This is a genomic window from Pseudomonas sp. LARHCG127 (assembly GCF_052871455.1).
This window is the reverse complement of record NZ_JBIXJT010000014.1, coordinates 1-56,607: the sequence shown is the minus strand read 5'-3', so window position 1 is coordinate 56,607 and position 56,607 is coordinate 1. Positions and strand designations below refer to the sequence as shown.

Genomic DNA, 56,607 nt, shown 5'->3' with positions numbered 1-56,607 from the left:
GACACGTAGCTGTAGGTGAAATCGCTGACCCTTGCCTCCCAGGCAATGGCCGACAGGCTCTCCACCAGCCCACGGTAATGGTATTCGCTGCTGCGCAGCTCCTGCTCAAGCTCGACCCGTCGGGCGATCTCCGAACTGAGCCGGCGGTTGATGCGAATCACCACCGCCAATATGCCGACCAGGAGCAGCAGCGCCGGCAGGCCGTACAGCAGCAAGTCCGACCAGAGCTGGCGGTAGTCATGCACATTGCCGACCCATTTCTGCTGGATCTCGGCGACCTCGGCCGGGCTCATGTCCGCGATGACCTTATCCAGGATACTGACCAATATCTTGTTGTCTTGAGGGACGGCCATTGCTAGCTGGTAGCGATAGGGCGTTTCCCCGCTGACATAAAGGCCTTCGAGCTTGAGTTGGCGCAGGCTCCAGACACTGGAAGCCAGATCGCCCACTACCGCATCCACTTCGTCGGTCGCCAGTGCTTGCAGGGCTGAGCTGACGTTGGGCAGTGCCACCAGGTTCAGGTCGGGATGATGGTTGCGTAGCAATTCATGGGGGGCATAGTTCTCCACCACGGCGATCTTCAGCCCGTACAGTTCCTTGAGGTTGTGAGGCCGGGCGCCACCGTGATGAGCCAGGATGACAATGGGGAAGTCCAGGTAGGGGCGGGTAAATGCCAGGTAATTCTGGCGCTCCGGGGTGGACATGATGCCTGGCAAAAGATCGATCTTGCCTTGTGCGACCTGCTCCAGCACGGCCGTCCAACTGACCGGCTCGATGGGGGTGACCTTGACGGCCAATCGTTCACGGATGATCTCGATGTAATCGGCGGCCAGGCCCTGATAACGGCCTTGATCGTCGCGGAACTCAAACGGCGGCCAGGAGGCGTCGACACCCAGGCGCAGGTCGGGGTGGTCCTTGAGCCAGCGGAGCTCCTCGTCGGTGAGCGTCAACGCGCCAGCTGTTGCGGTCCAGGTCATCAATGACAGCAAAAGCGCGGCCGTCAGTCTGGGCATCACTGTCTCGTCATGGCTTGGTGAGGATGAGTCGAGTGTAGACGGGCAACAGGGTGGTGAGGAGCGTAACGAAGGGGATTTTATCTGTGCATGACAAAACCCCCGGCAGGGCCGGGGGTTTTGAAGGTCACTCGTCGAGGAAGGAGCGCAGATGCTCGCTTCGCGTCGGGTGGCGCAGTTTGCGCAACGCCTTGGCTTCGATCTGGCGAATCCGCTCACGGGTCACATCGAACTGCTTACCGACTTCCTCAAGGGTGTGGTCGGTATTCATGTCGATGCCGAAGCGCATGCGCAGTACCTTGGCTTCACGGGCAGTGAGGCCGGAGAGCACTTCGCGAGTCGCTTCCTTGAGACTCTCGACCGTGGCGACATCAATCGGAGACTGCATGGTGGAGTCTTCGATGAAGTCACCCAGATGGGAGTCTTCGTCATCGCCGATCGGGGTTTCCATGGAGATCGGCTCTTTGGCGATCTTCAATACCTTGCGGATCTTGTCCTCAGGCATTTCCATGCGTTCGCCCAGCTCTTCCGGCGTCGGTTCGCGACCCATTTCCTGCAACATCTGCCGGGAAATGCGGTTGAGCTTGTTGATCGTCTCGATCATGTGCACCGGGATACGGATGGTGCGGGCCTGGTCGGCGATCGAGCGAGTGATCGCCTGACGGATCCACCAGGTGGCATAAGTCGAGAACTTGTAGCCGCGACGGTATTCGAACTTGTCCACCGCCTTCATCAGGCCGATGTTGCCTTCCTGGATCAGGTCGAGAAATTGCAGGCCGCGGTTGGTGTACTTCTTGGCGATGGAGATCACCAGGCGCAAGTTCGCTTCGACCATCTCTTTCTTCGCGCGACGGGCCTTGGCCTCGCCGATCGACATGCGACGGTTGATGTCCTTGATCTCGGCGATGCTCAGGCCGGTCTCGGCCTCCAGCGCACTCAGCTTCTGCTGGCAACGAACGATGTCCGGCTGCAGGCGGGCAATGGCTTCAGCGTATTTGCTCTTGCCCTTGGCCAATGCATCGGTCCAGCTTTCGTCGACTTCGTGGCCAGGGAACTGGCGCAGGAAATCGGCACGTGGCATGCGGGCGTCACGCACGCAGAGCTGCATGATCGCGCGCTCTTGCTGACGAAGGCGATCCAGGGCACTGCGAACACGCTCGACCAGGCCTTCGAATTGCTTCGGTACCAGCTTGATCGGCATGAACAGCTCGGCCAGTGCCAACAGCTCGGCGATCGCCTGCTTGTTGTTGCGGCCATGCTTCTTCAGCGCCTTGCGGGTGATTTCCATCTGGTCGGCCACGGCGCCGAAACGCTGTGCGGCGATGACCGGATCCGGACCGCTTTCGGCTTCTTCCTCGTCGTCGCTGGCTTCGGCTTCGTCGTCATCGGTGTCGTCGTCGGCCTTGACGGCTTTCGCGTCGATCGGCGGCGGCACTTCGGCGGCAGGCGGCGCAATGCCGTCGTCCGGGTCGATATAGCCGCTCAGGACGTCAGACAGGCGGCCACCTTCGGTGGTGACGCGGGTGTACTCGGAGAGAATATGGTCAACCGTGCCAGGGAAGTGCGCGATTGCGCCCATCACTTCGCGGATGCCTTCTTCAATACGCTTGGCGATTTCGATTTCGCCTTCGCGTGTGAGGAGCTCTACCGTACCCATTTCACGCATGTACATGCGCACGGGGTCCGTGGTGCGACCAATGTCGGTCTCGACCGCTGCCAACGCTGCGGCCGCTTCTTCAGCGGCCGCCTCGTCGGTATCGGCGTCGGCCAGCATAAGGGCATCCTTATCTGGAGCAACCTCGAATACGTTGATCCCCATGTCGTTGATCATGCGGATGATGTCTTCCACCTGTTCCGGATCTGAAATATCCTCCGGCAGGTGGTCGTTGACCTCCGCGTAAGTCAGGTAGCCCTGCTCACGACCCAATAGGATCAACTCTTTGATACGAGACTGCTGTTGCGCTTTTCCGGACATAACACCCTATCCACTGAAGGTCTTGGCGGGCAAAAAACAAGCCGAGGATTATACCTGAGCTGTGACCTCACGCGCCAGTTGAGGTCGGGTTTGATGCGCAAACATTGCGGCTGAGTAAGTCGCGCAATTGGTTTTTCTCTTCGCTGGTCAACTCGCTCTGGCGAGCTTTTCGCAGAAGTTGTTCCAGGTTTCGCTCGCGTTGGCGGGCGGACAAGCTAGTAATGGTGTCGAAAAACTGTTGTTCAAGGTTGTCTCCCTCAATCAGCCATTCCTTCTCGGCCAGGGCCTTCAAGAGGCGTCCCTGCTCGGTACCGTGCCACCGTGCGATCAACTGGAAAGAGTTTAGCTTGGGGTTCTTCTGCACGGCTTCAAGGAGTGCCACCAGCAACTGTGTATTGCTGTGGTCCTCGGCAGCGAAGTGCCCTGCGTCCTCGACTTTCTCCGCCAGTTGCGGGTGATGCAGCAAGGTGCGCAGGGCGGCCAGTGTTGGTGGTTCGACGGCGGCCGGCACGCGCGGGGCACGTGGTTGGTCGCGATCGCCGCGCTTGCCGTTCTTGTCCCAGGGTTTCTTGTCCCATTTCTTGCCGCCACTGCCGGGTTTTTTCGGCGTCCATTCCTGTTGCGGCGCGTAATCCTGCTGGGGTTGATGATAGTCGGCGAAGTCGGGCATCGCGTCGTAATCGATGCCCGGGTCATACGCCGGCGGCGCCTCCTGGGGGGCGCTGTGCACCAGTTGGTTGACTGCTTCGCTGTTCAGGCCGGTGATCTCGGTCAGGCGCTGGCGCATGAGGGTGCGCAGGTTGGCGCCGGGCACCTTGTCGATCAGTGGCGCCGCGAGGGTGGCCATGTGGGCCTTGCCTTCGAGGGAGCGTGGATCGGCTTCTTCGGTCAGCTGCTGGAAAAAATAGTCGGCCAACGGTTGTGCGTGTTGGTTGATCCTCGCACGGAACGCGTCGGTGCCTTCGGAGCGCACCAGGGTGTCCGGATCCTCGCCCTCGGGCAGGAACAGGAAACGTGCCCGGCGCCCATCCTGCAGGCACGGCAAGGTGGCTTCCAGCGCGCGCCAGGCGGCGTTGCGGCCGGCCTGGTCGCCGTCGAAGCAGAACAGCACGTTGGGCACGACGCGAAACAGGCGCTTCATGTGTTCTTCGCTGGTGGCCGTGCCCAGGGTCGCGACGGCGTTGCGCAAGCCTTGCTGGGCCAGGGCGATCACGTCCATATAGCCTTCGACGACGATGATTTCGTCGAGGTTGCGGTTGTTCTTGCGCGCTTCGTACAGGCCGTAGAGTTCCTGGCCCTTATGGAATACCGGGGTTTCCGGAGAGTTCAGGTATTTCGGCTTGTCGTCGCCTAGCACTCGGCCACCAAAGGCGATGATCCGCCCGCGTGTGTCGCGGATCGGAAACATGACCCGGTCGCGGAAGCGGTCGTAGCGCTTGCCGGTTTCGGCGTTTTCGATCAGCAGGCCGGCGTCGATCATGGCGCGTTGCTGAAGTGTATCGCTGCTTAAGTGCTTGTACAGGTTGTCCCAGCCAGGCGGGGCGAAGCCGAGGCCGAAGTCCCGGGCGATTTCGCCAGTCAGGCCGCGGCCCTTGAGATAATCCACCGCGGCCTTGCGCGCCGGATGGCTTTTGAGGGCCTGGCGATAGAAATCGGCCGCCGCCGTCAGTAGCGGGTAGAGCGGCGAATCGGTCGGTTGGCGCGGCTTGTGTTGTCGACCGCTTTCCTCCCGGGGAATTTCCATGCCCGCGGCTTTGGCCAGTTCTTCGACGGCCTGGGGAAAGTCCAGGTTGTCGTGGTCCATGATGAAGCCGAGGGCGTTGCCGCCGGCACCGCAACCGAAGCAATAGTAGAACTGCTTGTCGGGGCTGACGCTGAAGGAGGGGGTTTTCTCCTTGTGAAACGGGCAGCAGGCGGTGTAGTTCTTGCCTGCTTTCTTCATTTGCAGGCGAGAGCTGACCACGTCGACGATGTCGGTGCGGTTCAGGAGGTCGTCAATAAAGCTCTGGGGAATTAGCCCGGCCATGGCGTTCTCATCATCACTGCGCGAAATAAGGACCCGAAATCGGCAGGCGTAACCGGGTCTGGGTTTGAGGCACGCTGAATCGGTGGCTCGACCGGGTCGTCTGCATCATCGCTGTCGGGAAGTGTATCTGCCGATAATCCACTGACGTTAATAACTATCAGTATTCGACTGTTTGAATGTGTTGCGCTGAGTCCGGTAACGGCCGGTCGGGCCTCGGATAGCTCATGAAGCGGGCACGCAGGTAGGTGCCTTGGGCTGATCGTCGTTAGAGGAATCAGGGTGTGCTCGTCGGTAGCCTTGGAAGGCTCGTCAGGAAAGACGTGCACCGCTGGCAAAAGAGCCAGGTCTGACGCGGTGAAGCGGTTGTCTTGGTCGCGTCTGCGGCTTCGACGGTGAAGCATCAAGCGTTATTCCGCAAATGCCATAAGCCCGGCTTGAAGGCCGGGCTTGGCAGAAGCTTGCTACGGACGTCTGTGTATTAGTACAGACGTACGGCGCGGCGCTGTTCGCGCTGAACTTTCTTGGCGTGACGCTTAACAGCGGCTGCTGCCTTGCGCTTACGCTCAGAAGTCGGCTTCTCGTAGAATTCGCGGCTACGAACTTCAGCCAGAACACCGGCTTTTTCGCAGGAGCGCTTGAAACGACGCAGAGCTACGTCGAAGGGTTCGTTCTCTTTTACTTTGACGGCTGGCATCCAGAGCTACCTTCATTCATTACCGGGGTCAACATCCTCGCGGCAAAAGAGCACTTGAAGACGTCGGTTTTTAAGGGTTGCGGATGTTAACCCCTCAACGCTCGGAATGCAAAGCCTCTGATCGAAAACCGCTGGTCGGGGCACAAAGCGGCGACTATTATGCGCGCCTTCGAATTCAGCCTCTACAAGGCGCAAACCCATGCTAGTACTGGGATTAGAAACCTCCTGCGACGAAACCGGCGTCGCACTCTACGACAGTGAGCGCGGCCTGCTGGCCGATGCGCTGTTCAGCCAGATCGACCTGCATCGCGCCTATGGCGGGGTGGTGCCCGAGCTTGCCTCTCGCGATCACGTCAAGCGCATGCTGCCCTTGATTCGCCAGGTGCTGGCCGAGGCCGGCTGCGTGCCGACCGAGATCGACGGCATCGCCTACACCGCCGGCCCGGGCCTGGTGGGCGCGTTGCTGGTAGGCGCTTCCTGTGCCCAGGCGCTGGCCTTTGCCTGGGGTATTCCAGCCTTGGGCGTGCATCACATGGAGGGCCATTTGCTGGCGCCGATGCTGGAGTCGCAACCACCAGAATTCCCGTTCGTCGCTTTGTTGGTTTCGGGTGGCCATACGCAGCTCATCCGGGTCGATGGAATCGGCCAATACGAGCTGCTCGGCGAAACCCTCGACGATGCCGCCGGCGAAGCGTTCGACAAAACCGCAAAAATGATGGGACTCAATTATCCAGGCGGGCCGGAAATTTCCCGGCTGGCGACGCAAGGGGGCGAGGGGCGTTTCGTGTTCCCGCGGCCGATGTGCGACCGTCCCGGCCTGGATTTCAGTTTCAGTGGGCTGAAGACCTTCGCCCTGAACACCTGGCAGCAGTGCGTCAGCGCCGGGGACGACAGTGAGCAAGCCCGTTGCGACATCTCGCTGGCGTTCCAGCAGGCCGTGGTGGAGACTTTGACCATCAAGTGCAAGCGAGCCCTGAAGCAGGCCGGACTCAAGCGCTTGGTCATTGCCGGCGGCGTGAGTGCGAACAAGGCCTTGCGGACATCGCTGGAGAAAATGCTCGGCGACATGAAGGGCGACGTTTACTACGCCCGGCCGGAGTTCTGCACAGATAACGGCGCGATGATTGCCTTTGCCGGCTGCCAGCGTTTGCAGGCCGGCCAGCAGGAAAGCCTGGCGATCAGCGTGCAGGCGCGCTGGCCCATGGAGCAGTTGGCACCCTTGTGAAACGTTATTTAAAAATGCCGTTCGCGCCCGGCGAACAGGTCGCGTAGATTGCCGCGGTGGCGCCAGACGATCAGGGCGACCAGCGCGGTCATCGGCAGCAAGGCCGCCGGTTCCTGCCAGGCCAGCAGCGGCAGGGTCAGCGGTGTGGCGATCAGCGCGGCCAGGGAGCTGGTGCGGGTCAGGTAGAACGTCAGCAGCCAGGCGCAGACAGCCAGCAGGGCGGCGGGCGGGTACAGGCCCAGCAGCATGCCGGCGGCGGTGGCGACACCCTTGCCGCCACGAAAGCGAAAGTACAGCGGGAATAGATGGCCGATGACGGCACAGACGCCGATCCAGGCCTGTTGCTGCAACGAAAGCCCTGCAAGGCTGGCGATCAATACCGGGACAAGGCCTTTGCAGAGGTCGCCCAGCAGGGTCAGGATGGCAAGTTTGCGTCCGGCCAGGCGCAGCATGTTGGTGGCGCCGGCATTGCCCGAGCCACTCATTCGCGGATCCGGGCGACCGGTCAGGCGGCTGAGCAAAATGGCGAAGGACAGCGAGCCGAGCAGGTAGGCGAGAATCGCCAGTAACCAAAACATGCTAACTATTCCGGGCGAGGACGCCCTGATTCTAACGGGGCATCGCGCCCTTGTCGTGCTGCGGAGAAGAGTGCTTGGACAGAGTGTTTATCGAGGGCCTGGAAGTCGACACGGTAATCGGTGCCTACGACTGGGAGCGAGGCATCCGACAGTGCCTGCGGCTTGACCTGAGCTTCGCCTGGGACAACCGCCCGGCCGCCGCAGGCGACGACCTGACCCTGGCGCTTGACTACGCCAGCGTGTCGTCGCGCATCCAGGCGTTTGCCGAGCAAGCGCAGTTCCAGTTGGTCGAGACCTTTGCCGAGCGGCTGGCCCAGGAACTGATGGATGAGTTCAAGATCACCTGGCTGCGTCTGAAAGTGACCAAGCCTGGCGCCGTACCGGCGGCCAGCGGCGTTGGCGTGGAGATCGAGCGCGGATGTCGCTGACTCAGGTTTTCCTCGGGCTCGGCAGCAATATCGAGCGCGAAACCCATTTGTGCGCCGGGCTTGAGGCCTTGGCTGGATTCCTTGTGGACATGCGCTGTTCAGCCGTATTCGAGAGCCAACCGGTGGGGATCAAGAGCGGGCCGTTCTTCAATTTTGTCGTCTCGGCCTTCACGGATCTGCCGTTGATGGAATTGGACCGTCGCCTCAAGTTCATCGAGGCGGACAACGGTCGCTATGCGCCAGACCGCAAGGGATTGCCGCTGGATATCGACGTGTTGTTGTATGGCGAACAGGTCGGCAACTTCGACGGGTTGATCCTGCCGCGCGCGGAAATTCTCAAGAACGCCTTCGTCCTGTGGCCTTTGTCGTTGATGGCGCCGGATCGAATTCATCCGGGCGTGGGCAAGAGCTTCGCCACGCTGTGGGAAGAGGCGCAGATCGACCAAGTGCTGGCACCGGTGGCTTTCGAATGGCGAGGCCAGCCGCTCACACCATCGAATCTGTTGTGAGACGGCTGCCGTCATCGCGAGCAAGCTCGCTCCCACATTAGGATTTCAGCGTGCACCTATCTTGTGCTCAACGAGATCCACTGTGGGAGCGAGCTTGCTCGCGATGACGGCGGTTGACCTGAAAACGCCTGTCAGTTCGCCGCTTCCTTGTAGGCTTTCAACGCCCTGAGGCGCTCACGCTTGATTGCCTCTCCCAACTGCGGCCCCTTGAAACCCTTCTCCAGCAAAGGCTGCACCGCCACCGCGCGGGCCGCTGCCGCAGCGCCCCGCAGATACTCAGCCTGTGGATAACTTCGCTCTTCGAGCCCCTTGCGCCCCCGTGCATCCATCTCGCATGCCGCAATGAATTCCTCAAAGCGCTGGGGCCGACGGTAAACATCGAAACTTTGCAGCAGCTCAAGCAAAGTAGAGGCCTTCAGCTCAAGCGCACGGTGGCCATGGGTGTGGTACTGGCCAACCAGTAACGCCAGTTCCTGACAGTCTCGCGGTGCCTTGAAGCGTTCGCTGACGGCTTTGATCAGTTTCAGCCCCGTGTGCTCATGGGCGATGTGGCGCGGCCATTCGTGTTGGGGTGTCAGGCCTTTACCCAAGTCATGGAGCAGGCAGGCCCAACGGACCGTTAGCGGCTGTTGATGCAGTGCCGCTTGTTCCAGCACGCTCAAGGTGTGGACGCCGGTATCGATTTCCGGGTGATGGGTTTCAGGCTGCGGCACGCCGAACAGCGCGTCGACCTCGGGCATCAAGATCTTGAGCGCCGTGCAGTCGCGCAACACCTGGATAAATACCTGTGGTTGTTTTTCCATGAGGGCGCGGGAAATTTCTTTCCAGCTGCGCTCGGCCGTCAACGCCTCCAATTCGCCGGACTCACTGAGCTGGCGCATCAGTTCGAGGGTTTCGTCCGCCACCTTGAAACCCAGCGGCGCATAACGTGCAGCAAAGCGGGCAACCCGCAGGACTCGGAGCGGATCTTCGGCGAAAGCGGGGGAAACGTGGCGCAGCACCCGGGCTTCCAGATCGCGCTGGCCGTGGTACGGATCGGTCAGGTTGCCATGGTCATCTTCTGCCATGGCATTGATGGTCAAGTCCCGGCGAACCAGGTCTTCTTCTAAGGTCACTTCAGGGCTGGCATGGAACACGAAGCCGCCATAGCCGCGGCCGCTCTTGCGCTCAGTGCGGGCGAGGGCGTATTCCTCGCCAGTCTTCGGGTCGAGGAATACTGGAAAATCGGCCCCCACAGGGCGAAAACCCTTGGCGAGCATTTCCTCGGCAGTCGCCCCCACCACGACCCGATCGACGTCGGTGACGGGAATGCCCAGCAGGCGATCGCGAACGGCGCCGCCAACTTTATAGATCTGCATAAAAAACCTCCGTTGGTCCGACAGGATAACCTTTGCGTCGGACCTCTGGAGGCGAAAACGGGATCAAAGATGAATGACGGCCAAGTCCAGGCGGCCATAGTCGCCTTCGGCTTGTTCGCTTCTGGGCGGCACATGATGGGTTTTCATCACTTGGTCGCCTTGCAGGGTTTCCAGATGAATATCGAAACCCCAGAGCCGATGCAGGTGCTTGAGCACTTCATCGGTGGAGTCACCAAGAGGCTTACGGTTGTGGGCCTGGTGGCGCAGGGTCAGCGAGCGGTCTCCGCGGCGATCGATGCTGTAGATCTGCACATTGGGTTCGCGGTTACCCAGGTTGTACTGCGCCGCCAGGGTTTCGCGGATGATGCGGTAGCCGCTCTCATCGTGAATGGCAGGAACCACCAAGTCATCTTTCTGATCGTCATCAAGGATGCTGAACAGTTTCAGGTCGCGGATCACCTTGGGTGAAAGGTACTGCAGGATGAAGCTCTCATCCTTGAAGCTGCTCATGGCGAATTTGATCGCGGACAACCAGTCCGAGCCGGCGATCTCAGGGAACCAGTGACGATCTTCCTCGGTAGGGTCTTCGCACATGCGCCGGATGTCGCGGTACATGGCGAAACCCAGTGCATAAGGGTTGATGCCACTGTAGTACGGGCTGTCGAAGCCCGGTTGGAACACCACGCTGGTGTGGGACGTCAGGAACTCCATCATGAAGCCGTCGGTGACCAGGCCTTCGTCGTACAGGTCGTTCATCAGCGTGTAGTGCCAGAACGTGGCCCAGCCTTCGTTCATCACCTGGGTCTGGCGCTGTGGATAGAAATACTGGGCAATCTTGCGCACGATGCGCACGATTTCCCGCTGCCACGGCTCCAGCAACGGCGCATGTTTTTCAATGAAATAGAGAATGTTCTCCTGGGGCTCGGCCGGGAAACGGGCATTGTCTTTTTCGTTGTACTTGTCGGCACCTTTGGGAATGGTGCGCCATAGATCGTTGATCTGTTTTTGCAGGTGCTCTTCGCGGTCCTTCTGGCGCCGACGTTCCTCCTCGGCGGAAATCGGATACGGCCGTTTGTAGCGGTCCACACCGTAGTTCATCAGGGCGTGGCAGGAGTCCAGCAGGTCTTCCACCGCGTCGATGCCGTGGCGCTCCTCGCATTGCATGATGTACTGCTTGGCGAACACCAGGTAATCGATGATCGAACTGGCATCGGTCCACGTGCGGAACAGGTAGTTGCCCTTGAAGAAGCTGTTGTGCCCGTAGCAGGCATGCGCCACCACCAAAGCCTGCATGCAGATGGTGTTTTCTTCCATCAAGTAGGCGATGCACGGGTCGGAATTGATCACGATCTCATAGGCCAGGCCCATCTGGCCGCGGCTGTAGGATTTCTCGGTACTGAGGAAATGCTTGCCGTAGGACCAGTGGTGATAGCCCAGCGGCATGCCGACCGACGCGTAGGCGTCCATCATTTGCTCGGCGGTGATCACCTCGATCTGGTTCGGGTAGGTGTCCAGGGCATAACGGTCCGCGATACGGCTGATTTCGCGGTCGTAGGCCTTGATCAGCTCGAACGTCCATTCGGAGCCGGTGGAAATGGGCTGGCGCTTCTGCTCTTTTTTGGCGGTCATGTCACTAACCTGCGCTGGAAGAGTTCACGGAAGACCGGGTAGATATCCCCGGCCGAGACCAGTTGCTGTTGGGCAAACGTGTCGGAAAATGCTTCGGCAATCCGTTCGTATTCGTACCACAAGGCCTGGTGTTCCCGTGGGGTAATTTCCACATAGGTGTAGTACTGGACGAACGGCATGATTTGGTTGATCAGGATGTCACGACAGATCGGTGAATCGTCGTTCCAGTTGTCACCGTCCGACGCCTGGGCCGCATAGATGTTCCATTCGTTGGCGGGGTAGCGCTCGGCCATGATTTCCTGCATCAGCTTCAGGGCGCTGGACACAATGGTGCCGCCGGTTTCCCTGGAGTAGAAAAACTCCTCTTCGTCCACTTCCCGGGCGCTGGTGTGGTGGCGGATGAACACCACGTCGATCTTGTCGTAATTCCGTTTCAGGAACAGGTACAACAGGATGAAGAAGCGCTTGGCGATGTCCTTGGTCGCCTGGGTCATGGAGCCGGAAACGTCCATCAGGCAGAACATCACTGCCTTGGAACTGGGGTTTGGCTGTTTCACCAGCAAGTTGTACTTGAGGTCGAAGGTGTCGAGGAACGGGACGCGATGGATGCGGGCGCTAAGCTTCTCGATTTCCGCTTCAAGGTCTTGGATATCGCCAAAATTGTCCGGTTCTTCGCGTTTGAGCCGAGCCAGTTCTTCCTTGGCTTCGCGCAGTTTTGCCCGGCTGCTGCCCGACAGCGCGATGCGCCGGGCGTGGGCGGAGCGAAGGGTGCGGATGATGTTGATGCGTGATGGGTTGCCTTCATTGCTGATACCAGCACGCACGGTCTTGAAGGTGTCGGTGCCGGTCAGGTTGCGCTTGACCAGGTTCGGCAGCTCCAGGTCCTCGAACATGAACTCCAGGAATTCCTCCTGGGTGATCTGGAAGACGAACTCATCCATGCCTTCCCCGGAGTTGCCGGCCTTGCCGGGGCCTTTGCCGCCACCTCCGCCCTGGGGACGGGGGATGTGCTCGCCACTGGTGAACTCCTTGTTGCCAGGGTGCACGACGGTCTGCTTGCCGCCGCGCCCATGGTGCAGCACCGGCTCGTCGATGTCGCGGCCGGGGATGCTGATCTGTTCGCCGTGTTCCATGTCGGTAATGGAGCGCCGGCTGACCGCCTCTTCAACGGCCTTCTTGATGTGGTCACGGTAACGCCGCAGAAACCGCTGGCGGTTCACCGTGCTTTTGTTCTTGCCATTAAGGCGTCGGTCGATCACATAGCTCATAGGCCCCTCCGGGGGAGCTTCAAGTCGTAAGCCTCAAGCCGTAAGAGGCGTGGCGTCGAGCCTTGGGCTCAACGCCGTTCCCTTGCAGTCTGTAGCTAGAAGCTTGCCGCTGCTTATTGCGATTTCCGGACCCGCAGGTACCACTCGGAAAGCAGTCGTACCTGTTTGTCGGTGTAGCCACGTTCGACCATGCGTGTGACGAAGTCGTTGTGTTTTTGCTGGTCCTCCTTGCTGGCTTTGGCGTTGAAGCTGATAACGGGCAGCAGGTCTTCGGTGTTGGAGAACATTTTCTTCTCGATGACCACCCGCAGCTTTTCATAGCTGAGCCAGGTTGGGTTCTTGCCGTTGTTGTTGGCCCGGGCGCGCAGCACGAAGTTGACGATTTCGTTGCGGAAGTCCTTCGGATTGCTGATGCCGGCGGGTTTCTCGATTTTTTCCAGTTCCTCGTTGAGGGCCACGCGGTTGAGTATCTCGCCGGTTTCCGGGTCGCGGTATTCCTGGTCCTGGATCCAGAAGTCTGCATACAGCACATAGCGGTCGAAGATGTTCTGGCCGTATTCGCTGTAGGACTCCAGGTACGCCGTCTGGATTTCCTTGCCAATGAACTCGATGTAGCGCGGCGCCAGGTACTCCTTCAAGAAGCGCAGGTAGCGTTCGCGGGTTTCGGCCTGGAATTGCTCCTGCTCGATCTGCTGTTCCAGCACATACAGCAGGTGAACCGGGTTGGCCGCGATCTCGTGTGGGTCGAAGTTGAAGACCTTGGACAGGATCTTGAACGCGAAACGCGTGGACAGCCCGTTCATCCCTTCGTCCACACCCGCGTTGTCGCGGTACTCCTGGATCGACTTGGCCTTCGGATCGGTGTCCTTGAGGTTTTCACCGTCGTACACGCGCATCTTCGAATAGATGTTGGAGTTTTCCGGTTCCTTGAGGCGCGACAGCACCGTGAACTGGGCCAGCATTTTCAAGGTGTCGGGGGCGCAATGAGCCTTGGACAGCGAACTGTTGAACAACAGCTTGTCGTAGATCTTCACCTCATCGCTCACTCGCAGGCAGTACGGCACCTTGACGATATAGATCCGGTCGATGAAGGCTTCGTTGTTCTTGTTGTTGCGGAAGGTATGCCATTCCGATTCGTTGGAGTGAGCCAGCAGGATGCCGGTAAACGGAATGGCCCCCAGGCCCTCGGTACTGTTGTAGTTGCCTTCCTGGGTAGCGGTCAGCAGCGGGTGCAGTACCTTGATGGGCGCCTTGAACATTTCGACGAATTCCATCAGACCCTGGTTGGCCCGGCACAGCGCACCCGAATAGCTGTAGGCGTCGGCGTCGTTCTGTGGGAATTCTTCCAGTTTGCGGATATCGACCTTGCCCACCAGGGCCGAGATGTCCTGGTTGTTTTCGTCGCCTGGTTCAGTCTTGGCGACCGCGATCTGGTTGAGGATCGAGGGGTAGAGCTTGACCACCCGGAACTGGCTGATATCACCGCCGAACTCGGCCAGGCGCTTGGTCGCCCATGGCGACATGATGGTATTGAGGTAGCGGCGTGGAATGCCGAAGTCTTCTTCGAGGATCGCGCCGTCCTCGGTGGCGTTGAACAGCCCCAGGGGCGATTCGAACACCGGCGAGCCCTTGATGGCATAGAAGGGCACTTTTTCGATCAGTTGTTTGAGTTTTTCGGCCAGGGACGATTTACCGCCACCCACGGGGCCGAGCAGATAAAGGATCTGCTTCTTCTCTTCCAGGCCTTGGGCGGCGTGGCGGAAATAGGACACGATCTGTTCGATGCATTCTTCCATCCCGTGGAAGTCCGCAAAGGCCGGATAGCGGCGAATCACCTTGTTGGAAAAGATGCGCGAGAGCCTCGAGTTGGTCGAGGTATCCAGCAGCTCCGGTTCTCCGATGGCCAGCAACAGACGCTCCGCAGCCGACACATAGGCACTGCGGTCCTGCTTGCAGAGTTCGAGGTATTCCTGCAGCGAGTATTCCTCTTGCCGCGTGGACTCGAAACGTTGCTGGAAGTGGCTAAAAATACTCATGACGTCACCTCGCTCGATACGTGGAGCCGGTGTCGGATCAATCAGTCGATGCTGGACAGCCCCTGGGGACCCAGTTGCCGTTTACCCCCCAGAATGCTTTCAGAATGCAGGTTCCTGAAAGCTGACTCCCGATGACCCGCGCGCCGGTGTACCGGCTCTCCCCTGTTTTGGATGGCCTGAGGCTAAGGATAGTTCGGAATCGCGGAGGTAAAGGTGGAATACGTAATTAGTTGTGGCAGACCGTTCGTCTGCCATCGCTCAAGCCCACGGTTCACGCGGGCTTGGCCGGGATAAAAAATTATTCGTGGGTGCCTTGGGCTGTTTCTGCAGGATAAGTCGTACGCCATAGCTCAAATCCGCCGTCGAGGCTGTAGACGTCGCTGAAGCCCTGGCTGATCAGATAAGCGGCTGCGCTCTGGCTGGAATTGCCGTGATAGCAGACCACGACGGTGGGCGCATCGAGGTCGGCGGCACGGATGAAATCGGCGAGGGAATGGTTATCCAGATGCTTGGAGCCACGGATATGCAAAGCGGCAAAAGTGGCCGGGTCGCGGACATCGACGACGACCGCGCCTTGCTCACGCAGGGCTTGGGCCTGTTCCGGGGGGATGCGTTTGAATTCGGTCATGAGGGACTCCTGTAGCGTGGGCGCAACGCCGGTCAAACGGCGGTGCCGGCCGGCGATGGTGCTGTGACTGGGGGGTGGATTCTGGCGTGGCCCTGTTCGTCGCAATCGCAGCGCAGTTGCTCGCCGGTGTCGATGTTCATCAGCGTCAGGGCGCTGCCCCACACGCAGCCGGTATCGAGGGCGAAGACGCCGGGTTCGTCGCATTGGCCTTCCAGCGCCGCCCAGTGCCCGAAAATGATCTTCAGGTGACGGGTCTTGCGCTCATTGTGCTTGAACCACGGGGCGTAGCCGGGTGGTGCGGTCTCGATGCCTTCCTTGCCCTTGAGGTCTAGCTTGCCATCTCGGGTGCAGAAGCGCATCCGCGTGAAGTAATTGGTGATGACGCGAAGGCGGGCGCTGCCGGTGAGGTCGTTGTCCCACTTGACCGGCTCGTTGCCGTACATGCCATCCAGGTAGGGCGCGAACAAATTGTCGTCGCGTAATGCCTGTTCCACCTCGGCCGCACACTTGAGCGCCTTGCGCAGGGACCACTGGGGCGGGATGCCGGCATGGACCATCGCCAGGTTGCGCTGCTCGTCGTAGTGCATGAGCTTTTGCTGGCGCAGCCACTCCAGCAATTCAACGCAATCGGGGGCGGCGAGGATTTCGCTCAAGGTATCGGATTTTTTCAGGCGCTCGATGTTCTGCCAGGTGGCCAGCAGGTGCAGGTCGTGGTTGCCGAGCACGCACACCACCGACTGGCGGATACCGTGGAGAAAGCGCAGCGTCTCAAGGGACTGCGGGCCCCGGTTGACCAGGTCACCCACCAGCCACAGGGTGTCTTTTTGCGGATCGAAGGCGACGCGCTCCAATAGACACTTGAGCGGCTCGAGGCAGCCCTGCAGGTCGCCGACCGCGTAGGTGGCCATTAGTGCAAGGCCCCGGGCACAGCCAGGCGAAAGGGCTTGATGACAGCATCGAAGCGTGTGCCGTCCTCGGCCAGCATCTGGTAGGTGCCCTGCATGGTGCCGACCTTGGTGGTCATCACCGTCCCGCTGCTGTAGCTGTGGCTTTTACCGGCGTCGATCAATGGTTGCTGGCCGACCACGCCTTCACCACGTACTTCTTCGACGTGACCGTTGCCGTCGGTGATGACCCAGTGCCGCGACAACAGCCTGGCCGGCAACGAACCGTTGTTGCTTACGGTAATACTGTAGGCGAAGGCGAAGCGGTCATGTTCGGGTTGCGACTGTTCTGCCAGGAAACGGGTGGTGACGCTGACGTCGACTTGGTAACGAGGATCAGACATGCAAATAAGGCCTTAAAAACGAAGCGGGACGCGGGCGCGACTCAGGAGATGAGTCTAGGCCAAGTATCGGGTAGTAGACCAGACTGGCGTACTGCCCGATAGCGCTCGACCTCTGTTCAGTTGGCGTCGGCTTGCGGGGCGGCCTGTTCGCTGAGCTTGTCGGCCAAGCGTACGAACGCCGCCAGGTCCAACTGCTCGGGGCGCAGGCTGCCATCAACGCCGGCGGCTTCGATTTCGGCGCTGCTGAGCAACAGTTTCAAGGTGTTGCGCAGGGTCTTGCGGCGCTGGTTGAACGCTTCGCGCACCACTCGCTCCAGCAGGCGATGATCCTTGGCCGGGTGCGGCAGGACGGCATGAGGCACCAGGCGAACGATGGCCGAGTCGACTTTCGGCGGCGGGTTGAATGCACCCGGGCCTACGTTGAACAGGTGTTCGACCCGGCAATGGTACTGGACCATGATCGACAGGCGACCCCAGTCGCCACCGCCAGGGCCGGCGGCTAGACGTTCGACCACTTCTTTTTGCAGCATGAAGTGCATATCGCGGATCAGGCCGGCATTGCTCAGCAGATGGAAGATCAGCGGCGTGGAGATGTTGTACGGCAGGTTGCCCACTACCCGCAGGCTGTTCGGCGCGGCGTTCAGGCTATTGAAGTCGAACTTCAGCGCGTCGCCCTGGTGCAGGTTGAAGTTGCTCTTGCCGGCGAACTGCTGGTTGAGGATCGGGACCAGGTCTTTATCCAGCTCCACCACGTCCAGTTGTGCGCCGCTGTCGAGCAGGCCCTCGGTCAGGGCGCCCTGGCCCGGCCCGATTTCCAGCAAGCGGTCGTCGGGCTTGGCCCGGATGGAGCGCAGGATGCGATCGATCACGCCGGCGTCATGCAGGAAGTTCTGGCCGAAGCGCTTGCGCGCGCGGTGTTGGTATTGCTCGGTCATAAATGGGTCTCGGCCATCTGGTAGGCGGTTTCCAGCGCGACTTGCAGGCTGCCGGTATCGATCTTGCCGCTGCCGGCCAGGTCCAGGGCGGTGCCATGGTCCACGGAGGTGCGGATGATCGGCAGGCCCAACGTCACGTTGACTGCTGCGCCGAAGCCTTTGTACTTCAGCACGGGCAGGCCCTGGTCGTGGTACATCGCCAGCACCGCATCGCAGTGCTCCAGATATTTGGGGGTAAACAGAGTGTCGGCAGGCAGCGGGCCACGCAGGTCCATGCCCTCGCTGCGCAAGCGCTCCAACGTGGGTTCTATGATGTCGATTTCTTCTCGGCCCAGGTGTCCGCCTTCGCCGGCATGGGGGTTGAGTCCACAGACCAGGATGCGCGGCCGGGCGATGCCGAATTTTTCCTGGAGGTCGGCGTGCAGGATGCGCGTGACCCGTTCCAGGCGTTCCGGGGTGATGGCGTCGGCGATGTCCCGCAAGGGCAGGTGAGTGGTCACCAGGGCCACGCGCAGGCCACGAGTGGCGAGCATCATCACCACTTGCGCGGTGTGGGTCAGATCCGCCAGGAATTCGGTGTGCCCGGAAAAGGCAATCCCGGATTCGTTGATCACGCCCTTGTGCACCGGAGCGGTGATCATGCCTGCGAACGCCCCATCCAGGCAGCCTTGGCCGGCGCGGGTCAGGGTTTGCAGGACGAAGGCGGCGTTGGCCTGGTCCAATTGCCCGGTGACGACCGGGGCGCCCAACGGTGTATCCCAGACGTACAGGCTGTTGGCGGGCGCTGGAATATCCGGCCAGGCCTGCGGCGTCACCGGCAACAGGTCGACGACCACCCCCAGTTGCGCGGCCCGCTCAAGGAGCAGGTCGCGACTGGTGATGGCAATCAGGGGATGCGGCTGGGGTTGCGAGGCGAGCAGCAGGCACAGGTCGGGACCGATGCCGGCTGGTTCGCCGGGTGTCAGCGCGAAACGCTTGGGTTTCACTGCGCTGCCTGGTCTGCACCAGGAAGTTTGATTTCAACGTAGGCTTCGTCGCGAATCTGACGCAGCCAGGTTTGCAGCTCTTCGTCGTATTTGCGGTTACGCAATACGGTCATCGCCTGCTGTTCGCGCGCCTGGGTGGTGCTGTCGGTGGCGCGACGGCCGAGGACTTCCAGTACGTGCCAGCCATAAGGGCTCTTGAACGGCTTGGACAGCTGGCCTTGCGGCGTATCAGCCATGACCTGGCGGAACTCGGGAACCAGGGCGTTTGGGTCCACCCAGTTCAGGTCGCCGCCGTTGAGGGCCGAGCCCGGGTCTTCCGAGAAACTCTTCGCCAGTTCGGCGAAGTCTTCACCCGCTTCGATGCGGTCGTAGAGTTTCTCCGCCAGACGCTTGGTCTCGGCTTCGCTGCGAATCTCGCTTGGCTTGATCAGGATGTGGCGAACATGGACTTCGTCACGGACCTGGGTTCCACCACCGCGTTTTTCCAGCACTTTCAGGATAATGAAGCCACCTGGGGTACGTGCTGGCTGGGTGATGTCGCCGACGGCCATGGCGCTCAGCTCGCGGTCGAACGGAGGCGGCAATTGAGCGGGCTTGCGCCAGCCCATGTCGCCGCCTTCCAGGGCGTTGTCGCTGCCCGATTTGGCAATGGCCATCTGGCCGAAGTCGGCCCCTTGCTTGAGCTGCTGGTAGACATCCATTGCCTGGCGATAAGCACTTTGGATGGCTTCGGAGTTGGCGCTTTCCGGGGTAGGAATCAGGATGTTCGCCAGGTGCAGCTCTTCGGAAAGCTGCATCTTGCCCAAGTCGGAGGCGAGGAAGTTTTTCACTTCCTGTTCCGACACCTGGATGCGTTCGGCGACACGGCGCTGGCGCACACGGCTGATGACCATTTCGCGGCGGATCTGATCGCGGGCGTACTCGTAGGAGAGGCCGTCGCGAGCCAGGGCGGCGCGGAACTGGTCGATGCTCATGTTATTGCGCTGGGCAATGGTGCCGACGGCCTGGTTCAGTTCTTCATCGGTGATGCGGATGCCGGAACGTTCGCCGATCTGCAATTGCAGGTTTTCGACGATCAGGCGTTCGAGCACTTGCTGGTCCAGCACGCCTGGAGGCGGCAGGCCTCCGCCGCGCTTGGCGATGGTTTGCTGCACTTCATGGACGCGCTGGTCCAGTTGGCTCTGCATGACTACGTCGTTGTCGACGATGGCCACTACCTTGTCGATGGACTGTACCGCGGCGTTGGCTGCGGTACCCAGGAACAGCGCGCCCAACATCAGCGGGCGCAGACAATCAGAAAGCTTGGTCTTCACGTTCACGATAACCTTGGATGCCTTTGTCGAGGAAGCTCTCTACCTTGGCGCCGGTCAGGCCGCCGAGTCCCTTCAGAACAATTTGGAGGAAGATGCCGCGGTCGCCTTTTTCGTTTTCCGGGGCGGCTTGACTGAACTCTTCGTAGTCGACCCAGTAACGGTTGATCAGGCGCAGTTTCCAGCAGCAGTTGTCGTATTCGAAACCACCGAAGGCTTCCAGGGTACGGTTGCGGTTGTAGTCATACTGCCAGCGGCTGATGAGGTTCCACTGTGGCACGATCGGCCAGATGACCGAGAAGTCGTGCTGCTTGATCTTGTAGTAGTCCTTCACGTAGCCAGGTGTGCCTGGCGTGCCGTAGTCGCCACCGCCCACGGACCATTGACCCGTAGTCTGGTCGTAACGGACCTGGTCGTTGCGATAGCGATAACCGGCGTTGATGACCTTGTTCGGGTTGTCTTCTGGCTGGTAGTGGAACATCGCGCTGCCCGAGCGAGGGCTGTGGGTGTCCGGATCCCAGTTGTAGGTAGCCGTGGTGCGCCAGTCACGGTTCCAGCGGAATTCGTACTCCAGTGCGTATGGAGATACGTCTGACTTGGCATCTTCACGCGTGTTGAAGTCGATGCCTGGCAGTTGAACTTCGCGGTCCTTGAAGTAAAAGGCCTGGCCGACACTGACGCGCTGGCGCTCGAAACCGTTTTCCTGGATCCAGCGACTGGTCACGCCCAAGGACAGTTTGTTCTCGTCGCCGACACGGTCGGAGCCGGAGAAACGGTTGTCCCGGAACAGCGAGGAATAGCTGAAGGTGGATTCGCCGGTGTCGAAAACCGGAATGTCGCTTTGATCTTTCTCTGGGACATAGAGGTAGAACAGGCGCGGCTCCAGGGTTTGACGGTAGTTGCTACCAAACCACTGGGTGTCCCGGTCGAAGTACAGGCCGCTGTCGATGCTGGCGATTGGAACGCCGCGGCTCTGGCTGCCACTGTAGGTGCCCCGCAGGCGATCAGTCTCGGCATCTTGGTTCGAGATGTCGAGCTTGCCTTGACTATCCAAGTCCAGGTCATATTGAGTGTACTGATATTTGAGCGACGGCTTGATGAAGCCATAGGTCGCTTCCATAGGAAGGCTTATGACCGGCGCCAAATTCAAGCGATTGCCGTTCGCCCGTGCGAGGCCGTTGACGTTTTCGTCCAGCCACGGCGTCCCAATGGTGCCATTAGGATTTACAGGGCCGCCGTCTTCATTAATGTAGTTACCATTGCGCAAATTCCGATCAAACCGCACCAACTCCGTCTTGTAAGCGAAGTCCAGGCCATATGGATGCTGGGGTAGCTGACCGTTGAACGTGATCTGCGGCAAACGATTGTACGGCGTGATCTTCGAAATCGTCGCCATCTGGTAAGCCTGGGCATTCACTCGCGCCGTGTAGTTGTCGCCGCGATAGCTGACCGCGCCTTGCTGGTTGACGTAGTTACTGGACTCGATACCAATCTGATCGCTTTCAAGGTCCTGGAAATAGTACGGATCGCTGATCTTGGTGTAGTCGACTTCCGTCAGCACGCGCGAATCGAGGCCGCCCTTGTGCTGCCAGTTGTACATGTAGCGGGTCTTGTCGTAGTCGCTCTGCCCGCTGCGCTCATCGTCTTCGTCGTTGAGGTACGCAGCACCGAACTGACCTTCGCTGGACTTGGTCAGGTAGCGGAACTCGCCTTCCATCAGCAGGCCGCGCTTGGCCATGTAGCGCGGGTACAACGTGGCGTCGTAGTTCGGCGCCAGGTTGAAGTAGTACGGGGTGACCAGCAGGAAGCCGGTGTCGCTGCTGCTGCCGATGGTCGGCGGCAGGAAGCCGGACTGGCGACGGTCGTCGATCGGGAAATAGATGTACGGCGTGTACAGGACCGGGAAGTCCTTGACCCGCAGCGTCACGTTGGTCGCGGTGCCGAAACCGGTGGCCGGGTTCAGGGTGATGTTGTTGCCCTTGAGTGTCCAGGCGTTGCTGCCCGGCTCGCACGTGGTGTACGTACCGTCCTTGAGGCGGATGATCGCGTTCTCGGCGCGCTTGGCGTACAGCGCGTTACCGCGGATGCGCGATTTGTGCATCACGTATTCGGCGTTGTCGACCTTGGCTTCGCCGGTGTCCAGTTGCACATCGGCGTGGTCGCCGACGATCAGCGCACCGTTGTCGCGAACCCGCACGTTGCCGCTCAGCTCGCCACGGTTCTCGGCCTGGTACAGGCTGGCCTCGTCGGCCTCGACCTGCATGCTGCCCTGGCGCATGACCACGTCGCCGGCCAGGGTCGCCACCTGTTCTTCCTGCTGATAGCGCGACGCCTTGGCGCCGAGGAAGGTGGGCGCATCGCTCTTGGCCGTCTTGTCATCCATGCCAGGACGCGTCGGCTCGATATAGGCACCCGCGCAGTAAGGACCGGTTTCAGCCAGTTGCGCCGGGGTGAGGTTCTCGCGTGGAACCCAATCCAGGTGGCTGTAGTCTGCACTGCGCGACTTCAGGCCACGGCCCTTGGCTTCGGTCACGAGCATCGGCTTTTCGCCGGCTTCCTCGCCCGAGCCGCTGTCGGCCGGAGCAGCGCCGCTGTCGGAAACCGCACTGCCATCATGCACGGGACGCGGCGGCAACGCGGCGGCCGGTGTCTTGGGTGCACAGTCCCAGGCACCCGAAGCGGAGACGGAGCAGTCATACTGCTGCGCCGCGACGACGAATGAAGAGGCCAGGGGTTGCAGGGCCAGCAGACTGCCGGTGACCAGCAACGGAAATTTTTTACGAAACGCGGGGGATTTCAATGCCATCTTATTAGTCCGGGCTTCCTGCGTGCCATCTGCCCGCGGTGTGGGCCGCACGCCTCTCGATGGTCTGAAAAAGATGCTGGATAATAAAGCATGACCCGCTTGACGGCTAGCGCCGTCGGAGACCCTTGCAATGCCCGACCAAGATGTACGCTTGCAACACCTGAAACTTTGGCTCGATGAACAGCTGCCGATCCTTTTCACTCAACAGGGCTGGGGGGGCGTACCCCCGGCCACGTTGACCGCCGCCAGCAGTGACGCGAGTTTCCGGCGGTATTTCCGCTGGGAAGGCGAGGGCCGCACTATGATCGTGATGGATGCGCCGCCGCCCCAGGAAAACTGCAAACCCTTCGTGGATATTGCTTTTTTGCTGGCGAAATCCGGCATCAACGTGCCGAAAATTTATGCCGAAGACCTTGAGCGCGGCTTTCTTTTGCTCAACGACCTGGGCAACCAGACCTATCTGGACGTGATCGACGGTGAAAATGCCGACGATTTATTCGCAGATGCCCTGCAAGCCTTGTTGGCTTTCCAGCAACTGCCAATGGTCGCGCCGCTGCCGAGCTACGATGTCGCGTTGCTGCGTCGAGAGCTGGAACTGTTTCCCGAGTGGTACGTCAAGCGCGAGTTGGGCATCGAACTCGATTCGGCCCAGCAGCAACTCTGGCAGCAAGCCACCGAGCTGCTGATCGACAGCGCCCTGGCCCAGCCCAAAGTGCTGGTGCACCGCGACTACATGCCGCGCAACCTGATGCTCAGCGTGCCGAACCCCGGCGTACTGGACTTTCAGGATGCGGTCTATGGCCCGGTGACCTATGACGTGACCTGCCTGTTCAAGGATGCCTTCCTTAGTTGGCCCGAGGCGCGGGTGCGCGGTTGGCTGGAGCGTTACTGGCAGCAGGCTGGCGCCCTGGGTATTCCCGTCCAGCCGGATCTCGAGGATTTCCTGCGGGCCAGTGATTTGATGGGCGTGCAGCGTCATCTCAAGGTCATCGGGATCTTCGCGCGCATTTGCCATCGTGACGGCAAGCCACGTTACCTCGGCGATGTGCCGCGTTTCTTTGCCTATATAGAAGCGGTCATCGCCCGTCGTCCTGAGCTGGCACCGCTCGATGAGCTGTTTGGCAGCCTGCGGCAATCGGCCGGAGAAACGGCATGAAAGCGATGATCCTGGCCGCGGGCAAGGGCGAGCGCATGCGCCCCTTGACCCTGACCACGCCAAAGCCGTTGATTCGTGTGGGGGGCGTGCCCTTGATCGAATACCACTTGCGGGCGCTCGCCAAGGCCGGTTTCACCGAGGTCGTGATCAATCACGCCTGGCTCGGCCAGCAGATCGAAGATCACTTGGGGGATGGCTCACGGTTTGGCGTGAGCATCCGTTTTTCTCCCGAGGGCGAGCCGCTGGAAACCGGCGGTGGAATCTTCCGGGCCTTGCCGCTGCTGGGCGATGACGCGTTTGTGGTGGTGAACGGCGATGTCTGGACCGATTACGATTTCAGCGTATTGCGCGGGCCGCTGGAAGGGCTGGCGCACCTGGTGCTGGTCGATAATCCCGAGCATCACCCGGGCGGCGATTTCACCCTGGTCGACGGAAAGGTTCACGATGGGCAAACACCTGCCGACAACCTGACCTATAGCGGCATCGCCGTCCTGCATCCGCAATTGTTCAATGGTTGCTCGGACGGTGCCTTCAAGCTCGCACCGCTGTTGCGCACGGCCATGGCCGAGGGGCGCGTCAGTGGCGAGCACCTGAAAGGGCATTGGGTCGATGTCGGTACCCATGAACGTTTGGCGCAGGTCGAAACCTTGATAGAAGCGAGCGGTTGATATGTGGTGGCCAGGGACTCTGATTGGAGCCGGGGCGGGCTTTGCCATAGCCAGCATCCCGGGGGCCATGCTCGGCGCGTTGTTAGGGCAGGCGCTGGACCGGCGCCTGAACCTGCAGGGTTGGGCGCAAATACGTGAGCGTCTGGGCGGACGCCCGGCGTTACGCAACGATGAATTATTGTTTGTGTTGCTCGGACGCCTGGCCAAATGCGACGGGCGTGTGGTCGATGGCCATATCCAGCAGGCTCGCCAGGAGATGCGGGCGCTGGACTTGAGCGAGTCGGCGCAACGCCGGGCCATCGCGGCGTTCAACCGGGGCAAGTCCGGCAACGATCGCTTGCGCGGCTATATGCGTCGCCTGGCCGCTCAGCCCCATGCGGCTGAAGGGGTGTTGCGCGCCTGTTGGCGGATGGTCTGGGCCGACGGACGCGCCGGTGTCGACGAGCGAGAACTGGTGACCCAATGGGGCCGCTGGTTGGGCTGGACGCCGCAACAGGTCCAGGCGTTGGCGGCTGACTACGAACCGCAGAAACTGTCGCGGCCCAACGCCGGCGTGACCTATCAGGAGGCCTTGCGCCTGCTAGGGGTTTCGGCCACCAGCGAACCGTCGCAGATCAAGCGCGCCTATCGGCGCCTGCTCAGTCGGCATCACCCGGACAAGATTGCCGGCAGCGGTGCGACGCCCTTGCAGGTGCGTGAAGCCACCGATAGAACCCGGGAATTGCATAACGCCTATCGGTTGATTCGGGAGCGACGGGATTTTCGCTAGCCGCGCAGGGAACAATTGTGGCGAGGGGATAAATCCCCTCGCCACAACAGTGCTTCACTTGAGGTGTGAGCCGGCCCTTACTCCGCCTTCTGCGGATCCAACCAACCCCGCACCCGCCGAAACAGCTGTTCCTGCTCCGCCGACCGGTTCGGCAGGGCCTTGAGGGACACTTGGCTGAATGTGGAACCTTTCAAGCGTTTGCTCCCCTGCAAGCGCTCCAGCGCCGCGTTGCGATCCAGCGCCTTATCCATGTAGAAAATATCGGCGGTCGCCAGTTTCAAGGTCGGGGTCAGTTCGGCCAGGCCAGGCTTAGCGGTGACTGGCGTCTGGGCGGCCACCATCACGAAGCGTTCGACTTGCGAGGGCTGTTTTTCACTCAAGTAACGCGCGGCCCAATAGGCGCCGGTGCCATGGCCCAGCAGCACGATGCGGCGTGCGCTTTGCTGTTCGGCGTAGGCCAGCGCCGCGTCGATGCGGGCGAAGATGCGCTCGGCGTCAGCGCTGGCGTGTTCTTCATCGGTGCCTGCGACGACTGGGTCCACTGCATCGGCTTCGCCGCCGGCGACTTGTTCGATCGGTGCCGAAGTGGTCGCGTCCGGTGCCGCCGCAACGGCGTCGGCCGGTTTGGTCTCGGGCGGCGCTTCCACCACACGCGGTGCAATGACGTCGCTTTGCAGGTCCGGCAGGGTGATACTCAGGCTGCTCCACTGCGCGTCGGGCAGTTTTTTACGCAGTGGGCCGACGACTTGAGGCCAGTCAGCGGTTTCGCCGGCACCGGGGATTATGATGACCGCACCCCTGGGGTCACTGGTATTGGCCGGTTTCCACAGCGCCAGGAAGGTGTCGCTGCCGGTCTGCAACTGTTGCTGTTCCTGGGGCGGAACCTTTCGTTCAAGTGCCGCCGCTTCCTCCTGGCTACGCTCGAGCAAGGGCTGGCGCTCGACGGGTTTCTCCTCGGCAGGTTGCTCGGCGACGGGGGCCGTTTCGCTGGCCTGGACAGAAAAGGCACTTGGCAGGATCAGCGACAGGCACAATGCTGGCAATGCCAGGCGATAAACAAAGGGCATCGGATATTCCATGACCAGAAGTATTTCCGGCAGCCTAATGGGTTGGTCAGTATTTGTCAGTGCATGAGACTTCGATGATGCGTTTTTGCTGCCTGTGGGTTATCGGCTGTTTATGGCTTCCCTTGATGGCGTGGGCCGCGCCCGCGCCGTCGGCGCCAGGGGTGCAATTGAATGCAGGGCAGCGCCAGTGGCTGATGCAACATTCACAATGGCGGGTCGGCCTGGTCTTGCAGGCGCCTTATGCGCAATACGACCGGCGCTTGCAGCGGTTGTCCGGCACCAACGTCGAGTTGATGCAATGGCTGGGCAAGGCATTGAACGTCGAGCTGACCTGGCGCAATTTCCAGGACGTGGCGCAACTGGAAGCCGCGGTGCGCGCGGGTGAGGTGGACATCGCTCCCGGCCTGACCCAGTCCCCGGGCGGGCTCAAGCTCTGGCAGTTCTCCAACCCCTACATGCGTGTGCCGCAATTGATCGTCGGTGCGCAAAAGGGCGCCGAGGGGGTGGAGTTGGAAAAACTCGACGCCCAGGCCCGCGTCGCCGTGCGCATGCCCAGCGCCACGGCTGATTACCTGCGCAGCAACTACCCGACGCTGAATCTGCAAGGCGTGCCGCTGGAGCGCGAGGCCCTGCAATTGCTGCTGACCCAGCAGGCCCGATACGCGGTGGTCGACGAGGCGCAACTTGGACGACTGATGGTCGAACCCGAATTCGCCGAGCTGGCGGTGGTGGGCGACATTGGCCTGCCGCAGCTGCTGCGGGTCGCCACACGCCGGGATTGGCCGGAACTGGGCGAGATCATCGACAGCGGTTTGCAGGCAATCCCGGCCAAGGAGCTGGAGCAACTGCACAGCCGTTGGCTCAAGCCCAAATACCCGCGCCTGACCGAAACCCCGGGTTTCTGGCAGAACCTGACCCTGTTGATCCTGGCCTTGCTGCTCAGCAGTGTCGCCATCGTGTTCTGGCAGCGCCGCCAGCAACGCGGCCTGGAGCGCCGATTGCGTTCCGCGCGGGAAGACATCGCCCAGCGTACGGCCAGCGAGGAGGCCTTGCGCCTGACGCAGTTCTCCATCGACCAAAGCACGGTGGGCATCCTCTGGGTCAATTGGGACAGCCACGTGCGTTATGCCAACCGAGCGGCCGAAACCATGCTCGGCTACGCCTCGGGCGCCATTATTGACCGGCCCCTGATTGACTTCGAACCGGGCTTGCACATGGATCGCTGGCTGAACCTGTGGAAGCGCGCCCGGGCCAGTGAAGACGGACCGCAGAGTTTCGAGACCGAATGCGTGCGAGCCGATGGCAGCATCCTGCCGGCCGACGTTTCCCTGAGCTTCCTGCGTTTTCGCGACGCCGAATATTTGGTGGTCTACCTCAACGACGTGACCGAACGCCGACGTGCGCTGGCGGCGTTGCGCGAAAGCGAGGCGCGGTTGCAAGGCATCGCCGCCAATGTGCCGGGCCTGGTCTTTCGCCTGGAGCGGGCGCCGGTGACCGGCCAGATCGACTTCGCCTACATCAGCGAAGGCAGCGAAAGCCTGGTGGGCTATTCCCCTGCAACCCTGGCCCGCAGCGACACTGGGCTGCGCAGCCTGGTGCACCCGCAGGACAAGGCCGACTACCACCGTACCCAGGACCAGGCGCTGGATACCGACAGTGACTGGTCCTGGCAGGGCCGTATCCTGACCCGCGAAGGCCAGGAGCGTTGGGCCGAGATCAAGGCGATCACCCGTCGCCTCGAAGATGGCGCCTACGTCTGGGACGGTATCGTCTGGGACATCACGAACAGCAAGCGCATCGAGCTGGAGCTGGCCAGCTCCCGGGAGCAATTGCGCGAATTGTCGGCACACTTGGAGAGTGTGCGGGAAGAGGAAAAGGCCCGTATTGCCCGGGAAGTTCACGATGAGCTGGGTCAGATGCTGACGGTGTTGAAGCTTGAAACATCCATGTGTGAGTTGGCCTATGCGCAACTCGACCCGGGTCTGCAGGAGCGGCTTAACAGCATGAAGCGCCTGATTGCCCAGTTGTTCCAACTGGTGCGGGACGTGGCGACGGCGTTGCGCCCGCCCATCCTGGATGCGGGCATTGCTTCGGCCATCGAATGGCAGGCCCGGCGCTTCGAGGCGCGTACGCAGATTCCTTGCCTGGTGCAGGTGCCGGACAACCTGCCAACCCTGAGTGACGCCAAGGCCATCGGCCTGTTTCGGATTCTTCAGGAGGCGCTGACCAACGTGATGCGCCATGCCCAGGCGCATACCGTGGAGTTGACGCTGGTCCAGCAAGGTGCTGATTTATGTCTGACGGTCAGCGACGACGGTGTAGGATTTATTGCCGATACGAGCCGGCCCACATCCTTTGGTTTGGTCGGCATGCGCGAACGGGTGCTGATCATGGGTGGGCAATTGACCTTGGACAGCGAGCCGGGGGAGGGCACGACCCTGTCGGTGCGGGTGCCGTTGCAGGAGGCCTGATGGTCTTGGGTTGCCTGGGCTGGCGCCTTCGCGAGCAAGCCCGCTCCCACCTTGTATCGGGGTGGATTCAAGATGTGTGTTTACCGCCGATCCATTGTGGGAGCGGGCTTGCTCGCGAAAGCGGTGTATCGGCTTGCAAGGATGTCGAGCGTAAAGTAGCCATTGCGAACCCGTTCGCGATGAGATCCTGAATCTGGAGAGCAATGTGATCCGTGTACTGGTAGCCGAAGACCACACCATCGTCCGCGAAGGCATCAAGCAGTTGATCGGCCTGGCCAAGGATCTGGTGGTGGTAGGGGAGGCGAGCAATGGCGAACAATTGCTCGAGACCCTGCGTCACGTGCCCTGCGAAGTAGTGCTGCTGGACATTTCCATGCCGGGGGTCAACGGCCTGGAGGCGATCCCACGGATCCGGGCGCTGAACAATCCGCCGGCTATCCTGGTGCTGTCGATGCATGACGAGGCGCAAATGGCTGCTCGCGCGCTGAAAGTCGGCGCCGCCGGCTACGCGACCAAGGACAGCGACCCGGCCCTGCTACTCATGGCGATTCGCAAGGTAGCGGCCGGTGGACGCTACATCGACCCGGACCTGGCCGACCGCATGGTCTTCGAAGTCGGCCTCACCGATACGCGGCCGCTGCACTCGCTGTTGTCCGAACGTGAATTCTCGGTCTTCGAACGCCTGGCCCAGGGGGCCAACGTCAACGACATCGCCCAGCAACTGGCCCTGAGCAGCAAGACCATCAGCACCCACAAGGCGCGGCTGATGCAAAAGCTCAACATCACCTCGCTGGCCGAGCTGGTGAAGTACGCCATGGAGCACAAGCTGCTCTAACCCTCCACACGTTCCCCTGTGGGAGCGAGCTTGCTCGCGATTGAATCGGCCCATTCTGCATTGATGTTGGCTGATCTACCGCTATCGCGAGCAAGCTCGCTCCCACAAGGAAATGCGCTGACATACCTATTTGCGACACGCCCCAATACCGCGTTCGCCCCTGCTTGCAGCTCGCCGTTTGAAACTCGCCACTGTCCTTATCCAATCCCGCCATCCTTGTAGGGCAATCCCTACCCCGACTCTTCCATCCGGCTGAGGCGATTCTCTCCTGCCCCCCGATTTGCGCGACCCCCAGGCTCCACTAGGCTTGATTCACAAGCAGTCATCAAAACAAAAGGTGCGGGTATGAGCCAGGTCGATTCAAGCGCGGGGGCCAGTGATGTGCTGGTCAGCTTTCGTGGTGTGCAAAAGAGCTACGACGGCGAGAACCTGATCGTCAAAGACCTCAACCTGGACATTCGCAAAGGCGAATTCCTGACCCTGCTCGGGCCCTCCGGCTCCGGCAAGACCACCAGCCTGATGATGCTCGCCGGGTTTGAAACCCCAACCGCCGGCGAGATCCTGCTGGCCGGGCGCTCGATCAATAATGTGCCGCCGCACAAGCGCGACATCGGCATGGTGTTTCAGAACTACGCTTTGTTCCCGCACATGACCGTCTCCGAGAACCTCGCCTTCCCACTGACTGTGCGTGGCTTGAACAAGAGCGACGTAAGCGATCGGGTCAAGCGCGTCCTGAGCATGGTCCAGCTGGACAGCTTCGCCCAACGCTACCCGGCGCAATTGTCCGGCGGCCAGCAGCAGCGGGTGGCCCTGGCCCGGGCGCTGGTGTTCGAACCGCAGCTGGTGCTGATGGACGAACCCCTCGGCGCGCTGGACAAGCAATTGCGCGAACACATGCAGATGGAAATCAAGCACCTGCACCAGCGACTTGGCGTGACCGTGGTCTACGTGACCCACGACCAGGGCGAAGCCTTGACCATGTCCGACCGCGTGGCGGTGTTCCACCAGGGCGAGATCCAGCAAATCGCCCCACCACGCACCCTGTATGAAGAGCCGAAAAATACCTTCGTCGCCAACTTCATTGGCGAAAACAACCGTCTCAACGGTCGCCTGCACAGCCACACCGGCGATCGTTGCCTGGTGGAGTTGGCGCGCGGCGAGAAAGTCGAGGCCCTGGCGGTGAACGTCGGCCAGCCCGGCGAGCCGGTGACCCTGTCGATCCGTCCGGAGCGGGTGAGCCTCAACGGTGTCAGCGAACAATGTGTCAACCGCTTCTCAGGGAGGGTGGCGGAATTCATCTATCTGGGCGACCACGTCCGGGTTCGCCTGGAAGTCTGCGGCAAGAACGACTTCTTCGTGAAACAGCCGATTGCCGAGCTCGATCCCGCGCTCGCCGTCGGGGACGTGGTTCCGCTTGGCTGGCAAGTCGAGCATGTGCGTGCGCTCGATCCCCTTTTAGAGGCGAATTGATCGCCCCCTGCTGTACCAACACCAACCCTGCACGTGGAGAGAACAATAAATGTTGAGATCCCTGAAGTTCACAGCCCTGACACTGGGCATGATGGGTGCGGCAAGCGCGATGGCGGCGGGCCCGGACCTGACCGTGGTGTCTTTCGGCGGGGCGAACAAGGCGGCTCAGGTCAAAGCCTTCTACGCACCGTGGGAAGCGGCCGGCAACGGCAAGATCGTGGCTGGCGAGTACAACGGCGAAATGGCCAAGGTCAAGGCCATGGTCGACACCAAGAGCGTTTCCTGGGATTTGGTGGAAGTCGAGTCTCCGGAATTGTCCCGTGGTTGTGACGAAGACATGTTCGAGCAACTCGACCCGGCCCTGTTCGGCAAGGCCGAGGATTACGTCAAGGGCGCTATCCAGCCTTGCGGCGTAGGTTTCTTCGTATGGTCGACCGTGCTGGCCTACAACGCCGACAAGCTCAAGACCGCACCGACCAGCTGGGCGGACTTCTGGGACACCAAGCAATTCCCAGGCAAGCGCGGCCTGCGCAAAGGCGCCAAGTACACCCTGGAATTCGCCTTGATGGCCGACGGCGTTGCACCGAAGGACGTCTACAAGGTGCTGGCCGGCAAAGATGGCCAGGACCGTGCGTTCAAGAAGCTCGATGAGCTCAAGCCGAACATCCAGTGGTGGGAAGCCGGCGCCCAGCCGCCGCAGTACCTGGCATCGGGTGACGTGGTCATGAGTTCGGCCTACAACGGCCGGATCGCCGCGGTACAAAAAGAAAGCAACCTGAAAGTGGTGTGGAACGGCGGTATCTACGACTTCGACGCTTGGGCCATTCCTCGCGGCCTGGACAAGACCCGCGCGGAAGCGGCGAAGAAATTCATCGCCTTTTCGGTGGCACCGCAGCAGCAGAAGACCTACTCGGAAAACATCGCCTACGGCCCGGCCAATACCCAGGCAGTGCCGTTGCTGGCCAAGGATGTCCTGAAAGACATGCCGACCACCCCGGAAAACATCGCCAACCAGGTGCAGATCGACGTCAGCTTCTGGGCTGACAACGGCGAGCAACTGGAGCAGCGCTTCAACTCCTGGGCTGCGAAGTAACCCGACGGTCTGAAACTGGACGAGATTCATGTGGGAGCGAGCTTGCTCGCGATAGCGGTCTGTCAGGCACATCAATTTTGAATGTGCCGCAGCCATCGCGAGCAAGCTCGCTCCCACAGGCTCTTTCATCGACCCGGGTGTTTCAAAAGAACAGAGGCGGCTCGCCGCCCCTGTAACGATAAAAAGATTTGCGGAGTTCGCCATGGCCATCGCCGTTCCACTGAACGCGGGCACCAGCCCCACCCTCAAGCAGCGGCTCAAGCATGCCGAGCGGGTCAACCGCTGGAAGGCCCAGGCCTTGATCGCGCCGCTGGTGCTGTTTCTGTTGCTGGTGTTTCTGGTGCCAATCGTGGCGCTGCTGTTCAAAAGCGTCAGCAACCCGGAAGTGGTGGGCGCCATGCCGCGCACTGTCGCCGCTGTCGCGGCCTGGGACGGGCGCGGTCTGCCGGGCGAGCCGGTGTACAAGGCTGCCACTGAAGACCTGGCCGAAGCCCGCAAGAATCAGACCCTGGGGGATTTGTCCAAGCGCCTGAACATGGAATTGGCCGGCTACCGCAGCTTGCTGACCAAGACCGCTCGGGCGTTGCCGTTTGCCACCGAGCCGGCTTCCTATAAAGAAGCCCTGGAAAACCTCGATGAGCGTTGGGGCGACCCGGCGTACTGGCAGGTGATCCGCCGCAACACCAGTAACGTTACCCCGTATTACCTGCTGGCGGCCGTCGATCACCGCATCGATGACCTCGGCGAACTGGCCCCGGCCACCCCTGACCAGTCGATCTACCTCGACATTTTCGCCCGCACCTTCTGGATGGGCCTGGTGATTACCGCGATCTGCCTGGTACTGGCCTATCCGTTGGCCTACCTGCTGGCGAACCTGCCATCGCGCCAGAGCAACCTGTTGATGATCCTAGTGCTGCTGCCGTTCTGGACGTCGATCCTGGTGCGGGTCGCGGCGTGGATCGTGCTGCTGCAATCGGGTGGCTTGATCAACAGCGCGCTGATGGCCATGGGTGTCATCGATAAACCCCTGGAACTGGTGTTCAACCGCGTCGGTGTGTACATCTCCATGGTTCACATCCTATTACCGTTCATGATCCTGCCGATCTACAGCGTGATGAAAGGCATCTCGCCTACTTACATGCGGGCGGCGATTTCCCTGGGCTGCCACCCGTTCGCCAGTTTCTGGCGGGTGTACTTCCCGCAGACCTACGCCGGTGTCGGCGCCGGTTGCCTGTTGGTGTTCATCCTTGCCATTGGCTACTACATCACGCCGGCGCTGCTAGGCAGCCCGAACGACCAGATGGTCAGCTACTTCGTCGCGTTCTACACCAACACCAGCATCAACTGGGGCATGGCCACGGCGCTCGGCGGGCTGCTGTTGCTGGCGACCATCGTGCTTTATCTGATTTACAGCTGGCTGGTGGGCGCCAGTCGCCTGCGCCTGAGCTAAGGGGAGATCGAAAATGGTGAGTCCTTACATGTCCCCCATTGAGCGGGTGTGGTTCTACAGCCTGCGCATACTCTGCGGGTTGATCCTGTTGTTCCTGATCCTGCCGGTGCTGGTGATCATTCCGCTGTCGTTCAACTCCGGCAGTTTCCTGGTGTACCCGCTGCAAGGCTTCTCGCTGCAGTGGTACCACGATTTCTTCGCCTCGGCCGAATGGATGCGGGCGCTGAAAAACAGCATCATCGTGGCCCCGGCGGCGACCTTGCTGGCGATGATCTTCGGCACGCTCGCGGCCATCGGCCTGACCCGCGGCGACTTCCCCGGAAAGGCGCTGGTGATGGCCTTGGTGATCTCGCCCATGGTGGTGCCGGTGGTGATCATCGGCGTGGCCAGTTATCTGTTCTTCGCACCGCTGGGGATGGGCAACAGTTTCTTCTCGCTGATCGTGGTCCATGCGGTGCTGGGTGTGCCGTTCGTCATCATCACGGTGTCGGCGACCTTACAGGGGTTCAACCACAACCTGGTCCGCGCCGCCGCCAGCCTTGGAGCATCGCCACTGACGGCGTTTCGTCGGGTGACCCTGCCGTTGATCGCCCCCGGCGTGATCTCTGGCGCACTGTTCGCCTTCGCAACATCGTTCGATGAAGTGGTGGTGACGCTGTTCCTGGCTGGCCCTGAGCAGGCAACCCTGCCACGGCAGATGTTCAGTGGTATCCGCGAAAACCTCAGCCCTACCATCGCTGCGGCGGCGACGTTGCTGATTGCGTTCTCTGTGGTCCTGTTGCTGACCCTGGAATGGTTGCGCGGGCGTAGCGAGAAGCTGCGCACTGCCCAAGTCTGACGGCCCGCGTTGATCCCTGTGGGAGCGGGCTTGCTCGCGAAAGCGGTGTAACAGTCGACACAGATGTTGGATGTTCCACCGCATTCGCGAGCAAGCCCGCTACCACATTGGGTTTGCGTGTATTCATAAGCTGAATGGCAGACAACCCTCAATACCGAGCTATCCTTGTGCCAGCCCACACTCGAATAAGAGGCCGCGCACATGAGTCTTTCCTCATTCAAGATCGCCCATAAACTGATCACCGGGGCCGCTGCCATCGAGCAACTGGCCGCCGAGCTGACGCGACTGGACGTCGACAATCCGCTGATCGTGACCGACGCGGCGCTGGTCAAGTCCGGCACCGTGGACTTGGCCCTGCAGCACCTGGGCGGGCGCGACTACGAGATTTTCGACCGGGTCATGCCGGATCCGGAAATCGCCATCGTCGAAGACTGCATGCAAGCCTACCGCGACGGCGGCCACGATGGCCTGATCGGCCTGGGCGGCGGCAGTGCTATCGACATCGCCAAATGCGTGGGCGTCTATGCCGGTTATCACGGTGAATTGCAGGACATGTTCGGCGTCGATCAGGTGCCGCGCAAAGGCCCGCCCATGATTGCCATCCCCACCACGGCCGGCACCGGTTCGGAAGTCACCAACGTGGCAATCCTCTCCGACAAGGCCGCGCAGTTGAAAAAAGGCATCGTCAGCGATTTCCTGTTGCCGGACGTGGCGCTGGTCAGCCCGCAAATGACCCTCACCTGCCCGCGCAGCGTCACGGCCGCCAGTGGCGTCGATGCGCTGGTGCACGCCATCGAGGCCTACCTGTCGCTCAATGCTTCGCCGATCACCGATGCCCTTGCCATTGGCGCAATCAAACTGATTACCCGCGCGTTGCCCAAGGCCTATGCCAATCCTAACCATCTGCAAGCCCGTGAAGACATGGCCACGGCCAGCCTGATGGCCGGCATGGCCTTCGGTAATGCCGGGGTCGGGGCGGTGCATGCGCTGGCCTATCCGTTGGGCGGGCGCTTTCATGTGTCCCATGGTGTCGCCAACGCTTTGTTGCTGCCGTATGTGATGGCTTGGAACAAGATGGCCTGCGTCGAGCGCATGCGTGATATCGGCGAGGCCATGGGCATCAGGACCGCTCATTTGAGTGATCTTGAAGCGGCCGACGAAGCCGTGGAAGCCATGGTTGCGTTGTGCGCCGCCGTGCAGATTCCCCAGGGCCTGAGCGGCCTGGGGGTGACCGAGGACGTGATCCCGTCCATGGCGGTAGAGGCGGCGGGGATCGAGCGCCTGATGCGCAACAATCCGCGTCAACTGAGCGCCGCCGATATCGAGAAGATCTACCGCGCGGCGTATTGATCGACTGTCACGGTGGGCGCGCCAAATCTTGAGGTATACAATGCGCGCCATCGTGATTTCGCTCAAAACAGGTGCGTCATGCAGCCCTTCGCTATTGCTCCGTCGATTCTCTCCGCCGACTTCGCCCGCCTGGGCGAGGAAGTGGACAACGTTCTGGCCGCCGGGGCCGACATCGTGCACTTCGATGTCATGGACAACCACTACGTGCCCAACCTGACCATCGGCCCGATGGTCTGCGCGGCGCTGCGCAAATACGGCATCACCGCGCCGATCGACGCGCACCTGATGGTCAGCCCGGTGGACCGCATCGTCGGTGACTTCATCGAGGCGGGCGCTACCTACATCACGTTCCACCCGGAAGCCACGCTGCATGTCGACCGCTCCTTGCAGTTGATCCGCGAAGGCGGTTGCAAGGCTGGCCTGGTGTTCAACCCGGCGACACCCTTGGACGTGCTCAAGTACGTGATGGACAAGGTCGACATGATCCTGCTGATGAGCGTCAACCCTGGCTTCGGCGGGCAGAAGTTCATCCCGGGCACCCTCGACAAGCTGCGCGAAGCCCGTGCCCTGATCGACGCCTCGGGCCGTGACATCCGCCTGGAAATCGACGGTGGCGTGAACGTGAACAATATCCGTGAAATCGCCGCGGCCGGTGCCGACACCTTTGTCGCCGGTTCTGCAATTTTCAACGCACCCGACTACCAAGAGGTGATTGCAAAAATGCGCGCCGAACTGGCCCTGGCGCGCCCATGAGCGGCTTCGAGCAGCTCTTCCCCGGCAGCTTGCCGCGTCTGGTGATGTTCGACCTCGATGGCACCTTGGTCGATTCGGTCCCGGACCTCGCGGCGGCCGTGGACACGATGCTGCTCAAGCTTGGACGCCCGCCCGCCGGCATCGACGCGGTGCGCCACTGGGTCGGCAACGGTGCGCCCATGCTGGTGCGCCGGGCCCTGGCCAACGACATCGATGCCCAAGGCGTCGATGAGGCCGAAGCCGAGCAGGCGCTGGCGTTGTTCAATGAAGCCTACGAAGACAATCACCAGCTGACAGTGGTCTATCCTGGCGTGCGCTCCACCCTCAAGTGGCTGAAAAAGCAGGGCGTGGAAATGGCCCTGATCACCAACAAGCCGGAACGCTTCGTGGCGCCGCTGCTGGACCAGATGAAAATCGGCCGCTATTTCCGTTGGATCATCGGTGGCGATACCTTGCCACAGAAAAAGCCTGACCCGGCCGCGCTGTTCTTCGTGATGAAAATGGCCAACATCCCGGCCTCCCAATCGTTGTTTGTCGGCGACTCGCGCAGCGATGTGCTGGCGGCCAAGGCGGCGGGGGTCAAGTGTGTGGCGTTGAGTTATGGCTACAACCACGGCCGGCCCATCGCCGAAGAGTTTCCGACGCTGGTGATCGACGATTTGCGCCTGCTAATTCCCGGTTGCCTGGACCCGGCCGCTGAGATAACGTTGCCCGACGCTGTTCAATCCTCTTCTGGAAACGCCATCGTGGTGGTCACTCGCAAACTCTGGATGAAAGTCATGAAGGCCTTGGCCCGCTGGCGTTGGCGCACCTGACATGATCCTGGCCGGTTATCCGGCGCGTTTGCATACCTGACTGTCAGCTCCTCTTGCCACGAGGCATCCCATGATCCGTGAAGAATTCCTGCGTCTAGCCGCTGCCGGCTACAACCGCATCCCCCTTGCCTGCGAAACCCTGGCCGACTTCGACACACCGCTGTCGATCTATCTCAAGCTCGCCGACCAGCCCAACTCCTACCTGCTCGAATCGGTACAGGGCGGCGAAAAGTGGGGCCGATATTCCATCATTGGCTTGCCGTGCCGTACGGTGCTGCGGGTCCATGACCATCGCATCAGCGTGACCCACGACGGCGTCGAAATCGAAAGCCTCGAAGTCGAAGATCCGCTGGCCTTCGTTGAAACCTTCAAGGCCCGCTACAACGTGCCGACCATCCCCGGCCTGCCGCGTTTCAACGGCGGCCTGGTGGGGTATTTCGGCTACGACTGCGTGCGCTATGTGGAAAAGCGCCTGGGCACCTGCCCGAACCCCGATCCGCTGGGCGTGCCGGACATCTTGCTGATGGTCTCCGACGCGGTGGTGGTCTTCGATAACCTCGCCGGCAAGATGCACGCGATCGTCCTCGCCGACCCGTCCCGGGAAGATGCCTACGAGCAAGGCCAGAAAAGCCTGCAGGCGCTGTTGGAAAAACTCCGCCAGCCGATCACGCCGCGCCCCGGCCTGGACTTCAGCAAGCAGTCGGCGGCCGACCCGGTGTTCCGTTCCAGCTTCACCCAGGACGATTACGAACGGGCCGTCGACACCATCAAGGAATACATCCTCGCCGGCGACTGCATGCAGGTGGTGCCGTCGCAACGAATGTCCATCGACTTCAAGGCCGCGCCCATCGATCTCTATCGGGCGTTGCGTTGCTTCAACCCGACGCCCTACATGTACTTCTTCAACTTCGGCGACTTCCATGTCGTGGGCAGTTCGCCGGAAGTGCTGGTGCGGGTCGAAGACAACCTGATCACCGTGCGCCCGATCGCCGGCACTCGCCCCCGTGGCGCCACGGAGGAGGCGGACCGGGCGCTGGAAGAGGACCTGCTGTCGGACGACAAGGAGATCGCCGAGCACCTGATGCTGATCGACCTGGGGCGCAACGACACCGGGCGGGTCTCGGAAATCGGTTCGGTGAAACTCACCGAGAAGATGGTCATCGAGCGCTATTCCAACGTGATGCACATCGTCTCCAACGTCACCGGCCAATTGAAGGCCGGGCTGACGGCGATGGATGCCTTGCGGGCGATCCTGCCTGCGGGCACTTTGTCCGGCGCGCCGAAAATCCGCGCGATGGAAATCATCGATGAGCTGGAGCCGGTCAAGCGTGGGGTATACGGCGGGGCGGTGGGGTATTTCGCCTGGAACGGCAACATGGACACCGCGATTGCCATTCGCACCGCGGTGATCAAGAACGGCGAACTGCACGTGCAGGCCGGCGGCGGTATCGTCGCCGACTCGGTGCCGGCATTGGAATGGGAAGAAACCCTGAACAAGCGCCGCGCGATGTTCCGCGCCGTGGCGCTGGCCGAGCAGACCTCGAACGACTGACGCCCTTCAGCATACAACTGTGGCGAGGGAGCAAGCTCCCTCGCCACAGTACTTTCAGGCAACTCAATCCGTGTGGGAGCGAGCTTGCTCGCGATGAGGCCGTTACCTTCAACAAATAGGTTGGCTGACAGTCCGCTATCGCGAGCAAGCTCGCTCCCACAGGTTCCCCTCGATCAGAAGTCCAGGCTGACCCCCAGGCTCACCCCTTGCTGGGTCATGTCATCGTCCTTGCGCAGTGTATAACCGCCCCGCAACGCCAGGTCCTGCGTCAACTTGTGGCTGACCCCCAGGCTCAGGCGATTCAGGTGGCTCTGTGGTGTGTAGCCTTCCAGTGTGAAGTCATTGGCCGGCAGGCTGTTGAGGGCGATGTTGACCTTTTGCGTGTCGTCTTCGTACTCCCGTTCGTGGGCATATTCGCCAAACACCTGGGTCTGCCGGGTGATGTTGTATTTGCCCTGCAAGCCAATGCCCAGGCGTTTCGAATCGCGGGTCTGGTCATCGAAGGTCAGGGCCGTGGAGCGGTTGCTCTTTTCCGAATAACCATCCACTTCCACCTTCGCATAATCAGCGCTGATAAACGGCGAGAGGTGCCATTCGCTGCCCGGCTGGGCGATGTCGTAGCCCACCCGCGTGCTGAATGCCCAGAGATGGCCGTCCGTATCGCCTTTCTCCTGCGCTTCGTTGACGCCCAGGTCGAACTTGCGCTCCAGGTTGTCGTAGTCGAGCTTGCCGCCGGTCAGCGCCGCGTCGGCCCACCAGCGGTTTTGCTGGAACTGGGCAAAAGCCGTCGCCAGGTAGCTGTTGAGCTTGTACGTCGAATCGTTATCGCCTGCGTCCATGTCCTGGCGGTAGAAGCCGGCGGCGACACCCACGCGCCAAGCCTCGTTGAGGCGATAGCTGCCGCCCACGTTAAGGCTGTAGCCGCTGCCGTCGGCGCTGGCGCCGCTGCCTTGGTTGTCCATGTCCAGGTGCTGGCCGCCACCGGCGACGATGGCTCGCCACTGGCCGATCGCCTGCCAATCTTCCCAGTCCGATTGCCACTGGCTGCGCAATTCATCCTGGTGAGCACGCAAGGTCGAGTGGGCCATTTCCGGCAGCAGCGTCAGCTCCCAGGGCGCCGCGAGCAGGGAAAAAGCGTAGTCGGCGATCAGTTTCTGCCCGGTTTCGGTGGGATGGACCGCGTCGTTGTAGATCAGCTTGCTGGGATCCGGCGTGGCACTGTTGATGCCATAGGTGGCGTTCTCCGTACAGCCGTTGCCACTGAAGCAGGTTGCGGTGAGGTTCTCGCCGGTGGCGAGGCCGAATCGTGCCGGGTCGGCGAAGCTTTCCTTCAGCAAAAGCGGAATGTTCAACGGAATGATTTCGGCGTCGATGCCTTGCAGTCGCGTGATCAGTTGTTGGTTGAACTGGTTGCCCAATTGCGAAAAGGTGTCCTGCAAGGGGCCGCCATTGAGAGCCGGGGTCAGACCCAGGTCGGGCAGCAGCCAGACCATCACATAGCGGGCACCGGCCGTTTGCAGCACTTGCACGCTGTCGGCCAGGCGGTCGGCGGCGGCGTTTGCTTGGGCGGTGTTCAATACCCGGCCTTGAAGGAAGTCGTTACCACCACCGGAAAGGTAATACAGCGCATTTGGATCGGCACGCAGGCCATTGGACTGCAAGTAGCCGGGACGGCTGCGCTCGCCGGTGTCGGACACGCCAGTGATCGATTCGAGGATCTGGTCGGTGCGATACCCGCCTACCGCCCAGTTATTGCCATCTGCCAGCCCCTCGCCGGCGCGGACCGCCGACGTGGAAGCGGCGGTCTCGTCGGCGGAATAGCCCAGGCGCCCACCGAGCAATTGGGTGGAGTTGGCCGAATAGGCTTCGCCGCTGCCGTCGGTGTAGATCGGACCGGTTCGGTTGGTGTAGCGCTCGGTCGAGCCGGGTGGGCCGTTCGGGTCGGCGAACTGGCCGGCGTCGTTGAGGCTGTCGCCGAACACGATGAACTTGGAATACGGGTTGGGGGCGGCGTTCGCCTGGGCGCAGGCGAGCGCGAGCAGGCAACCGGCAATCGGTACGAACAGCGTCTTCTTTATCATATGAAAGTCCGTTTTGATCTTATTTTTGTTAGAAAACGAAACGACAGTACCAAAATCTTTCGGCGTTTTGCCATCTATCCGGAACGTCGTGATTGTTTCAAAGCCCTTCGGGATCGCTCATATTGCGTGCTCCGCCCAGCTAAGCTACTGTGCCGGGACGTATGAACGAGACTTCCCCTGTGTCGATTGTCAGCAAACTTCTGGATCAAATGATCAAGGCACACGCCCGTTGGCGTTGGCGCGCCTGACGATTCTCCGCCGGCCTCGCCGGACCTGTACCGATTTGCCTTCTTTACCCGCTGTAGAACCGCTTCGCCGGGGCATCAATTGCCTCGCCAAGCGCAGCAGCGTGCGGGTCACTCGCTGAAGGCTGTGTTTAAAGTCAGTGAATTCAATAGGTTGCTTACGCCATGTTGCTGATGATCGATAACTACGACTCTTTTACCTACAACGTTGTGCAATACCTTGGCGAGCTGGGCTCCGAGGTCAAGGTCGTGCGCAACGACGAACTGACCATCGCCCAAATCGAAGCCCTCAAGCCTGAGCGCATCGTGGTTTCCCCTGGCCCTTGCACGCCGACCGAAGCGGGTATTTCCATCGACGCCATCAAGTACTTCGCCGGCAAGCTGCCGATCCTGGGCGTCTGCCTGGGGCATCAGTCGATCGGCCAGGCATTCGGTGGCGATGTGGTGCGCGCCCGGCACGTCATGCACGGTAAGACTAGCCCGGTATTTCACGAGGACAAGGGCGTATTCGCGGGATTGAATCATCCGCTTACCGTCACCCGCTACCACTCGCTGATCGTCAAGCGCGAAACGCTGCCCGACTGCCTCGAGTTGACGGCCTGGACCCAGCTTGAAGACGGCTCGGTGGATGAAATCATGGGGCTGCGCCACAAGACGTTGAATATCGAAGGTGTGCAATTTCATCCCGAGTCTATTCTCACCGAGCAGGGGCACGAGCTGTTCGCCAACTTCCTCAAACAAACCGGCGGCACGCGCTAAGGACTTTTCATGGATATCAAGACAGCCCTGAGCCGTATCGTCGGCCATCTCGACCTGAGCACCGACGAGATGCGCGACGTGATGCGCGAAATCATGACCGGCCAATGCACGGATGCGCAGATCGGCGCGTTCATGATGGCCATGCGCATGAAAAGCGAGAGCATCGATGAGATCGTCGGTGCCGTTTCGGCGATGCGTGAGCTGGCGGACAAGGTCGAACTCAAGACCCTGGACGGCGTGGTCGATGTGGTCGGCACCGGTGGTGACGGCGCCAATATCTTCAACGTGTCCACCGCCTCGTCGTTTGTCGTTGCGGCGGCCGGTTGCACCGTTGCCAAGCATGGCAACCGCGCAGTCTCAGGCAAGAGCGGCAGTGCCGATCTGCTGGAGGCGGCTGGAATTTACCTGAACCTGACACCGGTTCAAGTGGCGCGCTGTATCGACAATGTCGGCATTGGTTTCATGTTTGCCCAGACTCACCATAGCGCCATGAAACACGCTGCCGCGCCGCGCCGTGAGCTGGGCCTGCGTACGCTGTTCAACATGCTCGGCCCGCTTACGAATCCGGCCGGCGTGAAGCATCAAGTGGTGGGAGTGTTCAGCCAGGCGTTGTGCCGGCCTTTGGCCGAGGTCCTGCAACGCCTGGGCAGCAAGCATGTGCTGGTGGTCCATTCGAAGGATGGCCTGGATGAATTCAGCCTGGCGGCACCCACATTCGTGGCCGAACTAAAAAATGACCAGATCAGCGAGTATTGGGTCGAACCTGAAGACCTCGGCATGAAGAGCCAGAGCTTGCATGGCCTGGCGGTCGATGGTCCGGCCCAATCGCTGGAGTTGATCCGCGATGCCCTGGGTCGCCGCAAGACCGAGAATGGCCAGAAAGCAGCTGAGATGATCGTGCTCAATGCCGGCGCCGCGTTGTACGCCGCCGACCACGCCAGCAGCCTCAAGCAAGGCGTGGAACTGGCCCATGATGCACTGCACACTGGCCTGGCCAGGGAAAAACTCGAAGAGTTGGGTGCATTTACCGCCGTATTCAAAGTGGAGAACGAAGGATGAGCGTGCCAACGGTTCTGGAAAATATTCTGGCTCGCAAGGCTGAGGAAGTAGCTGAGCGTCGCGCTCGCGTCAGTCTGGCCGAGCTGGAAAACCTGGCGCGTTCAGCGGATGCGCCGCGCGGCTTTGCCAAGGCGCTGATCGATCAGGCCAAGAAAAAACAGCCGGCGGTGATTGCCGAAATCAAGAAGGCGTCCCCCAGCAAGGGCGTGATCCGTGAACACTTCGTTCCGGCCGAGATCGCACGAAGCTACGAGAAGGGCGGCGCGACCTGTCTCTCGGTGCTGACCGACGTCGATTTTTTCCAAGGGGCCGACGACTACCTGAAGCAGGCGCGGGCAGCGTGCAAGTTGCCGGTGATCCGCAAGGATTTCATGATCGACCCGTACCAGATCGTCGAGGCTCGGGCCCTGGGCGCCGATTGCGTGCTGTTGATCGTTTCCGCCCTGGACGACGTGAAAATGGCCGAGCTGGCGGCAGTGGCCAAGAGTGTCGGGCTGGATGTGTTGGTGGAAGTCCATGACGGCGACGAGTTGGAGCGAGCCCTGAAAACCCTCGATACCAAACTGGTCGGGGTGAACAATCGCAACCTGCACACCTTCGAAGTCAGCCTGGAAACCACTCTGGACCTGTTGCCGCGCATCCCACGGGATCGCCTGGTCATCACTGAAAGTGGCATCCTCAATCGGGCCGATGTCGAGCTGATGGAAGTCAGCGATGTTTACTCATTCCTGGTGGGCGAGGCATTCATGCGGGCCGAGAACCCGGGGACGGAATTGCAACGGCTGTTCTTTCCTGAACGAGGCCTGCCGGTGAGCGGCTCGACGCTGGACTGATTCATGTCGCCTGTGATGTCCCTCACCGTCGAAGCGGGCCTGCAAGCCGAACAGGATCTGTTGGCCAGCATCTGCGCGGGCGACGCCGAGTTTGGGCTGCTGTTCTGGCAGCCCAATGACCGCGCGCTGGTCATGCCGCGCCGCTTGAGTCGCCTGCCGGGGTTCGAGCACGCCAGTGAAGTATCGGCCGCCCATGACTGGCCTGTCCTGCTGCGCGAAACCGGCGGTGAGCCGGTGCCGCAGTCGGCCGCTACCGTCAATATCGCCTTGGTCTACGCGCCACCGCGCAGCGAAGGTGACCATGGCCGCATCGAAACCGGATATCGACGATTGTGCGATCCCATTTGCCAGTTGTTGGATGAGTTGGGCGGGGTGGCTTCGCTGGGCGAAGTGGAAGGGGCCTTTTGCGACGGGCGCTTCAACGTCAACCTCGACGGTCGGAAAATGGTCGGCACCGCTCAGCGCTGGCGCCAGAGCAAGGGCGGTCAGCGTCCGGTGGGCCTGGTTCATGGCGCGCTGTTGCTGGAGAACGAACGCGAGTCCATGGTCGCGGCGGTCAATCGCTTCAATGAAGCCTGTGGCCTGGAGCAGCGAGTGCGTGCCGAGAGCCACATCGCCCTGCATGAAAAATTCCCGGCGCCTCACGCGTTGGAGCGACTCGAAGCGTTGTATCGGCAAATGCTGACCCAACTGCTGGGCGCTTAACGCGTTCCGAACACCACCATGGTCTTGCCTTTGACGCTGACCAGGTTGCGCTCTTCCAGGTCCTTGAGTACGCGACCGACCATTTCCCGCGAACAACCGACAATCCGACCAATCTCTTGGCGGGTCACCTTGATCTGCATGCCGTCGGGGTGGGTCATGGCATCAGGCTGCTTGCACAACTCCAGCAGGCAACGTGCGACACGTCCGGTGACATCGAAAAACGCGAGATCGCCGACCTTGCGGGTGGTATTGCGCAGGCGTTGTGCGATTTGTCCGCTGAGGACGTAAAGAATGTCCGGGTCTTGCAGGGACAGTTCTCGGAATTTGGCGTAGCTGATTTCCGCAACTTCACATTCAATCTTGGTCCGCACCCAGGCACTGCGTTCCTGTTCCTTGCCCGCCTGTTCGAACAACCCCAGCTCGCCGAAGAAATCTCCGGAGTTGAGATAGGCGATGATCATTTCCCGACCGTCGTCATCTTCTATCAGGATGGTAACCGAGCCCTTGATGATGAAAAACAGCGTGTCGGAACGATCACCTGCACAAATGATGTTGTGTTTGGCTGGATAGCGGCGGCGCTGACAATGCATCAAAAGTTTGTCGAGATTCTTGATCTTGAGCGTGGGAGTAATGGCAACCATGGTTGTATCCCGAAAGACTGCGCAGTGTTGTGATTTGGTTTTGTGATGAGGGCGAATGGCTATCGCTAAAAGCTGGCCATACGCCAGCGAATTCGCGCCAGCTTAACAGAGGCGTCTTGAATAGATTCGAGAATTTACCTACAGGCTGACAGGAAGAGCTTCCTAAGACGGAGAGCCGTCATGAGGAGGTGCTGTGCTAAGCTGGCGACCCTTTTTTAACAGTGGAGTCTTGGCGATGAAGGCACGCATCCAATGGGCTGGCGAAGCCATGTTCCTCGGTGAGTCAGGCAGTGGTCATGTGGTCGTCATGGACGGCCCGCCAGAGGCCGGTGGCCGGAACCTGGGTGTTCGGCCGATGGAAATGCTGCTGTTGGGCGTGGGCGGTTGCAGCAACTTCGACGTGGTCAGCATTCTCAAGAAGTCCCGCCAGGCCGTCGAAAGCTGCGAAGCGTTCCTCGAAGCGGAACGCGCCACTGAAGACCCAAAGGTGTTTACCAAGATTCACATGCACTTTGTGGTGAAGGGGCGAGCCCTGAAGGAAGCCCAGGTCAAGCGCGCCATTGAGCTGTCTGCCGAGAAGTACTGCTCGGCTTCGATCATGCTCGGTGCCGCCGGGGTCGAAATCACCCACGATTATGAAATCATCGAGTTGGGTTGAGTCGCCATTCAAGGGCTTGCGATTTGCTGCACTGAAATTGTCGGATAGAAAAAAGGCGACTCCCCGTTGGGAAGTCGCCTTTTTTAGTTTCCGAGGAATAAGGATGGGTTATCCAGATCCCAATCACCGTCAAATCCGATAAGTGCTCTTGGTCATGACCTTGGCCAGCAGGCTCATGCCGAATTTCACCGGGGCCGGGAAACGGAAACCACCGGCGTCAAGCGCACTTTCGGCATGGTGTTCTTCATCCACGCGCATCTGCTCGAGGATCGCCCGGGATTTCTCATCCTCAGCCGGCAATTGCTCCAGGTGCTCGTTCAAGTGCTTGCACACTTGATGTTCGGTCGCCGCGACGAAGCCGAGGCTGACTTTGTCGCTGATCAGCCCGGCGACGGCGCCGATCCCGAACGACATCCCATAGAACAGCGGGTTCAGGACACTGGTGTGGCTGCCCAGTTGGCGAATCCGTTGTTCACACCAGACCAAGTGATCGATTTCTTCCTCGGCGGCATGTTCCATTGCCTTACGCACCTGCGGCAGCTTCGCTGTCAGCGCCTGGCCCTGATACAGCGCCTGGGCACAGACTTCGCCGGTGTGGTTGATACGCATCAATCCAGCGACGTGGCGGGTTTGCTCGTCACTCAATTGCGCGTCCGGTTGCACGATAGCCGGTGATGGGCGGTACGGCTGGCCACTGAAGGGCAGCAGGGTGCGCATCGCGGTGTCGGCTTGCAGCAACAGGCGGTCAATCGGCGAGTAGTGACGTTGGGTAGTCATGCTTACCTCCGGGAAAAATCACAGCGGCCAGTTTAACCCAATCGGCCGCCGAAGATTTGCGTTGGGTCAGGGGTATCAGCCCGGCGGCCAGTTCATCTGGCGCTGACCCAGCACATGCATATGAATGTGATAGACCGTCTGCCCACCCAGTTCATTGCAATTCATCACCACGCGAAAACCTTCTTCACAGCCCAATTCCAGCGCCAGGCGCTGGGCAGTGAACAGAATGTGCCCGGCCAGGCCCTTGTCTTCTTCGGTAAGGTCATTGAGCGTGCGGATCGGTTTCTTTGGAATGACTAGAAAGTGCACGGGCGCCTGTGGGGCGATGTCGTGGAAGGCCAGTACCTGGTCATCCTCGTAAATGATCTTCGCCGGGATTTCCCGGTTGATGATCTTGGTAAACAGAGTATCCACAGCTGTTTTCTCCGTTGGGTTCGTTGAGGTCGAATGCCTCGAAGGCCTCGATCGAGGTGTCTTGGCTGTTCAGCTTGAGGGCATCAGTGCGGGCAGTAAGCCTTGTTGACCATGCCGGCGATAGTCCGGACCAGCCACCGTGATCCCAGCCGCGGCAGTACGGCCAGCCAGCGGTTGCGGCGTCCGGGAATGATGATGGCGCGGTTTTTGTCCAGTGCGCGCACGGCGTACAGGGCGACTTCTTCCGGGCTCATCAGCGATTTGCTGGCGATGAGTTTTTGTTCGTCCATCTGCGCCTTGGAAAAAAAGCCGGTTCGGGTCGGACCAGGACAAAGCACCGAGACCTTGATCGCGCATTTCTTCAATTCAACCCGCAGGGCTTCGGAGAAGTGCAGCACATAGGCCTTACTGGCGTGGTAGGTGCTCATCCAAGGACCGGGCTGGAACGCGGCGACCGAGGCAACGTTGAGGATCTGGCCGCCGCCAAGCAGCGCCATGCTATTGCCAACGGCATGACAAAGCCGTGTCAGGGCAAGGATGTTGACTTCGATCAGGTCCTGCTCGGTCATCCAGTCCTGGCCCAGGAACGGCCCGCTGGTGCCGATGCCAGCGCAATTGACCAGCAGGTCGATCTGCCGTTCACCTTCCTCCAGTTCCAGCAAAAAGCCTGAAAGCCTCAGCGGTTCGCCCAGGTCGCAAGCCCGGAACAGTACCTCCACGCCAAACCGCTGGGTCAGTTCGATTGCAATGCTTTCCAGCCGATCACGTTGTCGAGCCACCAGTATCAAGTTGCGGCCGCGCCGGGCCAGCGCTTCAGCCATGGCCAGGCCGATGCCGCTGGAAGCGCCAGTGATCAGTGCGTAACGGGTCATGCAGTTCTCCATCGCTACAGCCCGCCGCCAAATGACTGGGCTGTCACCGGCATGAAGCGCGCTTATTGTTCCTCTTCTTCTTCATAGTCTACAGAAGGCGGAGCGGGCTCGGCTGCCTCGACGGCGGGCTCTTCAGCGGTTTCGCTGCTGGACTCGCTGCTTTCGTAGCTGCTCAGGCTGCTGGTGTCGTAGTCCTCCTGGAGGGCTCCGAAGATACCTGCAAACGTGGCGATGAAAATCAATACGATCATCACGAGCCAGAGCGAGGCCAACAGCTTGACCCCCGTGGTATTGCGCGGGGGTGGCGGGCCATATTGGTTTGCACCGGTATTGCCTGGCGCGATGATGAGGATGAACGGGAAGATGCTGCCCACGAAGGGAACCAGGTTGATCAGCCACAACCACCCCGACCAACCGAGGTCATGCAGGCGCTGGACGTTGAACTGGATGCTCACGAAGGCAAAGGCAAGCACAACGACCGTGGCGAGCAGGCCGCCGACAATGAGCGCCGCTATCGAGTCGGAAGCCAGCAGCCAGGTCGAGGCGAGCCAGAAGCCCACGCCAACCAAGGGCAACAGGGCCAGGGTCAACGCCATGGTCCAGGCCAGGTAGCGCAGGCGCCCGATACGGCCATCGAAGCTGAAGGGCTTGAGGGTGCTGTACTCGGCAAGTGCTTCACCGACTTCGGCGCGGGGAGGCGCGTAGGGCGAGGCGGGTTCGACGATCGAATCGGGGTGGCGTCCACTCGGTTGCCGCGGCGCGTCCTGTACTTCGCCAAGGCTCAATTGGACGGTGGGTTCGGCTTCGATCCTGGCGTCGATTCCGCTCTTGTTGAGCGCTTCGAGGTACTGCTGCGCCTCGTTCTGGGACAGGTCGCTTTTCAGGGCCACCTTGCGACCGGTGAACAGTCGTTCAATGGCGCTGACATCACTCTTGAACAACTCGGCGAGGTTGAGTTTGGCGGTGGTGGTATCGACGCCCGGCATCACGCCGCCGTCGAACACGATATTGAAACGGGTTTCGCTCATGCCCGGCATCCTTGTCTCTGAAAGTTAAGTAGTTGTTTTGTTTGGGCTGGTTCAGCGCGGCCATTGCCCGCCAAGCTGTGCCGCCCGGGCTTGTGCTTGACGGTATTCTTCATCCAGGCGCGCCACCAACTGATCGACGCTGGGCAAATCATCGATTCCACCCACGCCCTGGCCGGCGGACCATACGGTTTTCCAGGCCTTGGCTTCATCGTTCAGCGGTTTGAGTTTCGAGCCAAAATCCACCTCGCCTTTGTTCTGCAGGGCGGCGAGATCGAAACCGGCATTCTCCAGGCTCTGGCGCATGAAACTCGCCGGCACCCCGGATACAGCAGGAGTATGCACGATGTCCGCGGCTCTGGATGTGAGCAACATCTCTTTATAAGCGTCAGGTGCGTGGCTTTCGCTTGTACCGATAAATCGCGTACCGAAGTAGGCCAGATCCGCGCCGAGCAATTGTGCGGCCAGAATCTGATGGCCGTGGTTCAGGCATCCTGCAAGCAGCAGGGTCTTATCGAAAAACTGGCGGATCTCGGCAATCAGTGAAAACGGGCTCCAGGTCCCGGCATGCCCGCCTGCGCCGGCGGCAACGGCGATCAAGCCATCGACACCGGCTTCGGCGGCTTTTTCGGCATGACGCCGGGTCGTCACGTCATGGAACACCAGCCCGCCATAACCGTGCACCGCGTCCACCAGTTCTTTCACCGCGCCCAGGCTGGTGATGACAATCGGCACCTTGTGTTCGGTGCAGATGGCCAGGTCGGCTTGAAGCCGCGGGTTGCTGTGGTGGACGATCAGGTTCACGGCGTAGGGCGCCGGGTTTTCCAGGGTCTCCAGGCCTGCTTCGATCTCTTCCAGCCAGGCCTTGAAGCCGCTGCTTTCGCGCTGGTTCAACGCCGGAAAGCTGCCGACGATGCCATTGCGGCAGCACGCCAGCACCAATTGGGGATTGGAAATCAGGAACATGGGCGCCGCCACGACGGGCAGGCGCAAGCGTTGTTCAAGCAGAGCGGGCAACGACATTGGAAGTACCCCGGATAATGAATGCTGATTGGAGATTAGAACGGTCGGACGACGACCAGAATTACGATAGCCAGCAATATCAGAACCGGCACCTCATTGAACCAGCGATAAAAGACATGGCTGCGGGTGTTTTCGCCACGGGCGAAGCGTTTCACCTGTGCGCCGCACATGTGGTGGTAACCGATCAACAGCACGACCAGGGTCAACTTGGCGTGCATCCAGCCTCCCTGAGTGAAGTAGGCTCCGGCGTTGAGGCTCAGCAGCCAGATGCCGAATATCAGGGTGGCGATCATCGCCGGGCCCATGATGCCGCGGTACAGCTTGCGCTCCATGACGCTGAAGCGCTCTTTGCTGACGCTGTCCTCGCTTTGGGCGTGATAGACAAACAGGCGAGGCAGGTAGAACAGGCCGGCGAACCAGCAGACCATGCTGACAATGTGAAGTGCTTTGAGCCACAGATAGAGCATTTTTAGTTATTCCAAGAAATCACGGTAGCCCGATAGTAGAGGTTAGAGCGGCCGCACGTCACCTTGACGGTTGTCGCCACGCCCTGCGGCCCCTATCATCGACGGCTTTCCAGTGGGTTCGTTGAGGGCAGGGTTATGGTCAAGGTCGGTATTGTCGGCGGCACGGGTTACACCGGTGTCGAACTGCTGCGTCTGCTGGCACAGCATCCGCAGGCTGAAGTGGTGGTCATCACCTCCCGATCCGAGGCCGGCCTGGCCGTCGCCGACATGTACCCGAACCTGCGAGGCCATTACGACGGCCTGGCGTTCAGCGTTCCGGACGTCAAGACCCTCGGTGCCTGCGACGTGGTGTTCTTCGCCACGCCCCACGGTGTTGCTCACGCCCTGGCCGGCGAACTGCTGGCCGCCGGCACCAAGGTCATCGACCTGTCGGCGGACTTCCGCCTGCAGGACGCCGATGAATGGGCCAAATGGTACGGCCAGCCCCACGGTGCGCCGGAACTGCTTGAAGAGGCGGTCTACGGCTTGCCGGAAGTCAATCGCGAGAAGATCAAGCAGGCACGACTGATCGCTGTACCGGGTTGCTATCCGACGGCGACACAGCTGGGGTTCTTGCCGCTGCTGGAAGCCGGCCTTGCCGATGCTTCGCGCCTGATCGCCGACTGCAAGTCCGGTGTCAGCGGTGCCGGGCGTGGCGCCAGTGTCGGCTCGCTGTATTCCGAGACGTCGGAAAGCATGAAGGCGTACGCGGTCAAAGGGCATCGCCACTTGCCGGAAATTCGCCAGGGCTTGCGCCGGGCAGCGGGTAAGGACGTCGGCCTGACCTTCGTGCCGCACCTGACCCCGATGATTCGTGGTATCCATTCCACCCTGTATGCGACGGTCGTCGATCGTTCGGTGGATCTGCAGGCGCTGTTTGAAAAACGTTATGCCAACGAACCGTTCGTCGACGTGATGCCGGCTGGCAGTCATCCGGAAACCCGCAGCGTGCGCGGTGCGAACGTTTGCCGGATCGCCGTGCATCGTCCGCAGGACGGTGATCTGGTGGTGGTGTTGTCGGTCATCGACAACTTGGTCAAGGGCGCGTCCGGCCAGGCCGTGCAGAACCTGAACATCCTGTTCGGGCTGGATGAGCGTCTGGGGCTGTCCCATGCGGGGATGTTGCCGTAATAGCAGCAACAAGCTTTATGTTGGCGGCTACAAGCTTGAGGCTTGTAGCTCGCCGCTGCTCTTCTAAATAGTTGACCAATTTTCTAGGAGAAGCGGATAATGCCCGCCATCACGCATTATGGCGGCGTAAGCGCCGGGAGATATTCAGCATGAGCGTCGAAACCTTCACCCCCACGGCTTTGCAATTCACCCACGGTGCCGCGCACAAGGTGAAGAGCCTGGTCGATGAAGAGGGCAATGATCGTTTGAAGCTGCGCGTATTTGTTACGGGCGGCGGTTGTTCCGGTTTCCAGTACGGCTTCACTTTCGATGAAGAAGTGGCCGAAGACGACACCATTGTCGAGCGCGAAGGGGTCAGCCTGGTGGTCGACCCGATGAGCTTCCAGTACCTGGCAGGTGCCGAGGTGGATTATCAGGAAGGTCTGGAAGGCTCGCGTTTCGTGATCAAGAACCCTAACGCCACCACGACCTGTGGGTGCGGCTCTTCGTTCTCGATCTGAAGGCTTCAGTATAAAAAACGCCGCAGTGCCTTGGGCCCTGCGGCGTTTTTTTGTCCGTGATTATTGGATTCAGGCCGGGTAGATGGCGCCGAGTACGCGCAGGCCACGGGCGCCCGTGACACTTGGGCGGTTACCTGGAATACCTTCAAGACAGCAATGGGCGAGCCAGGCGAACGCCATGGCTTCGACCCAGTTCGGATCCACGCCATATGCCGCCGTGCTGCTGACGGTGGCCTCTGGCAGCAATTCAGCCAGGCGCTTCATGAACGCCTGGTTGTGCGCGCCGCCGCCGCAGACCAGCAACTCTTGAGTATTCGGCTGGGCATGCTGCAGTGATTCGACGATGGTCAGGGCGGTCAGTTCGAGTAACGTCGCCTGGACGTTTTCCGGGGCGAAGGCCGGCAACTGCGACAAATGCTGGCTCAGCCACGGCAGGTTGAATACTTCACGACCGGTACTTTTCGGACCCTTGGTGACGAAGAAGGGGTCGCTGAGCAGTGCCTTGAGCAAGGCTGGCTCGACTTTTCCGCTGGCAGCCCATTGACCGTCGCGATCGAAATGCTCGCCGCGTTGTTGATGAATCCAGGCATCGAGCAATACGTTGCCTGGGCCGCAGTCGAAACCGGTGACAGGTTTTGCGGGCTCTATCAGGCTGAGATTGCTGAAGCCACCGACATTCAGCACGGCACGATGACCGGCTCGTGCTTCGAACAATGCTTCGTGAAACGCCGGGACCAGTGGGGCGCCTTGCCCACCAGCGGCGACATCGCGGCTTCGGAAATCGCTGACGACGGTGATGCCGGTCAATTCGCTCAACAGTGCCGGGTTGCCAATTTGCACAGTAAACCCACGGGCCGGTTCATGGCGGATGGTCTGGCCGTGGCTGCCAATCGCCCTGATGTCTTCAGGCTTGAGTTTCTGTTCGTTGAGCAAGGTATGGATACCCTGCGCGGCCAGCTTTACCCAGCTTTGTTGGGCAATGGCGGAGCGGGCGATCTCATCGGGCCCGCTGCTGCACAATTCGAGCAATTCGGTGCGCAGAACGACGGGCATGGGGATGTAGTGCGTGGCGATCAATTTGATGGCCGGGGTCAGTTCGATCAGTGCGATATCCAAGCCGTCCAGGCTGGTCCCGGACATCACACCGATATAGAGCGCCATGCTTAGCGCTTGCTCGAGGCCAGCATGGTGGCTTTCTCTTGATCCATGCGAGCCATCAAAGGTTGGCTTTGGGCCAGGAAGCGTGCGCGCTCGCCCTTGGCGATCGGATCGGCCATCGGCAATTTCTGGCCAAGTGGATCGACATGAACGCCGTTGACCTGGAACTCATAGTGCAAGTGCGGGCCGGTGGAGAGGCCGGTGGTGCCGATGTAGCCAATCACCTGGCCTTGCTTGACGGTGCCGCCAGTCTTCACGCCTTTGGCGAAGCCCTGCATGTGCCCGTACAGCGTGCGATAGGTATTGCCGTGCTGGATGATCACGGTATTGCCATAACCGCCGCGACGGCCTGCCAGCAGCACCTTGCCGTCGCCGGCTGCCTTGATTGGCGTGCCACGAGGGGCGGCGTAGTCGACACCTTTGTGGGCGCGAATCTTGTTCAGGATCGGATGCTTGCGACCTGCGGAGAACTTCGAGCTGATACGGGCGAAATCAACCGGTGTACGGATGAATGCCTTGCGCATGCTGTTGCCGTCGGCGGTGTAGTAGCTGCTGTTGCCTTGCTTGTTGGTGTAGCGCACCGCGGTGTACGTCTTGCCCCGGTTGGTGAAGCGCGCGGAGAGAATCGGGCCGTTGCCGACGCTCTTGCCATTGACCACTTTCTGCTCGTAGATGACGTCGAATTCGTCGCCCTGGCGAATGTCCTGGGCGAAGTCGATGTCGTAGCCGAAGACGCTGGCCATATCCATGGTCAGGCTATGGGAAAGGCCTGCGCGCGCAGCGGACTGGGACAGCGAACTGTTGATGACGCCGTGGACGTAGGCCGAGCGAACGGTAGGCTTGGCGGTGACGCGGTTGAATACATAACCCTTGTCATTTTTGGTCAGGGTAATGCTTTCCAGATCACTCAGCTTGGTGTGCAGGTTGGTCAGCTGTCCGTCTGGATTGAGTTCGAATTCGAGTTTCTGGCCGCGTTGCAATTGAGTGAATTGCTTGGCTTGTTTGTCGCTGGCCAGGACTTCATGGACCGAAGTCGAAGGCAGGCCAACCTTTTCGAAGAGTGTGGAGAGAGTGTCGCCCTTGGCAACAATCACTTCGCGATGGTCCGGTCCTTTCTTTTCTTCTGCCACAGGCGCTTCTGCCTGGGCGGCGGCCTGGGCAGGGTCTTGCGGGCTGTTTTCAATTTGTGCAAACGGAGAAGCGGCCGGTTCGTTTGTGGCTTGAACGGCTTCGGCGGCGTCTTGTTCTTGTGTCAGTTGTTCAGCAGGGCTTTCCAGTTCAAGACTCAGAGTCGTCTTTTTGGCTTCAACATCGCTGGAGGGAAACACCAGGAGCGCCAGGCTAAGGAGGGCTGCGATGCCACTTGCGGCAAGCAGGTGGGTCTTCGGGTAAAGCGGCGGCGCTTTAGACGGTTCTGTGGTCATAAGTAATTTTGGCTTTTGAAAAAATGAATTGGAAAAGATGAATGACATGATGAAGATGAAATAACTGTATAAAATATAACCAAAACCCCTGCGAAGCAAGCCCGCGAACGCTCTGTTCTGTGGATTAGCGTCCTTGCGCCTGGCAAACCTTGTATTTGGTGCGCGATCTTGTATGGTTGGGGCCCTTTGAATCTGAGCCTTACGGGTCTGTTATGAAGTCGGTTGAAGAGCAGCTAGCGCTGATCAAGCGTGGTGCGGAAGAACTGTTGGTCGAGTCCGAGCTGATCGAAAAGCTCAAGCGTGGGCAGCCGCTGCGTATCAAGGCTGGCTTCGACCCGACGGCGCCCGATCTGCACCTGGGTCACACCGTGCTTATTAATAAGCTGCGCCAGTTTCAGGATCTGGGCCATCAGGTCATCTTCCTTATAGGGGACTTCACCGGCATGATCGGTGACCCGAGCGGCAAGAGTGCTACGCGCCCGCCGCTGACCCGTGAGCAGGTCCTCGATAACGCCGAGACCTACAAGACCCAGGTATTCAAGATTCTTGATCCGGCCAAGACCGAAGTGGCTTTCAACTCCACTTGGATGGATAAGATGGGGCCGGCGGATTTCATTCGCCTGACGTCTCAATACACCGTGGCTCGCATGCTTGAGCGCGATGATTTCGACAAGCGCTATACAACCAATCAGCCAATCGCTATCCATGAGTTCCTCTATCCGCTTGTACAGGGTTATGACTCGGTTGCGTTGCGCGCGGACGTTGAGCTCGGCGGCACCGATCAGAAATTCAACCTGTTGATGGGGCGTGAGCTGCAGCGCGGTTATGGTCAAGAGGCGCAGTGCATCCTGACCATGCCATTGCTGGAAGGGTTGGATGGCGTGAAGAAGATGTCCAAATCGCTGGGCAACTACGTGGGCATCCAGGAAGCGCCAGGCGTCATGTACAGCAAGCTGGTCTCCATTCCTGATGCGCTGATGTGGCGCTACTTCGAGCTGTTGAGCTTCCGGTCCATGGATGAGATCAATGCGTTCCGTGCTGATGTAGAGGCTGGGGCTAATCCGCGGGACATCAAGATCAAGCTGGCCGAAGAGATCGTTGCTCGTTTCCATGGTGAAGAGGCAGCTGCCAACGCTCACCGTGCGGCGGGTAATCGTATGAAGGATGGCGAGCTGCCGGATGACTTGCCGGAGATCGAGCTGGTTGCTGCCGAGGATATGCCGATTGCGGCCGTCCTTAATAAAGCAGGCCTGGTCAAGAATGCGGCGGTGGCACGAGATCTCCTTGGTTCGGGCGGTGTGCGTGTAGATGGTGAGGTTGTGGATCGCACCTATATATATGAGCTGGGCTCTACTCATGTATGCCAGGCCGGCAAGAAGGCTTTTGCGCGTATTACGCTTAAATCCGAATAAAGCTGAAATTAAGGGTTGACGGCAGATTCTGGAAGTCTATAATTCGCCCCACTTCCGGCGCAGTCGAAACGGAAAACTCCTTGAGATTCAATGAGTTAAGTAGGTTTCGAAGGTGTTGGGCTTCAGTTCATCGAGGCCCGGAAGGAGCAGATAGAGCGGTGATGTTTGGCTCTATCGGCGGTTCGATCTTCTCGGTCGAAAGCGGTGAAAAAGAGGTGTTGACAGCAGCGAGTAACGCTGTAGAATTCGCCTCCCGCTAACGAGAGATCGGAAGCGCAAGTGGTTGAAGTTGAAAAGGAAACTTTGAAAGCTTCTTAAAATAACCGCTTGACAGATACACGGGGCGCTGTAGAATGCGCGCCTCGGTTGAGACGAAAGACTCAGCCAACCGCTCTTTAACAACTG

51 protein-coding genes (1 of these 51 only partly in view) are annotated in these 56,607 nt (G+C 60.5%); 24 read left to right on the top strand and 27 right to left on the bottom strand.

The genetic code is table 11. The features are described 5' to 3' along the window. From ACIPQ1_RS22335 to rpsU, 4 genes are all read right to left on the bottom strand, one after another. Window positions 1-1,013: the beginning of a bifunctional diguanylate cyclase/phosphodiesterase gene (locus tag ACIPQ1_RS22335; RefSeq protein ID WP_411385792.1), read on the bottom strand. It extends 2,731 nt beyond the left edge of the window; 1,013 of the gene's 3,744 nt are visible here — the first part of the coding sequence; its start codon is at window positions 1,011-1,013; the stop codon falls past the left edge of the window. Window positions 1,014-1,140: 127 nt separating this feature from the next. After that, the gene (gene rpoD / locus ACIPQ1_RS22330; protein WP_250962129.1) at window positions 1,141-2,988 is read right to left on the bottom strand and encodes an RNA polymerase sigma factor RpoD; all 1,848 of its coding nucleotides are present in this window, start codon (window positions 2,986-2,988) and stop codon (window positions 1,141-1,143) included. 67 nt (window positions 2,989-3,055) lie between these two features. Further along, window positions 3,056-5,014, bottom strand: a complete 1,959-nt coding sequence (gene dnaG, locus ACIPQ1_RS22325) for a DNA primase (protein ID WP_024616738.1) — start codon at window positions 5,012-5,014, stop codon at window positions 3,056-3,058. A 478-nt stretch (window positions 5,015-5,492) separates the two neighbouring features. Then, window positions 5,493-5,708: a 30S ribosomal protein S21 gene (gene rpsU / locus ACIPQ1_RS22320; protein WP_002551877.1), complete on the bottom strand. Its 216-nt coding sequence runs from the start codon at window positions 5,706-5,708 to the stop codon at window positions 5,493-5,495. A 199-nt stretch (window positions 5,709-5,907) separates the two neighbouring features. Between rpsU and tsaD the strand changes: the two genes are divergently transcribed. Beyond that, a complete protein-coding gene (tsaD, locus tag ACIPQ1_RS22315; protein WP_446534790.1) occupies window positions 5,908-6,933 on the top strand; it encodes a tRNA (adenosine(37)-N6)-threonylcarbamoyltransferase complex transferase subunit TsaD in 1,026 nt (341 codons plus the stop codon). Between the two features lie 8 nt (window positions 6,934-6,941). On the opposite strand, the gene plsY is transcribed toward tsaD, so the two are convergent. Continuing rightward, window positions 6,942-7,511: a glycerol-3-phosphate 1-O-acyltransferase PlsY gene (gene plsY, locus ACIPQ1_RS22310; RefSeq protein ID WP_003206189.1), complete on the bottom strand. Its 570-nt coding sequence runs from the start codon at window positions 7,509-7,511 to the stop codon at window positions 6,942-6,944. A gap of 74 nt (window positions 7,512-7,585) precedes the next feature. Here plsY and folB point away from each other — a divergent pair, with 74 nt between their 5' ends. Together folB and folK are read left to right on the top strand one after the other, a co-directional pair. Continuing rightward, window positions 7,586-7,939 carry a dihydroneopterin aldolase gene (gene folB, locus ACIPQ1_RS22305; RefSeq protein ID WP_039590767.1) on the top strand — a complete coding sequence of 118 codons (354 nt, stop codon included), beginning with the start codon at window positions 7,586-7,588 and terminating at the stop codon, window positions 7,937-7,939. Continuing rightward, window positions 7,930-8,448: a 2-amino-4-hydroxy-6-hydroxymethyldihydropteridine diphosphokinase gene (gene folK, locus ACIPQ1_RS22300; RefSeq protein ID WP_186729599.1), complete on the top strand. Its 519-nt coding sequence runs from the start codon at window positions 7,930-7,932 to the stop codon at window positions 8,446-8,448. Before folB ends, folK begins: the two co-directional genes overlap by 10 nt. A 131-nt stretch (window positions 8,449-8,579) precedes the next feature. On the opposite strand, the gene ACIPQ1_RS22295 is transcribed toward folK, so the two are convergent. The 11 genes from ACIPQ1_RS22295 to ACIPQ1_RS22245 all read right to left on the bottom strand — a co-directional run bounded on the left by ACIPQ1_RS22295 (window position 8,580) and on the right by ACIPQ1_RS22245 (window position 22,692). Beyond that, window positions 8,580-9,806 carry a multifunctional CCA addition/repair protein gene (locus tag ACIPQ1_RS22295; RefSeq protein ID WP_446534789.1) on the bottom strand — a complete coding sequence of 409 codons (1,227 nt, stop codon included), beginning with the start codon at window positions 9,804-9,806 and terminating at the stop codon, window positions 8,580-8,582. A 63-nt stretch (window positions 9,807-9,869) separates the two neighbouring features. Beyond that, complete coding sequence (locus ACIPQ1_RS22290) at window positions 9,870-11,435, bottom strand: SpoVR family protein (protein ID WP_411385790.1); 1,566 nt, start codon at window positions 11,433-11,435, stop codon at window positions 9,870-9,872. Next, complete coding sequence (locus tag ACIPQ1_RS22285; protein WP_003206179.1) at window positions 11,432-12,703, bottom strand: YeaH/YhbH family protein; 1,272 nt, start codon at window positions 12,701-12,703, stop codon at window positions 11,432-11,434. The genes ACIPQ1_RS22290 and ACIPQ1_RS22285 overlap by 4 nt, the downstream gene beginning before the upstream one ends. Window positions 12,704-12,816: 113 nt before the next feature. Further along, window positions 12,817-14,739 (bottom strand): PrkA family serine protein kinase, encoded by a 1,923-nt coding sequence (locus ACIPQ1_RS22280; RefSeq protein WP_003177689.1) that lies wholly within the window; start codon window positions 14,737-14,739, stop codon window positions 12,817-12,819. Window positions 14,740-15,037: 298 nt separating this feature from the next. Further along, on the bottom strand, window positions 15,038-15,367 hold the full coding sequence (gene glpE, locus ACIPQ1_RS22275; protein WP_250962136.1) for a thiosulfate sulfurtransferase GlpE: 330 nt from the start codon (window positions 15,365-15,367) through the stop codon (window positions 15,038-15,040). A gap of 32 nt (window positions 15,368-15,399) precedes the next feature. Further along, window positions 15,400-16,275, bottom strand: coding sequence for a symmetrical bis(5'-nucleosyl)-tetraphosphatase (locus ACIPQ1_RS22270; RefSeq protein WP_446534788.1), 876 nt, complete (start codon window positions 16,273-16,275; stop codon window positions 15,400-15,402). Next, window positions 16,275-16,655 (bottom strand): Co2+/Mg2+ efflux protein ApaG, encoded by a 381-nt coding sequence (gene apaG / locus ACIPQ1_RS22265; protein ID WP_250962138.1) that lies wholly within the window; start codon window positions 16,653-16,655, stop codon window positions 16,275-16,277. The genes ACIPQ1_RS22270 and apaG overlap by 1 nt, the downstream gene beginning before the upstream one ends. Before the next feature lie 116 nt (window positions 16,656-16,771). Next, window positions 16,772-17,590: a 16S rRNA (adenine(1518)-N(6)/adenine(1519)-N(6))-dimethyltransferase RsmA gene (gene rsmA / locus ACIPQ1_RS22260; RefSeq protein WP_186706966.1), complete on the bottom strand. Its 819-nt coding sequence runs from the start codon at window positions 17,588-17,590 to the stop codon at window positions 16,772-16,774. After that, window positions 17,587-18,576: a 4-hydroxythreonine-4-phosphate dehydrogenase PdxA gene (gene pdxA / locus ACIPQ1_RS22255; protein WP_411385789.1), complete on the bottom strand. Its 990-nt coding sequence runs from the start codon at window positions 18,574-18,576 to the stop codon at window positions 17,587-17,589. The genes rsmA and pdxA overlap by 4 nt, the downstream gene beginning before the upstream one ends. Beyond that, entirely contained in the window at window positions 18,573-19,889 is a 1,317-nt protein-coding gene (surA, locus tag ACIPQ1_RS22250) for a peptidylprolyl isomerase SurA (protein ID WP_446534787.1), read from the bottom strand. The genes pdxA and surA overlap by 4 nt, the downstream gene beginning before the upstream one ends. After that, entirely contained in the window at window positions 19,870-22,692 is a 2,823-nt protein-coding gene (locus tag ACIPQ1_RS22245) for an LPS-assembly protein LptD (protein WP_446534786.1), read from the bottom strand. The genes surA and ACIPQ1_RS22245 overlap by 20 nt, the downstream gene beginning before the upstream one ends. Before the next feature lie 130 nt (window positions 22,693-22,822). Here ACIPQ1_RS22245 and ACIPQ1_RS22240 point away from each other — a divergent pair, with 130 nt between their 5' ends. From ACIPQ1_RS22240 to ACIPQ1_RS22230, 3 genes are read left to right on the top strand one after another with little or no spacing between them, the layout of a single operon-like run. Then, complete coding sequence (locus ACIPQ1_RS22240) at window positions 22,823-23,848, top strand: aminoglycoside phosphotransferase family protein (RefSeq protein ID WP_446534785.1); 1,026 nt, start codon at window positions 22,823-22,825, stop codon at window positions 23,846-23,848. Then, window positions 23,845-24,516: an N-acetylmuramate alpha-1-phosphate uridylyltransferase MurU gene (gene murU / locus ACIPQ1_RS22235; protein WP_446534784.1), complete on the top strand. Its 672-nt coding sequence runs from the start codon at window positions 23,845-23,847 to the stop codon at window positions 24,514-24,516. Before ACIPQ1_RS22240 ends, murU begins: the two co-directional genes overlap by 4 nt. 1 nt (window position 24,517) lies before the next feature. Continuing rightward, the gene (locus ACIPQ1_RS22230; RefSeq protein ID WP_250962144.1) at window positions 24,518-25,285 is read left to right on the top strand and encodes a TerB family tellurite resistance protein; all 768 of its coding nucleotides are present in this window, start codon (window positions 24,518-24,520) and stop codon (window positions 25,283-25,285) included. A gap of 77 nt (window positions 25,286-25,362) precedes the next feature. Here the strand turns inward: ACIPQ1_RS22230 and ACIPQ1_RS22225 are convergent, their stop codons facing one another. After that, a complete protein-coding gene (locus ACIPQ1_RS22225; RefSeq protein WP_411385787.1) occupies window positions 25,363-26,352 on the bottom strand; it encodes an alpha/beta hydrolase family protein in 990 nt (329 codons plus the stop codon). Window positions 26,353-26,426: 74 nt separating this feature from the next. On the opposite strand from ACIPQ1_RS22225, the gene ACIPQ1_RS22220 reads away from it, so the two are divergent. From ACIPQ1_RS22220 to trpE, 10 genes are all read left to right on the top strand, one after another. Further along, window positions 26,427-28,823, top strand: a complete 2,397-nt coding sequence (locus tag ACIPQ1_RS22220) for a PAS domain-containing sensor histidine kinase (protein WP_411385786.1) — start codon at window positions 26,427-26,429, stop codon at window positions 28,821-28,823. 205 nt (window positions 28,824-29,028) lie between these two features. Further along, on the top strand, window positions 29,029-29,658 hold the full coding sequence (locus tag ACIPQ1_RS22215) for a response regulator (RefSeq protein WP_003206156.1): 630 nt from the start codon (window positions 29,029-29,031) through the stop codon (window positions 29,656-29,658). A gap of 345 nt (window positions 29,659-30,003) precedes the next feature. After that, window positions 30,004-31,128, top strand: a complete 1,125-nt coding sequence (locus ACIPQ1_RS22210; RefSeq protein WP_053125916.1) for an ABC transporter ATP-binding protein — start codon at window positions 30,004-30,006, stop codon at window positions 31,126-31,128. Between the two features lie 49 nt (window positions 31,129-31,177). Then, on the top strand, window positions 31,178-32,221 hold the full coding sequence (locus ACIPQ1_RS22205) for an ABC transporter substrate-binding protein (protein WP_003206153.1): 1,044 nt from the start codon (window positions 31,178-31,180) through the stop codon (window positions 32,219-32,221). A gap of 202 nt (window positions 32,222-32,423) precedes the next feature. After that, a complete protein-coding gene (locus tag ACIPQ1_RS22200) occupies window positions 32,424-33,671 on the top strand; it encodes an ABC transporter permease (protein ID WP_186706974.1) in 1,248 nt (415 codons plus the stop codon). A gap of 13 nt (window positions 33,672-33,684) precedes the next feature. Then, complete coding sequence (locus tag ACIPQ1_RS22195) at window positions 33,685-34,509, top strand: ABC transporter permease (protein ID WP_186706975.1); 825 nt, start codon at window positions 33,685-33,687, stop codon at window positions 34,507-34,509. A gap of 201 nt (window positions 34,510-34,710) precedes the next feature. Further along, window positions 34,711-35,859 carry an iron-containing alcohol dehydrogenase gene (locus ACIPQ1_RS22190; protein WP_446534783.1) on the top strand — a complete coding sequence of 383 codons (1,149 nt, stop codon included), beginning with the start codon at window positions 34,711-34,713 and terminating at the stop codon, window positions 35,857-35,859. Window positions 35,860-35,937: 78 nt separating this feature from the next. Next, complete coding sequence (gene rpe / locus ACIPQ1_RS22185) at window positions 35,938-36,612, top strand: ribulose-phosphate 3-epimerase (protein WP_186706977.1); 675 nt, start codon at window positions 35,938-35,940, stop codon at window positions 36,610-36,612. Beyond that, window positions 36,609-37,427 (top strand): phosphoglycolate phosphatase, encoded by an 819-nt coding sequence (locus ACIPQ1_RS22180; protein WP_186729591.1) that lies wholly within the window; start codon window positions 36,609-36,611, stop codon window positions 37,425-37,427. The genes rpe and ACIPQ1_RS22180 overlap by 4 nt, the downstream gene beginning before the upstream one ends. A 70-nt stretch (window positions 37,428-37,497) precedes the next feature. Beyond that, on the top strand, window positions 37,498-38,979 hold the full coding sequence (gene trpE, locus ACIPQ1_RS22175) for an anthranilate synthase component I (protein ID WP_186706979.1): 1,482 nt from the start codon (window positions 37,498-37,500) through the stop codon (window positions 38,977-38,979). Window positions 38,980-39,152: 173 nt separating this feature from the next. Here trpE and estP read toward each other — a convergent pair whose 3' ends face one another. Next, complete coding sequence (gene estP / locus ACIPQ1_RS22170) at window positions 39,153-41,060, bottom strand: esterase EstP (RefSeq protein WP_446534782.1); 1,908 nt, start codon at window positions 41,058-41,060, stop codon at window positions 39,153-39,155. Window positions 41,061-41,470: 410 nt separating this feature from the next. On the opposite strand from estP, the gene ACIPQ1_RS22165 reads away from it, so the two are divergent. From ACIPQ1_RS22165 to ACIPQ1_RS22150, 4 genes are read left to right on the top strand one after another with little or no spacing between them, the layout of a single operon-like run. Beyond that, entirely contained in the window at window positions 41,471-42,064 is a 594-nt protein-coding gene (locus ACIPQ1_RS22165) for an aminodeoxychorismate/anthranilate synthase component II (RefSeq protein WP_250962151.1), read from the top strand. 9 nt (window positions 42,065-42,073) lie between these two features. Beyond that, window positions 42,074-43,123: an anthranilate phosphoribosyltransferase gene (gene trpD, locus ACIPQ1_RS22160; RefSeq protein WP_092146427.1), complete on the top strand. Its 1,050-nt coding sequence runs from the start codon at window positions 42,074-42,076 to the stop codon at window positions 43,121-43,123. Further along, entirely contained in the window at window positions 43,120-43,956 is an 837-nt protein-coding gene (trpC, locus tag ACIPQ1_RS22155) for an indole-3-glycerol phosphate synthase TrpC (protein WP_411385784.1), read from the top strand. Before trpD ends, trpC begins: the two co-directional genes overlap by 4 nt. Before the next feature lie 3 nt (window positions 43,957-43,959). Next, window positions 43,960-44,661, top strand: coding sequence for a lipoate--protein ligase family protein (locus ACIPQ1_RS22150; protein WP_446534781.1), 702 nt, complete (start codon window positions 43,960-43,962; stop codon window positions 44,659-44,661). Here ACIPQ1_RS22150 and crp read toward each other — a convergent pair. Next, window positions 44,658-45,302 carry a cAMP-activated global transcriptional regulator CRP gene (gene crp, locus ACIPQ1_RS22145; RefSeq protein ID WP_186729587.1) on the bottom strand — a complete coding sequence of 215 codons (645 nt, stop codon included), beginning with the start codon at window positions 45,300-45,302 and terminating at the stop codon, window positions 44,658-44,660. The two genes, ACIPQ1_RS22150 and crp, sit on opposite strands and share 4 nt — an antisense overlap. A 235-nt stretch (window positions 45,303-45,537) precedes the next feature. Here crp and ACIPQ1_RS22140 point away from each other — a divergent pair, with 235 nt between their 5' ends. Next, window positions 45,538-45,960: an OsmC family protein gene (locus ACIPQ1_RS22140; RefSeq protein ID WP_003206127.1), complete on the top strand. Its 423-nt coding sequence runs from the start codon at window positions 45,538-45,540 to the stop codon at window positions 45,958-45,960. Window positions 45,961-46,089: 129 nt separating this feature from the next. Here ACIPQ1_RS22140 and coq7 read toward each other — a convergent pair whose 3' ends face one another. The 6 genes from coq7 to hemJ all read right to left on the bottom strand — a co-directional run bounded on the left by coq7 (window position 46,090) and on the right by hemJ (window position 50,538). Beyond that, window positions 46,090-46,737, bottom strand: a complete 648-nt coding sequence (gene coq7, locus ACIPQ1_RS22135) for a 2-polyprenyl-3-methyl-6-methoxy-1,4-benzoquinone monooxygenase (protein ID WP_446534780.1) — start codon at window positions 46,735-46,737, stop codon at window positions 46,090-46,092. 75 nt (window positions 46,738-46,812) lie between these two features. Then, entirely contained in the window at window positions 46,813-47,151 is a 339-nt protein-coding gene (locus ACIPQ1_RS22130; protein WP_003316306.1) for a histidine triad nucleotide-binding protein, read from the bottom strand. A gap of 83 nt (window positions 47,152-47,234) precedes the next feature. Then, entirely contained in the window at window positions 47,235-48,023 is a 789-nt protein-coding gene (locus ACIPQ1_RS22125; RefSeq protein WP_434573992.1) for an SDR family NAD(P)-dependent oxidoreductase, read from the bottom strand. 62 nt (window positions 48,024-48,085) lie between these two features. Continuing rightward, window positions 48,086-49,051, bottom strand: coding sequence for a DUF805 domain-containing protein (locus tag ACIPQ1_RS22120; protein ID WP_411385782.1), 966 nt, complete (start codon window positions 49,049-49,051; stop codon window positions 48,086-48,088). A 51-nt stretch (window positions 49,052-49,102) separates the two neighbouring features. Beyond that, window positions 49,103-50,071, bottom strand: a complete 969-nt coding sequence (locus tag ACIPQ1_RS22115) for an NAD(P)H-dependent flavin oxidoreductase (protein ID WP_446534779.1) — start codon at window positions 50,069-50,071, stop codon at window positions 49,103-49,105. Between the two features lie 35 nt (window positions 50,072-50,106). Beyond that, the gene (gene hemJ, locus ACIPQ1_RS22110; protein WP_186706988.1) at window positions 50,107-50,538 is read right to left on the bottom strand and encodes a protoporphyrinogen oxidase HemJ; all 432 of its coding nucleotides are present in this window, start codon (window positions 50,536-50,538) and stop codon (window positions 50,107-50,109) included. Between the two features lie 135 nt (window positions 50,539-50,673). On the opposite strand from hemJ, the gene argC reads away from it, so the two are divergent. Together argC and erpA are read left to right on the top strand one after the other, a co-directional pair. Then, window positions 50,674-51,708, top strand: a complete 1,035-nt coding sequence (argC, locus tag ACIPQ1_RS22105) for an N-acetyl-gamma-glutamyl-phosphate reductase (protein ID WP_122566710.1) — start codon at window positions 50,674-50,676, stop codon at window positions 51,706-51,708. A 149-nt stretch (window positions 51,709-51,857) separates the two neighbouring features. Next, window positions 51,858-52,208, top strand: a complete 351-nt coding sequence (gene erpA / locus ACIPQ1_RS22100) for an iron-sulfur cluster insertion protein ErpA (protein WP_003177727.1) — start codon at window positions 51,858-51,860, stop codon at window positions 52,206-52,208. A 69-nt stretch (window positions 52,209-52,277) separates the two neighbouring features. On the opposite strand, the gene ACIPQ1_RS22095 is transcribed toward erpA, so the two are convergent. Continuing rightward, complete coding sequence (locus ACIPQ1_RS22095) at window positions 52,278-53,369, bottom strand: anhydro-N-acetylmuramic acid kinase (RefSeq protein ID WP_250962160.1); 1,092 nt, start codon at window positions 53,367-53,369, stop codon at window positions 52,278-52,280. A 2-nt stretch (window positions 53,370-53,371) separates the two neighbouring features. Next, window positions 53,372-54,790: a peptidoglycan DD-metalloendopeptidase family protein gene (locus ACIPQ1_RS22090; RefSeq protein ID WP_411385780.1), complete on the bottom strand. Its 1,419-nt coding sequence runs from the start codon at window positions 54,788-54,790 to the stop codon at window positions 53,372-53,374. Window positions 54,791-55,002: 212 nt separating this feature from the next. Between ACIPQ1_RS22090 and tyrS the strand changes: the two genes are divergently transcribed. After that, the gene (gene tyrS, locus ACIPQ1_RS22085) at window positions 55,003-56,202 is read left to right on the top strand and encodes a tyrosine--tRNA ligase (RefSeq protein WP_250962162.1); all 1,200 of its coding nucleotides are present in this window, start codon (window positions 55,003-55,005) and stop codon (window positions 56,200-56,202) included. Window positions 56,203-56,607: the final 405 nt, after the last annotated feature.

Bases quoted from the DNA above. Each gene is read 5' to 3' on its own strand.
- rpoD (WP_250962129.1), bottom strand. From the start codon at position 2,988: ATGTCCGGAAAAGCGCAACAGCAGTCTCGTATCAAAGAGTTGATCCTA.
- dnaG (WP_024616738.1), bottom strand. From the start codon at position 5,014: ATGGCCGGGCTAATTCCCCAGAGCTTTATTGACGACCTCCTGAACCGC.
- rpsU (WP_002551877.1), bottom strand. From the start codon at position 5,708: ATGCCAGCCGTCAAAGTAAAAGAGAACGAACCCTTCGACGTAGCTCTG.
- tsaD (WP_446534790.1), top strand. From the start codon at position 5,908: ATGCTAGTACTGGGATTAGAAACCTCCTGCGACGAAACCGGCGTCGCA.
- plsY (WP_003206189.1), bottom strand. From the start codon at position 7,511: ATGTTTTGGTTACTGGCGATTCTCGCCTACCTGCTCGGCTCGCTGTCC.
- folK (WP_186729599.1), top strand. From the start codon at position 7,930: ATGTCGCTGACTCAGGTTTTCCTCGGGCTCGGCAGCAATATCGAGCGC.
- ACIPQ1_RS22295 (WP_446534789.1), bottom strand. From the start codon at position 9,806: ATGCAGATCTATAAAGTTGGCGGCGCCGTTCGCGATCGCCTGCTGGGC.
- ACIPQ1_RS22290 (WP_411385790.1), bottom strand. From the start codon at position 11,435: ATGACCGCCAAAAAAGAGCAGAAGCGCCAGCCCATTTCCACCGGCTCC.
- ACIPQ1_RS22285 (WP_003206179.1), bottom strand. From the start codon at position 12,703: ATGAGCTATGTGATCGACCGACGCCTTAATGGCAAGAACAAAAGCACG.
- ACIPQ1_RS22280 (WP_003177689.1), bottom strand. From the start codon at position 14,739: ATGAGTATTTTTAGCCACTTCCAGCAACGTTTCGAGTCCACGCGGCAA.
- glpE (WP_250962136.1), bottom strand. From the start codon at position 15,367: ATGACCGAATTCAAACGCATCCCCCCGGAACAGGCCCAAGCCCTGCGT.
- ACIPQ1_RS22270 (WP_446534788.1), bottom strand. From the start codon at position 16,275: ATGGCCACCTACGCGGTCGGCGACCTGCAGGGCTGCCTCGAGCCGCTC.
- apaG (WP_250962138.1), bottom strand. From the start codon at position 16,655: ATGTCTGATCCTCGTTACCAAGTCGACGTCAGCGTCACCACCCGTTTC.
- rsmA (WP_186706966.1), bottom strand. From the start codon at position 17,590: ATGACCGAGCAATACCAACACCGCGCGCGCAAGCGCTTCGGCCAGAAC.
- ACIPQ1_RS22245 (WP_446534786.1), bottom strand. From the start codon at position 22,692: ATGGCATTGAAATCCCCCGCGTTTCGTAAAAAATTTCCGTTGCTGGTC.
- ACIPQ1_RS22240 (WP_446534785.1), top strand. From the start codon at position 22,823: ATGCCCGACCAAGATGTACGCTTGCAACACCTGAAACTTTGGCTCGAT.
- murU (WP_446534784.1), top strand. From the start codon at position 23,845: ATGAAAGCGATGATCCTGGCCGCGGGCAAGGGCGAGCGCATGCGCCCC.
- ACIPQ1_RS22230 (WP_250962144.1), top strand. From the start codon at position 24,518: ATGTGGTGGCCAGGGACTCTGATTGGAGCCGGGGCGGGCTTTGCCATA.
- ACIPQ1_RS22225 (WP_411385787.1), bottom strand. From the start codon at position 26,352: ATGCCCTTTGTTTATCGCCTGGCATTGCCAGCATTGTGCCTGTCGCTG.
- ACIPQ1_RS22220 (WP_411385786.1), top strand. From the start codon at position 26,427: ATGATGCGTTTTTGCTGCCTGTGGGTTATCGGCTGTTTATGGCTTCCC.
- ACIPQ1_RS22210 (WP_053125916.1), top strand. From the start codon at position 30,004: ATGAGCCAGGTCGATTCAAGCGCGGGGGCCAGTGATGTGCTGGTCAGC.
- ACIPQ1_RS22205 (WP_003206153.1), top strand. From the start codon at position 31,178: ATGTTGAGATCCCTGAAGTTCACAGCCCTGACACTGGGCATGATGGGT.
- ACIPQ1_RS22200 (WP_186706974.1), top strand. From the start codon at position 32,424: ATGGCCATCGCCGTTCCACTGAACGCGGGCACCAGCCCCACCCTCAAG.
- ACIPQ1_RS22195 (WP_186706975.1), top strand. From the start codon at position 33,685: ATGGTGAGTCCTTACATGTCCCCCATTGAGCGGGTGTGGTTCTACAGC.
- ACIPQ1_RS22190 (WP_446534783.1), top strand. From the start codon at position 34,711: ATGAGTCTTTCCTCATTCAAGATCGCCCATAAACTGATCACCGGGGCC.
- rpe (WP_186706977.1), top strand. From the start codon at position 35,938: ATGCAGCCCTTCGCTATTGCTCCGTCGATTCTCTCCGCCGACTTCGCC.
- ACIPQ1_RS22180 (WP_186729591.1), top strand. From the start codon at position 36,609: ATGAGCGGCTTCGAGCAGCTCTTCCCCGGCAGCTTGCCGCGTCTGGTG.
- trpE (WP_186706979.1), top strand. From the start codon at position 37,498: ATGATCCGTGAAGAATTCCTGCGTCTAGCCGCTGCCGGCTACAACCGC.
- estP (WP_446534782.1), bottom strand. From the start codon at position 41,060: ATGATAAAGAAGACGCTGTTCGTACCGATTGCCGGTTGCCTGCTCGCG.
- ACIPQ1_RS22165 (WP_250962151.1), top strand. From the start codon at position 41,471: ATGTTGCTGATGATCGATAACTACGACTCTTTTACCTACAACGTTGTG.
- trpD (WP_092146427.1), top strand. From the start codon at position 42,074: ATGGATATCAAGACAGCCCTGAGCCGTATCGTCGGCCATCTCGACCTG.
- trpC (WP_411385784.1), top strand. From the start codon at position 43,120: ATGAGCGTGCCAACGGTTCTGGAAAATATTCTGGCTCGCAAGGCTGAG.
- ACIPQ1_RS22150 (WP_446534781.1), top strand. From the start codon at position 43,960: ATGTCGCCTGTGATGTCCCTCACCGTCGAAGCGGGCCTGCAAGCCGAA.
- crp (WP_186729587.1), bottom strand. From the start codon at position 45,302: ATGGTTGCCATTACTCCCACGCTCAAGATCAAGAATCTCGACAAACTT.
- ACIPQ1_RS22140 (WP_003206127.1), top strand. From the start codon at position 45,538: ATGAAGGCACGCATCCAATGGGCTGGCGAAGCCATGTTCCTCGGTGAG.
- coq7 (WP_446534780.1), bottom strand. From the start codon at position 46,737: ATGACTACCCAACGTCACTACTCGCCGATTGACCGCCTGTTGCTGCAA.
- ACIPQ1_RS22125 (WP_434573992.1), bottom strand. From the start codon at position 48,023: ATGACCCGTTACGCACTGATCACTGGCGCTTCCAGCGGCATCGGCCTG.
- ACIPQ1_RS22120 (WP_411385782.1), bottom strand. From the start codon at position 49,051: ATGAGCGAAACCCGTTTCAATATCGTGTTCGACGGCGGCGTGATGCCG.
- ACIPQ1_RS22115 (WP_446534779.1), bottom strand. From the start codon at position 50,071: ATGTCGTTGCCCGCTCTGCTTGAACAACGCTTGCGCCTGCCCGTCGTG.
- hemJ (WP_186706988.1), bottom strand. From the start codon at position 50,538: ATGCTCTATCTGTGGCTCAAAGCACTTCACATTGTCAGCATGGTCTGC.
- argC (WP_122566710.1), top strand. From the start codon at position 50,674: ATGGTCAAGGTCGGTATTGTCGGCGGCACGGGTTACACCGGTGTCGAA.
- erpA (WP_003177727.1), top strand. From the start codon at position 51,858: ATGAGCGTCGAAACCTTCACCCCCACGGCTTTGCAATTCACCCACGGT.
- ACIPQ1_RS22095 (WP_250962160.1), bottom strand. From the start codon at position 53,369: ATGGCGCTCTATATCGGTGTGATGTCCGGGACCAGCCTGGACGGCTTG.
- ACIPQ1_RS22090 (WP_411385780.1), bottom strand. From the start codon at position 54,790: ATGACCACAGAACCGTCTAAAGCGCCGCCGCTTTACCCGAAGACCCAC.
- tyrS (WP_250962162.1), top strand. From the start codon at position 55,003: ATGAAGTCGGTTGAAGAGCAGCTAGCGCTGATCAAGCGTGGTGCGGAA.